Source organism: Liquorilactobacillus ghanensis DSM 18630 (genome assembly GCF_001435235.1).
Lineage (GTDB): Bacteria > Bacillota > Bacilli > Lactobacillales > Lactobacillaceae > Liquorilactobacillus > Liquorilactobacillus ghanensis.
This window is the reverse complement of sequence record NZ_AZGB01000016.1, coordinates 230,686-288,356: the sequence shown is the minus strand read 5'-3', so window position 1 is coordinate 288,356 and position 57,671 is coordinate 230,686. Positions and strand designations below refer to the sequence as shown.

Below are 57,671 nucleotides of genomic sequence, written 5' to 3'. Positions count from 1 at the left end.
ACTTGATAGCAGTAAAGTTAATCGATTGTTTCTATACTAAGCAACTATTTTTAATTCAGCTGGTTGACTAAAAAAAGGGAAACCTTTATACTATCAGAAATGAATCAGGTTATTTGAACGTTGAAGGAAAGAGTAATCAAACTAACTGATATCCAGCAACTGTTGGCAGTGAAAGAACAGAATTAAGGGTTTGATGAAGATGAATCCGGAGTTTTGCTGTGAGGTGCAAGCCAATCGCACGTTTTGACTCGATATCGTCTAAACATAATGATTTTTTATTGTGTTTATGAGGCTGCAAAATTGAATTCTGCAGTAAATCTTGGGTGGTACCACGTTTGAGCGTCCCAGCATTAAATTGCTGGGGCGCTTTTTTATTTTTTCAACAAAAGGGAGAAAATTCATGACTAGAATTAGATATCACAAGATAACAAAATGGTTGGTTCTTTGGCATGGGACTTCCAGGGGGAATAGAGTCATGCAAATTAATACCATTTCTATTGTAAAAAATCATTTAATCAAGTAAAAATTGGAGACGAATGGCCTATGAATTCTAAAAAAATTACTCTAACAACAATTTTCGCAGCTTTGCTGTTACTACTTACAGCATGTGGCAAACAAACCAGCAGCTCGCAAAAACAGGTTCTAAATTTAAGTGCAACTGCTCCATTGGATACTATCGACATTTCTAAGTCAACCGGTTACGGGCAAACTGGAAATGTCTTTGAAAGTTTTTATCGCTTGGGGAAAAGCGGCAAACCGACGGCTGGACTGGCAAAATCCAGCAACGTTTCCCCAGATGGCAAGACTTGGACATTTAAAATCAGAAAAGCTTATTGGAGCAACGGTGATCGGATCACAGCACAAGATTTCGTTTATTCATGGCGCAGAACAATAAACCCTAAAACAAAATCTCCATATTCTTATCTGTTTAGCGGCGTTAAAAATGCTAATGAAATTATTGCCGGCAAGAAATCAGCTGATCAGATTGGAATCAGTGCGCCTAACAAACAAACCGTTGTTATTAAACTTGATAAAGCGATTTCCTATTTCAAAGTTTTAATGGCCTACCCACTGTTTGGACCGCAAGATAAAAAAGTTGTCGTTAAATACGGAAGTAAATATGGCCGTCGTTCACAATATATGGTCTATTCCGGCCCATTTGTCATCAAATCTTGGACTGGAACCGGCAACAAATGGAAATTCGTTAAAAATAAGCATTACTGGGATAAAAAAGCCGTTAAGCTTCAGCAAATAAATTATACGGTAGTTGAAAATCCAACAACTGGTCATGAACTATACCAACAAAATAAATTAGACATGACACCATTATCAAATCAGCAAGTTAAAAACTATCGATCATCATCACAATTTAAATCTTATCCTTATTCTTACGTCTCATATATCGCCTATAACTTTAAAGACAAAGATGAGAATAAGCGTAAAGCTTTGAATAATCGTAATATTCGCTTAGCAATGTCGCTGGCAATCAATCGGCAAGTTCTTACTAAGAAAGTGCTGGGAGATGGTTCTTATATTCCAACTGGATTTGTAGCTTCCGGATTAGCAAAAGATCCTAAAACCGGCGAAGATTTTTCAAAACAGCAAGCAGTCAAAAACACCGTTACTTATAACAAAGAACTAGCCAAAAAATATTGGGAAAAGGGGTTGCAAGAAACCGGGTTAAAGAACTTAAAATTAACCTTACTATCTTCCAATGATGACAGTAGCAGCAATGTAGTTTCACAATACCTGCAATCGCAATACGCTAAAGTTTTACCTGGACTATCGATCACTGTTCGTAGTATCCCAACTAATAATGCTTCACAAAATGCTCAAAACGGCAATTTTGATCTTTATTTAGCTGGTTGGGGAGGAGATTTCAACGATCCGATCACCTTCTTGCAGATTCCATTGACAGGAACTTCTTACAATTATGGTGGATATTCGAACTCACAATATGATACTTTAATAAATAAAGCCCAAAATGAAGATGCCAATTATCCTACTAAACGTTGGAATGATTTAGTTACTGCCGCTAAAATATTTAATGGAGATCAAGGTGTAACCCCTGTTTATCAACAAGTTACATCATATTTGCAAAAAACTGATGTAAAAGGCATTATTCATAATACAGCCGGCACGCAATGGAATTATAAATATACCTATATAAAATAAAAAAAGTTGTTTTTTTAACATTTTGATGATATATTAAAAAAAAGAATTGCATGATTTTATTTACAAATAAATAACCCCACTTATAGCCTGTAAAGGCTATTTCTTATGTTCAACATTATAATTTGGCCAACAATCTCGTAATCAAAGCCTGAATCATTTAAAATTGCCAAAATAGTTTCCCAGATCAATTCATGTTGGGATAGAATAAATTTAATAAGACTTTATCTTGGAGGCGAGATATGTTTAATTTATTTGTATTATTGCTGCAGCGACTGGGGATCATTCTTGTGCTTGCTTTTTTACTGGTGAACGTCCGTTTCTTTCGCCAGCTGATTAAACAAAACACCTTACAGGCTAAATGTGCTTTGATCGCAATTTTTACAATTTTTACAGTGATTTCTAACTTAACCGGTGTTGAGATCACTCGCAACAATACTTTGATTCAAACACCATTTTTGACCGCATTGCCGCAATCAGACTCAATTGCTAATACCCGAACACTAGTAATTACTGTTGCTGGAATTGTTGGCGGGCCGCTGGTTGGCAGTGTAGTTGGCTTATTAGGTGGTATTCATCGTGTAATTCAGGGAAACTTTTCTGATTTCTTCTATATTCCGAGTTCCATCTTGGCTGGTCTTTTTACCGGTACTGCCGGTAATTACTTAAAAAAGAGTAATGCCTATCCAGGATCTTGGATAACAGCTGCACTCGGTGTTTGTGCTGAAGGTATTCAAATGCTGTTCATCGGTATTTTTAGCGGTTTGACCTTAGTTCGCTTAATCATTGTTCCAATGATGCTGCTTAATAGCATTGGTGCTTTTGTTTTTATTTCAATTATCAATGCCTACTTGGTCAACGAACAACAGCTAAAAGCCGTTCAAACACATGATGTTTTAAGTTTAGCGGATAAAACACTGCCTTATTTTCGGCAAGGTCTGAATATTAATTCCGCACAAAAAGCTTGTGAGATCATTAAAAAATATACTAACTTCGATGCAGTCGGAATTACTGACCGAGTTAATGTTCTGGCACACGTCGGGGCTGGTCAGGACCATCATTTAGCCAAAGAAGCAGTTTTAACTGATTTATCCAAACACGTCATCGCTAGTGGAGAGGCTCGTTATGCTTATCATAAAGACGAAATCGGTTGCCCACATGCTGGTTGTCCGTTAGCTTCAGCAATCGTTTTGCCGCTTAAAGTTAATGGAAAAACTTTAGGTGCTTTAAAAATGTATTTTACTAAGGCCGAACGCTTAACTCCAGTTGAAGAAAATTTGGCTGCCGGTTTAGCTTCGATCTTTTCAAGTCAACTAGCCTTGGGAATCGCTGAAGAACAATCGAAATTAGTCAGTGATGCTGAGATCAAGGCACTGCAGGCTCAAATCAATCCACACTTTTTCTTTAATGCTATCAACACTATTAGTGCTTTAATGCGAACTGATGTTGAAAAGGCGCGAACTGCTTTGCTACAACTCAGTACTTTTTTCCGCTCCAGTCTACAAGGCGTCCGCGAAACTCAGATTCCTTTACAGCAAGAACGGGAACACGTCAACTCCTATATGTCATTAGAACAAACTCGGTTTCCAAATAAATATCAAGTTACCTACGATATTCAAACTAACGACCAAGTCAAAGTCCCGCCGTTTTGTTTGCAGGTTTTAGTAGAAAATGCCGTCAAGCATGCCTTTGTCGGTCGAAAAACCAATAATCAAATTAAAATCAGCGTTAAGCAACTGCAACAATCACTATTAATTGCCGTCAGTGACAATGGTATTGGTATCCCAGCTGCCTTGGTCAACAAATTGGGAAATCAAGTTTTGAATTCAGCCACGGGAACCGGAACAGCTTTAGTCAATCTTAATCATCGTTTAATTGGTTTATATGGTCATGACAGCCGACTGCAGATCAACAGCAGTCCTGCCGGAACAACCGTTAAAATGCTGATCCCCTTACCGGAAACGATCGCTGCAGCAACTAAAAATTGAGGTGAATATTTTAATGAATGTCTTACTAGTCGATGATGAACCATTATCTCGCAATGAACTTGAATATCTCTTAAAACAAAATTCGGCAATTGATCAAATTTATCAAGCTGAAGGAATCGGTGACGGTTTGCAGCTACTTTTAAAAAATCAAATCGAACTGCTTTTTCTTGATATCGAACTTAATGAAGAAAATGGCTTTTCGTTAGCTAAGGAATTACAGCAGCTTGCTCAGCCACCGCTGGTAATCTTTGCAACTGCCTACGACAATTACGCTGTTGATGCGTTCAATATTAATGCGATCGATTATGTTCTTAAACCTTTTGAACAAAAACGAATTAATCAAGCTGTGGCCAAAGCTACTGCTCTATTAGCTGATAAATCTACTGACCAAACAGTAACGACTGCTGCTTATCCAACAGTAATTACGGTTACTCAAGAAGAAAAAACAACTGTCTTACCGGTCAAAGAAATTATTTCAGCCGCTGTCAACAATGGTGTTCTCACTATCACTACTGCCAACGGTGATTTCTCCACACACGAAACTTTGAATTGGCTGAAACAACGCTTGGATCCACAAAAATTCATTCAGGTTCATCGCAGTGTCTTAGTTAACCTCAACTGTATTCGTGAGGTTCAGCCTTGGTTCAATCACACTTATCAATTAACCATGACCAACCAGCAAAAGCTGCCGGTTGGCCGTTCATTCGTCAAAGAATTGCGGCAGCAGCTACAGATGTAACAGTTTCATTTAACAATTGAAGAGGGCAGTTTAAGTGCCGATTTTTGCAATTCACCGCAAAAACGACGCTTTTTTTATTTTTTCAAGTATGCTAATAGTGAAAAAAGGAAAGGATGATCAATATGAAAACCAGTAAACAAACCACATCGAAAAAGGCTGCTCCATTATTAGTTCAACTTGGGATCTACACTGTCATCTTATTTGTCGCTAATGCCATCTCCAGTTTGTTTCCGGCTTCATTTCCGGTTCCAGCTCCGGTTATTGGATTGATCCTGCTTTATCTGTTATTGACTTTTCATATTATCAAACTGGAATGGGTCGATTCAGTCGGCAGTTTCTTAATCGGAATCATCGGATTCTTATTTGTTCCATCAGGAATTTCTTTAGCTGCTAATCTAAAAATCATGCAGCAGCAAGGTTGGCAATTGATTCTAGTCATTGCCTTATCAACAATTATTTTGCTGGTAGTAATTGCCTATACCGCTAAATTCTTTATCTGGTGCCGGCAAGAAATCAAACAATTAGCTGCTAAACCACATACCAAGTCACTAAATACACTTCATGGTTTAAAAATGTCAGTTAATCAGCACGCCAAAGGAGGGGAATAAAATGTCAGTAATTTTTACAACACCATTCTTTGGAATTTGTTTATCCGTCGTTGTTTATTTAATTGGTCAGTGGCTTTTTAAAAAATCTCATGGACTTTTCTTCTTTCAACCATTATTTGTTGCAATGGTCCTGGGAATTGTTATCCTAGTCGTTTTAGCAGCGTTACTAGGCAAAAGTACTGCCAGCTTTTATACTACTGCTTACAAACCAGGTGGTGATTTAATTTTCTGGTTCTTAAATCCGGCAACAATTGCTTTTGCAATCCCGCTGTACAAACGTAACGACATTATCAAAAAATACTGGGTTGAAATTCTAGCTGCTCTGATCGTTGGCTCAGTGATTTCCTTAACTGCGATCGTTGGTGTTTCAAAATTAATCGGTTTGAGCAAAACAGCCATTGAATCTCTGCTGCCGCAAGCAGCCACTACCGCAATTGCTTTGCCGATTTCAGCTTCCATCGGCGGTAATTCAGCTGTAACAGCCATGGCTTGTATTTTAAATGCTGTTATTATCTATGCTTTAGGTGATTGGTTAGTCAAAACTTTCCGCTTAAATTCTGATCCAATTGGTGCCGGATTAGGTCTCGGTACTTCAGGTCATACTATCGGTTCAGCCTATGCTTTAAAACTTGGTTCAGTTCAGGGTTCAATGGCTGCCATCGCAGTAGTAGTCATTGGTGTGGTTATTGATTTGATCGTTCCAATCTTCAGTAAGTTAATTTTCTAATTATTACACTAAAAAGGATTAGTTGAATTTACCTCTAATATTAAAAAACAAAAAAGACTTGAATATATTGACTATTCAGATCATTACCGAACTCCCAGTTCAAATGATCGAACAACTCAAAATAGCAAGTCTTTTTTAGTAAATTAGAATCTCCATTACTTGATACTAACATCTTGATTTTGATAAAAGTGCCAAAACAAATATGAAACACTCCAAATTACAATAAATAAGATAAACAAACCATAGCCTAACCAATTAAGATTGATTCCTTCAATAACTTGAATAATTTTCCCCTTAACAGCAGTGGTACTTGCCAATACCTGAACAAGTTCTAAAAATCCAACAGCAAAAGCTGCTGTAGTTGAAATTGAAGTTACTATCAAGTTATAACCCGTTTTTCTTTCTGGAGTTGCAAATGCCCAACTGTAAGCGCCCGCCATCATAACTGAATCCGTTGTATCCATTAAGTTCATGCCTGCAGCAAATAAAATTGGTAAAGCCAGAATTCCAACAGAAAAAGCATTTGCCTGAGCTGCTGTGGCAGAAATTGCTATTAAACCAATTTCACTCGCAGTATCAAAACCTAGACCAAACAAAAAACCAATCAGATACATCTGCCATTCATGATTAATAAACTTAAATAATGGATAAATTAATCGCAGTAAAAAGCCACGCGACAATAATAATTTATTCAATTCATTTTCATCAACTGCATTTTGTCTTACCGATTTCAATGATCGCCATAAGCTTATCAATACAATTAAATTAACAATCGCAATCCCGATTAGAAAAACACCTGAAACTAATGATCCAATCAAACCACCTATGCTTTGAAATAATGGTAATTTAAGTTTAATCCATTTCAGAGAAATGCTAATCAAAACAACCATCAGAAAAACGACAGTCGAGTGACCTAGTGAGAAAAAGAATCCCACTCCACAAGATTTTTTTCGCTGATGAATTAATTTACGTACAGTATTATCAATGGCTGCAATATGATCCGCATCAAAAGCATGTCGCAAACCTAAAGAATAAGCTAATAATCCCAATCCCCAGAAATTGCTGGATTTTCCCGCTGCATAAGCAATCAATAAAATACCTAATAGATGAATTCCTATAACTGCGAAATAAAAGGGAATTGAATTCTTAAAAACACTTCTTTTCACAAGGATTCTCCTTTACATAATTTAAAACTTTCACGGAAAATCTAACTTTTTAACCAACCAATGCTGCTTTTTGATTGTCAGACAAAACTTCATTCATCCGACCAGATTTGAATCCTTGAAGATCAACTGTCACATATTCAAAACCAAAGTTCTTTAACCGTTGATTAATTTCTTGCATTTGATTAATTAAGTTAACTGTTTGTTCAACAGGTACCTCAATACGAGCAACCAAATCTTGAACACGAACTCGAACAGTTAAGAAACCTAATCCACGTAGATATGCTTCTGAATCCATTACACGCTTAATCGCTTTTAATGTAAGTTCAGTATTATAAGGAAAACGTGAAGAAACTGAACAACTAGCAACCTTATTCCAGTTAACAAGTCCTCGAGACGCAGCTATTTTACGAACTTCTTTTTTATAGATATCTGCCTGTTGCAAAATAGAAACAGCCTTTTCTTCATCTCGTGCTCGTAACCCTGGGCGAAAATCGTTATTATCATCCATAATCATGCCATCAAGTACGACATCGGCATTTAATTCTGCTTTCAATTCATTTAACTTCTGATAAAAGATTTTTTTCATCCAATACCAAGAAGCTGGAGTATTATGTTTAATCTCATCATTTGCTAAATAATTCAATTCAACAGTTTTAACATTTGCTCCCAAATCTTTTGCCAATTTAACAGCTTTATCAAATTCTTTATTAGTAAACAATTCCGAATTAGCTACAACTGCAGTAACCTTATTATGACCTAAAACTTTTAAAGCTGAATCCAATACCAACGTTGAATCAATCCCGCCTGAGAACGCAACCAAGACCTGGTCATATTGGCTTAATACTTCATTAACTTTTACTTCTTTTTTTGCTAATTCATTCATAAAATAAGCACCCTTTCATATAAATAATTTATTTTTAATTAAAGACCCATATAATACTTAGCAAATAATGCTGCCGCAACCGCACCAACAAACGGGGCTATTCCCGGTACTAGGATTCCATACTGCCAATCATTATCAGCTTTATTTTTCAGTGGTAATATGGCATGAGCAATTCTTGGACCCATATCACGAGCCAAATTCATTGCAAATCCTGTAGGACCTCCCATCCCCATACCGATTGCCCAAACTAATAATCCAACACCAACTGGAACGATACCAGGTGTTTTATATTGAGAAATAGCTAAAATTGACGTTATAAAAACAAAAGTTGCAAAAAATTCTACAAAAAAGTTTCTTGGCAAATTTCTAACTGCTGGCGCTGTCGAAAAAATATTGCGAATTGTAACATTATCAATCTTGCCATATGAATGCTTAAATGAATCTGCATACATAATATAAACAATAACTGAACCGATAACTCCGCCCAAAACTTGAACAACTGCAGTTGGGAAAAAGACAAGCCAAGTCATGTTTCCAAGCAAAACCTGTGTCAATGCCATTGCTGGATTAATCGTTACATTTCCAAAAACAAACAATGAAACACTAATTCCAAATGCCCAAGTCGTAATTGCAAATAGATGACCTGAACCATGATATTTTGTATCATTCAAAACAGTATCGGCATGAACACCAACACCAAAGACAATCATTAATGCTGTCCCCATAAATTCCGCTAATAACTGATGTATCACTTATTCCACCTCATTGATTTTTTTATAATAGGCTTGTAATGCGAGTTGCATTACCTCAGAAACACTCATTCCTGTTTTAATTGCAATCTGAGCTGCCTGATCATATTCAACTGTAATTTTTTTAATTTCATTCAAATGACCAATTTTAAGTTGGATCTTCCCTAATTTTGTTGTTACTTCCGTAAAGTTCCGTTGCATAACTTTTCGCTGCATACTAGTCCAGCGTATGCCAAAAGTTGAAGTGTCTTTTAACAGCAAATTGCTGACTTTATCGGTCAATTCAGGACTGCTTAATACAGTTAATTGGTACGCTGGGCGATTCTTTTTCGTAAAAATCGGTGTAAAGAAAGCATCATAAACTCCAGCATCAACTAATCTTTCTAAAACGAATCCCAATTGTTCCCCAGTCTGATCATCAATATTTGCATGCATTTCTATAACTTGATCGTTTTCGGCGGAAGTTTCTTTTTGAGTTAATTTTGATTCTAGCAACAATACACGCAAAGCATTTAAATGTCCTGTAACGCGCGTTCCAAAACCATAACCAATTTTTTCGGTCAGTAACTCTGCTGGTAATGTGCCATATTGATTAACAGCTGTTTTGACAATTGCAAAACCAGTCGGTGTAACTAATTCTGTTGCTACATCAGATCGTTGTCGAAATGGAACTTCACTATCAATACGCATTTGCATAACGGCTGGTACGGGCACGGGCATTGTTCCATGTGCAGCTTCAATTGTTCCTGTGCCATCAACCAAAATACCACTAGTAATTTGCGTAATACCTAATAAATCAATTCCAATAAAGAATCCCACAATATCTATAATTGAATCAATTGCACCAACCTCATGAAAATGAATTTCTTCCAATGTTTTCCCATGTACAACTGCTTCTGCTTTTGCAATTTCTTTAAAAACCTTTAGCGATGATTCTTTTATTGACTGTTTTAATTTTGAAGTTTGAATTATTTTTGTTATTTCAGCTAAATTTCGTCCATGATGATGAGCAATTTTTCCAGTATATTGCACTTCTCCTTCATCAACGTGATGTCCTGCATATTTTCCAACCAACGTAACCTCAAATAAGCTGCCAACAATCGCAGATTGAGTTGTTTTTTCTAACGAAAGATGATATCCCTTTAAATTCAATTTTTCTAATTCATGCTTGAATTGCTTGAAATTCAGACCTAAGTCAAATAGTGACCCCAACAACATATTGCCGCTGACTCCAGAAAAAGGATCAAGATAAAGAGTTTTCATTACTTTCCTCCTGAAGATGATTAATCTTACTTGCGGAATAGCCAGCTCCAAAGCCATTATCAATATTTACAACGGTTATTCCAGTGGAACAACTATTTAACATTGTCAAAAGAGCTGTCACACCATTAAAAGCTGTTCCATAACCAACACTTGTTGGAACTGCAATAATCGGGCTGCTAACCAGTCCGCCCACGACTGAAGCTAGGGCTCCTTCCATTCCTGCAACAACAATCACAACTTGAGCCGCTCGTATAATTTCTAACTTAGCAAATAAACGATGAATTCCTGCAACACCAACATCATAAACTCGTATAACTTGGTTACCGTACATTTCTGCCGTTACAGCTGCTTCTTCAGCAATTTTTTGATCTGAGGTTCCAGCTGTTACCACAGCAATTTTCCCCGATACTGGTTGTACTGAATGCATTTTATATAAAAGCATTTTTGCTACAGCAACATATTTGAGTTGTGGAATTGCTTGTCGAACTAGAGTTGCTTTTTCTGCAGTAACTCTAGTGACCATAATATTATTCTTTTGAACCAACATTGCTTGTACAATTCCAATAATTTGTTCAGCTGTTTTCCCTTCACCATATACCACTTCAGGTGCCCCAGTTCGCTGTAAACGGTTAGTATCGACTTTAGCATAATTCAAATCTAGAAAACCTTGATCGTTAATCTGCGCTAATGCTTCTTTAATTGTGACCTGTTGATGTGCAACTCTCTGCAATAATTCTGTTAATTCTTCTTTTTTCATCTGTTATTGTGGACGTTTAACAATAACGCCTAATCCATCTGGAATAACAGTTACCTTAGCAGCTTGCCCTTCACGTTTATAAGCCAGCTGCATTGCCTCATCAAGTGACTTAGCCAATTCCATATGCATATCTGTTACCAAGTTAGGTTGAACTAAATCAGAAACAATAATTACATGATGGTTAACTAAAATTCGTGCCAAAATTTGGGAAGTCCATTGATCGGGAACGGTCTTCAAACGGGGAGTATTAATTGCCTGATCTAAAAACTCTTGTGGATCACTGACATCAGCAATATTGTGGAAAAATCCTTCACCACCATGCCCATCACGACAACCTGCAACCATAATAATTGTGCCGTTTTGCTTATTAGTTGCTTCAGCAGCAGTCATCCCTTTAACAGCTTGATAAATATTTTGATCAAGTGGATAACCACCATTAGTTGAAATCGTAATATCCGATTCAATTGGATCAACCTGTGATAAGGAAGCTACAAATTCGGTTCCTTTTTTATGTGCTTTTTCTAAATCGCCTGCAAATGAACCAATAATTTTCTTATCTTCATCTAAAACTACATTCAAAATAAATTGTAAATGAACAGCTCTAGCGGCAAAAACCATGTCTTTATGAATCAAATTGTGATGTAAATTTCCTGTCCGTGAGTGGACATCATTAATGAATTCACCTGAATGATTAGCCATAATTGTTTTATAAGATGAAATACCCGGTAAAACAGATTTACGACCCCCAGAAAAACCAGCAAAGAAATGTGATTCAATAAAACCTTCTGAAATCAACAAATCTGCTTCAGTTGCAACTTTATTGACAATCAAATCACCACCAGACGGCAATTTACCGATCTTAGTCATCTCTTCATCACGTTGTGAATGATGCATCACAATTTCTTCGTTAGCTACAATTTCTTCACCATATTTATTAACTAATTCTTCATGTGTAGATGGCCGATGAAAACCAGTTGCCACCAGAATTCTAATTCGTGCTTGCGGAGCTACAGAACGCAAACGACGCAATAAAATTGGTGTAATGATTCGTGAAGGAACCGGTCGAGTATGATCTGAAGAAATAATTACAATATTCCTTTTTCCCTTAGCTAAATCTTCCAACTTTGGCGAACCAATCGGATTATCAAGTGACTGTTCCACTGTTTCTTTTTCCGATAACGGATTTTGAAAGTTAGCTGCTTGCGAAACCAATTCCCCAGCAAAATTAGCTTTTGGTATTTTTGCAGTGATAACTTTTTTATCATATGGCAATTTTACTTCAACCATTTTTATTCTTCCTTTCATCTCCTGAATACAGTTACCAAGTATATTCACTTAAATTATCTTGCAAACGCAATTTATGCAGCATGAATCATTAACCCATGTTAGTGTATGAAATATTACAAATAAATCAGTGCCAATTAAGCGAGCTTTATTTTGAGTTTTAAATTATTTATATACGCCTATAATTGTCGCCGTTATCTAACGGTAAACTTTATGCATCACTATTAAGAGAAATGGTAATTGCTTTACAGTGTTTTATAATGATACTAGACAAATTTAAGGAGAATGATGAGAATGGTCATGACTCATACTGAATACATGATGAATTATTTACAGACAAATAATTTCCCAGTAATTACAAAAAAAAGACACACATATTTGACCTATCACGGTCTTGAGGAAAATAGCACTTACGTTCTAAAACATGGTATTGTTAAAACTTCAATTATTTTGCAGGATGGACGCGAATTTAATTTGTCCTATATTACCAAACCGGATGTTTTGAGCTTATTGCGAGATGAGGTTTCTAAATACACTGATCAACCTTTTAACGTGCGTGTTGAATCACAAACCGCTGAGTTTTATCGAATTGATCGTGTCCGATTTTGGGAAATGGTTAACTCTGATGAGGAATTAAATAATTATGTAAAAGAATATTATCGAACTAAATTATCCGAAAATATTGTTAGACTACAGCGAATGATTATGGGAGGAAAACATGATGCCGTTTGCGCTTTCTTATATCAATTAACCGGTCTTTTTGGCATTCGCTTAGCTAACCATCAGGGAGTATTAATTGATTTTGTAGTTACTAATGAAGACATTGCTGGTTTTTGTGGCATTAATTCTCGTTCTTCAGTTACTCGTATTCTAAGTGATTTACGGGATGAGGGAATTATTAACATTAAAAACCGTAAATTTATTATTACTAATATGAATTATTTGCTCGACTACGTACCAATTTAACCCCCTCATGAATACAAAAAATAATACAGTCGTTTAAAGCAACGACTGTATTATTTAAAATTAATTTACTTCAATTCACTGAAAAATCAATCAGTTTTTAGCAAATAAGCCTGTCAAATGTTCCATAAAGCTGGCTAAATATCGGTCAACATCCGCATTAACAGCAACTTTTACATTAGGATTCGGCTTGGATAAACGTGCCGGATCACCGGTCGTTCGGCCATAATACTTTTTATCTGTTGTTACATACATATTTAAGGCAATCGTATCAACAAAACTCGGATCAATCGCAACACCGACTGCAAAAGGATCATGCAATGCACAACCATGCAAATCCGGGCTGGTAACTTCATAGGCTTTAATATAATAATCAACCATGTCAGCAAAAGCTGCACCGGCTTTTGTTTTCAAATCGCGCCATTGCTGAGTTTCTTTACGAGTTAACAGTGTTCGTAAGGTGACATCCAACCCGACTTGAGTCAATGGAGCCTGACGAAATACGTGGTCAGCTGCTGTAGCGTCTTGATTAATATTTGCTTCAGCCACATTAGTAACATTACCAGGTACTGTAACTGCTCCGCCCATTAAAGTGATATTACCGATTTGATCAACCAATTTAGGAGAGCGTTTGATTGCTGCGTCTAGGTTTGTCAACGGACCAGTGGGCACTAAAATTAAATCTTGTTGATATTTTTCAACTGCGTTAATGAAAAAGTCTAGTGCATCTCCTTTTTCCGGCTGACGTTTTGGTGCTGGTAAATCAATCTCACCAATTCCATTTTGCCCGTGAATTTCGGCACTGATAGGCATCCGGTCAAAATGATCTGACTCGGATGAATGAGCTAATCCTTGATAAACCGGAACATCGGTTGCCTGCAGCAATTCTAATATTTTTAATGAATTCTGGACTCCATCCTCAACATAAACATTTCCGTATGAGCCAATGATTCCAATTAAATCAACTTCTGGATCAGCTACCGCGTAAGCGATCGCCAATGCATCATCGATTCCAGTATCCAAGTCTAAAATCATCTTTTTTCGTGCCATCTGTTCTCCTCCTAAATGAAAAGCCTTTATTTTACTGCCATTTGCTTTACTTTTTCCAATAGCCATTGGTTAAAAGCTGCCGCATCAATGTCCAAACCAACAACTGCATTTTTTTTGCCATTACTCCAACGATCTTGGAAATCAGCCACAGTCGCTCCTTGGGCGGGTCCTTCAGTGCAGACATAGATTGGATATTCCTTTGTTTTAATAGCTTCTGGATGCAGTAAATAAAAAATTGTATTAACATCATGCAGCGGTTTACCGCCATCATATTCATCCTTGTAATAAGTAATCAAGCCATGCAACATTTTTCCAGCTTCACCCAATGTCGCCAAACGATCAAGCGTCTTCCATGACACTAAAGCCTTCAGTGTCACATCTAAACCAATCATTACGATTGGCAAGCCGCTTTCATAAACAATTTTAGCTGCTTCCGGATCAGTAAAAACATTAAATTCAGCTACTGATGAAACATTCCCACCTGACAATGAGCCGCCCATCAAAACTAATTGTTTGATCTTCGATTTAATATCAGGATGATCCAACAATAGCTGCGCAATATTAGTATAAGCTCCTGTGGCAACAATTGTCAGTGGTTCCACCGCGGCCGCTAAGGTTTGATAAATGGCCGTTATGGCATCTCGAGGATCAGCCTTAAGTTTTACCGGCGGAAACTCATATCCCGGCATACCACTGGCTCCATGAATATATGAAGCATCGACAAAATCCTTTTTTAGCGGTTGCGCAGCCCCACGAGCGACCGGTACATCCAGCCGATCGAAGAATTCAACTAATTTCAATGCATTCAACGTAGTCTTGTCCACACTGACATTACCTGCAACTGTCGTAACTAGCTTCACCGCAAATTTAGGTTCAGTTAATGCAATTGCCAAAGCGACCGCATCATCAATTCCCGGATCCATATCTAAAATAATGGGCATCTTTTTCATCCTGATTACCTCCAATCTAAAATCAAATAACTAGTTTATTGTGCAACTACCAAATAAACAAACCAGCTAAAGTTGCTGACAATGCTGAAACCAAAATTCCAGATAACAACATCCGCGGTACCTGTCCAGAAATATAATCAACTTTTTCCTTTTGAACCAATCCCTTGAAAGCTCCAATAATCATCCCTAAAGTTCCAAAGTTGGCAAAACTGGTTAAAAAGACTGTCAAAACAGCTCGTGCATGCGCTGATGCAAAAATTCCTTGATGATGCATTACTTGTTTGGAAACCTCACCCATTACTACAAATTCATTAGTAACCAGCTTGGTTCCCATAAATCGAGCCAATTCAAATGCTTTACCAAAATCAAAGCCCATCAACAAAGTAAATGGATACATAAAAATACCCATAATATTTTCCAATGATAACCATTTAAGTGTTGTTAAAGCCAATAAATGATCAATCAAAGATGCTAAAGCTACAAAAGAAATAACTGTGAAGAGAATAATTAAAATTAACCGGCCTGCGCCTAAAATTGAATCACCCAAGAATGAAAAAAACGGCTCTTTTTTGTCTTCTGTCTGCTGAACACCATAAATTTGATCCTCTTCTGGTGTAATTTTGACGGGATTCAAAATGCTGGTAATAATAATTGCTCCTAAAATATTTAATGGCACTGCCGTCAAAACAAACTGCCCCGGCATCATCTGCATATACGAACCTAGAATTGAAGCCGTCACACAACTCATTGACATTAACGCCAAAGTTAAGTTGCGTTCTTTGCTCATATGCTGTAATTGTTGCTTGGAAACAGCCAAAACTTCCGTATTACCTAAGAACATCATTTCGACTGAAAAGAAAGCTTCGAATTTTGGCTGACCAGTAATAAATGATAGAAACTTGCCAATCCATTTGATAATCCATGGTAAAATCCCGATATAAGTTAAAATATCAAATAATGGCACTACTAATAGAATCGGTAATAATGCACTGGTTAAGAAATTCATTGAATCAGCAGTCCCGCCAAATTGTTTTGAAACAAAGTCTGGCAAAGCAAATTTAATTCCATCATAAGCAATTTCAACCAACCAATTGAAACCATCTGCCATTGCCTTGACAATCATTCGTCCGACTGGAAAACCGACTAAAAACCACGCTAAAAAGATTTCTAATAATAAAACAATTCCTACTGAGCGCCAATCAACATGTTTACGGTCAGCTGAAAAAAGATAAGCTACCGCCAAACAGAAAAGTATTCCTAAAATGTTTAACACCACTAACAAAACTTCCGCCTCCTCTTAATCTTCCTCAACTTCTGTCAATGTCGGAATTGCTGCTTGCGCTCCCAAACGCTGAACTGTAATTGAGCTGGCTTTTTGTGCAAATTTAATTGCGGCTGCCATATTGCTGAAATCCGAATCTAATTTAGCAGCTAAAGCCCCAATAAAAGTGTCTCCTGCTGCTGTTGTATCAACTGCTCGAACTTTAAAAGCCGGTACCAATTCAGATTTATCTCCAATTGCATAATAAACACCACGACTGCCCAAAGTAATAATTAAATTAGCAATTCCCATCTCGCGAAACTTCTGTGCTGTTTTTTCCATGGAATACTGATCAGTAATCTTAATACCGGTAATTAAACAGCTCTCAATTTCATTTGGCACAATCAAATCCGTCACCTGCAGTAATTCTGGAGCAATCTTATGTGCCGGTGCCGGATTTAAAATTGTTTTTACTCCTTGTTGATGAGCAATTGTAAAAGCTTTAAGTGTCATTTCTAATGAAGTTTCAAACTGAGCAACCAAAAATTCACTTGCAGCCAATTGATTTGCAGCAGCTTGAATTTGTGCTGCAGTAATTCTGCGGTTCGCACCACCATAAATTACAATACTATTTTGACCACTTTTATCCAATAAAATATTTGCCGTGCCGGTACCAGCCTTACTATCACGCAAGATATTTGCTGTATCAATACCTTCTTCGGCTAAAGCAGCAGTCAGATATTTACCAGAACTATCTTGACCAACACAGCCAATAAAATACGTTTTAGCACCTAACCGCGCAGCCGCAACTGCTTGGTTGGCTCCTTTACCGCCAGCTGTACTGCTTTTACTGATTGCTTCGACTGTCTCACCGGGCAACGGAAAATGCTCGATTTTAAGTGTCGTATCAATATTCAAGCTCCCTAAAATCGTTACTCGTTTCAATTTAATCCCTCACTTATTTTAAAATTTTCTTTCTAAAAAAATCGTAACATTTCTTGAAAACGCTATCAAGAAATGACTTTTAATACATCACCACCCCTGAGGTTAAAACATCTAAATTTTTCATAATTATAGTTAGGATTTAAGACTCTATCCCAAAATTTGTTCCAAAAATACTTGTTATTATCATACCATTTTTTACAAAACAGACCGAAATATGAGCTTTTTTTCATCAAGATTATTAAAATTCGACGTTTTTGTTAGTTTTTACAGCCAATAAATTAACATTCAAAAAAATAGCGTTCTCAATTTAAGCACCTACACTCAATTTAAAAACACCATTTTTTAATTAATTATTCGATAACAGATGAGCTCTTTAAAGCAATTCCACTGCTAATAACAAATAATCCATATTCCCCAGCAAATATATTTAGTTAAGCTTATTAAAAAAATCTAGTATCCATTCTTATATAAGTGTAATAAAATACCCATAAATTAAAATAAGTTCTTGACTTGACCCAAATTAAACGATAATCTTTTATTAAAATCATTTAATTTGCATATAACGATTTATTTATGAATCATTTTTCTATAAACAATATATTATTTTAGATTTTAAAAACAATTACTATGATTTTTTTGATAATTTAAACAGAGGAGATTTTGTATGGAAATCAAAGCAACCCGCCCAAGTTCTTTTTATAAAAGTCGTCCCGTAACCTACACTTGGATTTTATCAGTTTGGTTTATCATAATGTGCATTTTTGAGTACTACACAATAAACTACAGTATTATTCCAACCTATCAAAACAGCCAATATTTCTTAGTGTTTTTACTTATTCTTAATCAAATCTTCGTAGCCACATTTTTTTTTTGGAATTTCAAATTTGGGAATTGCCTTTAGATATCAATTTATTAAAAAGAAAGAACAGCAAAAAGAATTAGCTATTCTAAACAAACCTCTACCGCAGAATTGGCATCCACGAGTAAAGCTGCTTTACACTACATACAATGACTTCATTCCTTATGCTTTTGCAGAGTGCCTAAATCAAACTTATGATAATGTTCAAGGCATTATTTTAGATAATTCAACAGATGAAAAATATATCAAAATGATCCGCCAATTCACCAAAACCCATCCAGATGTTCAATGGGTGCGCAATGTTCCAAATAAACAGGCAAAAGCTGGCAACTTAAACAATTATTTGTGTCATCAGCCAAAAGATAGTTATGACTACTTTGTGATCTTAGATAGCGATGAATTACTTGAAAGAAAATTCGTTGAAAAGTGTTTAAAGTTTTTTTATAACAGTGATAATTTAGGAATTCTACAATGCAATCATATAAGCGGTCAAAACTATAATGCTTTTATGGATCTTTTCTCTAATTCCGGAAATATTTTCTGGCCCGTTCAAAATGTAGTTCGAAGTGTCGAAAGTGGCCTTAGAGAACCTGCCAGTGCTAAAAACAACTATCAGCCCCGAGTTGCGGAACGCGGAGGAACTGTTTGCATCGAACTGGGCCACGGTGTCATGATATCACGTGAGTGTTTCGAAGATATTGGTAAAATTCCTTTTGCCGTAGCAGAAGATCTTTGCACATCAGTCGAAGCCATTCTAAAGGGATGGAATATTAAATTTGCTTCTCAAATTTATGGAAATGAAGAATTTCCTGTAAATATGAACGCTTTGATGATTCGTTCCAGTAAATTTTGCTCAGCTAACTTCGAATTTTTCCGCAAATATTTTAAGGACTTAAAAAATACAAACTTATTAAGCTGCTACCAAAAGCTGGATCTCTTTAGTTTTACTTTATCGGTCCCCATCAATGCTTTTCAGTATCTAAGTTTGTTACTCTGCAGCATCGTTTTCCCCTTGGCGAAAATAAAGCTGGGATATCAATTTTTTATGTTGCTCCCGGTATTACTATGTTACTTTAGCCAAGGCATTATTGATGGTTATTTTGAATTGCAGCGCGGGATGAAGTTTTGGGAAATGCTTGGTTACGAACTACAAATTGCTTTTCTATATGGCTCTTTTTACTATTTAACTATTAAAAGTACATTTTTAGCTTTGTTTAAATGTACTGCCAAATTCAATGTGACGCCTAAGATAAATGATCAGATCACTTTAGCTAATGCCTTTAAAAAACATTGGCAAGAAATACTTTTTTCAATTTTAACAATTATGATTTCTATTGCATGCTCCGGTTGTTCTTGGATTCTATTGTCATTTTTCCCAGGCTGCTTGGGTTTTATCTTTGAGTTAAAATCAAACCGACAAAAAGAATATGATAAACAAAAACTGGAACGCTTCAAACAATTCGATTACTACGCCTTATATAAACCTCAGCATGAGTCATTAAAATGGAACGAATAATTTTGAAAATATGTTTCGCATTCTGAATGCCGTTTTAGAATTAAAAATTAAAGTACTCAATTAATATGCACAAAATATTAGAACAATAAAAAAGTGTAACCCTTATAGATCATTAATTTGATCCTTTGAGTGTTACACTTTTATTTTTTAAGTAATTTAAAGGTTTCTCAAAATATGCTTCTTATCATTTTTGGCTAAGCAAACCGCCACAGCATAAATCGACCATGACCAGACAATATGTCCGAAAAATTCTGAAAAATGCTCAGAGAACGGCTGATGCCATGGAGCTGGAATAGTACCTAAAGCCGGCAAAATAATTAAATGAAAAGCAATCCAGATTACAATTCCGTAAGCTGCACCTTGCCACAAAGTCGTTATTTTCCAATATTGGGCTAAAAATAAAAATAGTGCAGCAAAAACAATCGAAAAGCCAAAATGCATCAACAAAGCTACGTAGAAAACTTTTTGATCAGTAGAATAATAAACAAATGCATGTACTGTTTTAGCAGAAAAACCAATTTGCTCTAACAGATGTTGTGGTGGATTAGTTAAATTTCGCGCAAGTGTTCGCGGTGGTAAAATATTTTCCCAACCGATTTTAACCATGCCGGAAATCATCCCAGCAATGAAGCCATACCAAATACTTTTCCAAATAATTGCACCCAAAGAAGCTTTGGGTTTAGATAATTCAAACATACTTTCAACTCCCTTTCCCATTAATAGGATATAAGTTTGTGATTTTTTTGTCAAATAAAGTAAGAAAAAAATAAACCCTAACTAATGATTATTTAATCATCATTTAGAAAGGATTTTTTGATCTGCAATTATATTTAAAGTAAGAATTTGATTTTTAATGACTGTATCCATCAGTCAGCAAACTGGTTAGGCCTAATTTCAATTAAGTTCTCCAGTTGCCATTCGATCCAATAAATCACGTGAAGGAATAAAGAAAACCTGTCCTGATAAGATAGTAGAAAAACTCAATAAGAAATCGGATTTGTCCAACATCTGCTGCAGCATTTGTTTAATAATCTTCCAATGGCGAGCATAACCGATAAAATAGGTTCCAGTTTTCCCCGCAGCCGGATCAGAGAACGGAACATTCATCCGTACAATTTTTTGTTCTTCACCATTAATTTCCAGTTTAGAACTGATGTTGTGCGCATTATGATACTTATCTTTTTCAGCCAGTTCTAAATCGCTGAATTTTTCGCGGCCGACACCTTTTTCCTGCTGTTCAACTTTTAAATGATTCCAGAAATCCATGTCATGCAGCCATTTCTGGGCAAACGCATAAGAACCATTGATAAATTCCGGGTCTTCATCACCAATTAAAGCATAGTCAGCTGCTTCTTCAACTGCAGGTACTTCAGTTCCATCGATAAAACCAATGATTGCCCGCCCCTCGAAGTAACGAAATCCTTTAGTTTCATCAACAACGAGCGTAACGTCTTGCAAGAAACGACGAAAATCGGTTTGAGCTTCATAAACAATCGCCTCACTGTCGGCCCGAATGTGTAAGAAGAGGTCACCTTCAGTGGCTGGCATCTGATACTTAGGACCTTTAAGTGTGGTAAATGGTTCAAGTTCCTTCGGCTTTGCGGCTTGCGGAAATAAATAGTCCCAAGCACTACTGCTAAATCCCAAGGTTACTTTTAGGTTTGAATCACCACCTGGTTTAGCCGAACGAATTCGCAATGAACGAATAATTGCTTGATACCGATCAGCAAACTCTTGGATTACTTGTTGTGCTTTAGCTTGATCATCGCGTTTCAATTTTAAAACCGTAAATTGAACGTTCTCGCCAACATCTTTCCAAACAGCCTGTGCTTTTCGGGGATCAATTGTCATGTAAAACACTCCCTTTTGTTATTTTTAATTTTTATCAACTAATAACTTATTTCAATTAAATTCTAACACTCGCCATTTAAAATGCAAAAATTCTCAATTTCACTGGCAAGAAAATTATCCCTCCATAATAAAAAAGACTGACCAAAAAGTCTGGTCAATCTCTTAAATTCGCAGTAATTAAAATATCTTTTAGTTAGTCGATCACTAAATTATCTTTTTCGTTCAGCTTGCCAAATACGGAATGATTGGCGAATCGCTTTTAAAATTCCAGCTTCCGAATAAACTAAAACATTAGTTCGATAAACATTGACTGTCAAAAAAGTAAATCCTAATAAAAAAACTATCGCAATTGCCAAACTTACACAAGCAGCTGCCAGAGTTGTATGCTGCAATGCTAATCTAACCGGCATTAATTCAATATTAATAAATGGAATATAACTAAAAACTTTAATCAGCGTTGAATCCCCAGTCTGCGCCATAAAAGACAGCAAATAACCAGCCATCGCTAACAGCGAAATCGGCATAACTGCCGTGTTGACTTGTTCTTGATTTGCCACTACCGAACCTAATAACGCAGCCAAGACGGCAAAAGTCATTGTACCAATAATAAAAAATAAAACGGAAATCACTGAGGTCGCCGACCATAGAACCGAAAAATCAATCGATGGCAAGAAATTTTTAACAAAGGCCTGTTGCTTCAGCCAACCCCAACTAAGAGCACCAGCTATTACATAGATTGCCAACTGCGTTATCAACAATAACAAAATAGCTGTGAGTTTAGCAAAAAATTGTGTTGTCGCACTAACTGAACTCAACAAAATTTCCATAATGCGTGAGCCTTTTTCCGTTGCAATTTCTTGTGCCAGCATTTGACCATAAATAGTAACGATCAGCATAATAAAAATAGTTAAAGCCGTCGCAAAAGTGTAATTAATCACTGATGTGGCATTGCTTTTAGCAACTTGTTTACCTTTTTCAAAAGATATGGTTTTCTTTTGAACTTGAGCTGGAGTAGTTAAAGCCTGCAGTTGTGCTGAAGTTAGCTTTAACTGTGCTGCTGTCTGGTTAACTTTTAAACCAGTTAATGTGGATCGCAGCTTACTCAAGTCAACATTTGTCTCTGCATTAGCCAACTCCACATATTTGGCTGAAATTGTCGGCTGAGTTTTAATTGTCAAAACTCCAGTAATTTTTTCATTCTTTAATTTTTTTTCTGCTTGTCCAGCTGTTAAATACTGATAATGAACATCCGCATCATTGGCTTTTTTTAAAACTTGGGCAATTGCCGGATTATCAGTTACCACCGCTACTTGAGCTGGTTCGTTATGCTGATTAGTATACCAAACAATACCGATTACCAATGCTAATAGAATTAACGGTAACAAAACTAATGACAACCAAGAACCACTTTTTAGATTTTTACGATAAATTTGATTAGTAACAATCCAAAACTTATTCATCAGCCCCACCTGCTTTCAAACGGAAAATTTCATCCAAAGAAGGCGGTACTTGCCGAAACTCTGGAATATATCCCTGCTGTGTAGCTGCGGCAAAAATTTTTTGTCCAACAGCTGGATCACTGAGCGTCAATTCAAGTTCCGCTCCCCGCTGCTTGACAGCAAGCACCTCAGGATAAGCCGCTAATTGTTTTGGTGTTAGTTCTGATTCTAGAAATAATTTAGTCCGCCCAAAACTTTGACGAATTTCACCGACCTCACCACTGAGAACCACCCGACCGTTACGCAGCATCACTAGCCGGTCAGAAATAGCTTCAACATTACCCATATCATGACTCGAATAGATAATTGCTGAACCGGCATCTCGCAACTTCAAAATGCCAGCTTCTAATAAACTGGCATTAACTGGATCAAGCCCAGAAAATGGTTCATCTAAAATAACCAGTTTAGGCATATGAATTAAAGTGGCAATCAGTTGAACCTTTTGCTGATTGCCTTTACTAAGATCTTTAACTTTATCAGTTAATTTCCCCTTAACTTGAAATTGATTCATCCATTTAGGAAGCTGGCGGCGAATTTCGGCAAGCTTCATTCCATGCAGCCTGGCAAAATAAGTTATCTGTTCATCAACTCGCATTTTAGGATACAAGCCTCGTTCTTCCGGCAAATATCCAATCTGATCATAATCAGCTTGTTTTAATGGTTTTCCTTTCCAAGTAATTTGACCACTATCTGGCGTCAAAAAATTCAGAATCATTCGAAAAGTAGTCGTTTTACCAGCACCATTTTGACCAATTAATCCCATAATCTCCCCTGGTTTAATTTGGAAATTTTCATGATCAACCGCCGTCATTTGACCAAAAGTTTTTGTCAAATTCGTTACCTGCAGCATTGCTTCACCCCTTTTTTCATTTGTTATCAGTATAACAAAGCTGTCTAAACAAATCTTGCATTAAATAAAGGATGCGTTGTCTTACTGTTTTTGTTTAGTTACAAGAATCAGCAATACAACGCATTAGTTTAATTTTTAATATTATCTAGTCCATCAATTAACTACATTTATTGGTTCGCCAGCTTGAAAACTAACCAAATTATTAACGGCAATCTTCATCAGGCGTGAGCGCGCAGCAGTCGGTGCCCAAGCAATATGCGGCGTTAAATAAACATTTTTAGCTTTTAGCAATGGATTTTCAGCTTCAATCGGCTCTTCGGAGACAACATCAGCTCCCAAAGCATAGATCTTATCGTTATTCAAAGCTTGTGCTACTGCGGCTTCATCTAGCAAACCGCCACGAGCCGTGTTTAACAAAATCACGCCCGTTTTCATTTGTTCAATTGCTGCCTGATCGATCATTTTTTCGGTTTCGGCAGTTTGGGGAACATGCAGGCTGATTACATCAGCTTGCGCGTATAAATCTGCCAGTGAAACTTGCTGCAGCCATTCTTCAGCAAATTTTCTTGGGCGATGATTATAAAAAATCACTTTCATCCCAAAAGCATGTGCTAAGTGTGCTACCGCTTGACTAATATGACCAAAACCGATTAGTCCCAACGTTTTCCCCGGCAGCGCAATCAATGGTTTCTTCCAAAAAGTAAAATCTTTAGCATGCGTCCATTCACCATTTTCAACCGCAGTTGCATGCAAACCAACCTGATTAGTAACCTCCAATAACAAAGCCATTGTATGTTGTGCAACTTCAGCTGTGCTATAACTGGGGATATTTGTCACCGTTATCCCTTTTTCTTTAGCAGTTGCTACATCAACTACATTATAACCGGTCGCTAAAACACCAATATATTTCAAATTAGGTGCTTGTTCAATTACTGCCCGATCCAAAGGTGTTTTATTGGTTAAAACCGCCTCAGCATCAGCAATTCGTGCTAAGATCTTTTGCTGATCAGCTCCAGTACGATCGTAAGTAATAAATTCTCCTAACTTTTTAAAGCCGTCCCAGCTTAAGTCACCAGGATTTAAGCCGTAGCCGTCTAAGTCAACGATTTTCATGGCAGTACCTCACTTTTTTAATTTTTTCAAGTAGACCATGCAGTTAGCTCCAGCAATTGAAAACACCACAAACTTCAGTTCACCGCACAATTAAATTATAGGCATCCCTATTGACAGTTGCCAGTACCAATTTTTTAAAATTCATTTATTTTAGAATCACAACTTACCTCTAAATTTCGAATTTTTTGACTTCAACAACATACTTAGTTAGCCAATTTTGAAAGGCATGCTATGCAACGCGATTAAAAACGTGCCAAACAACAACATCAATTTGGACTGCAAGTAATTAGCTACAACGAAAAGAACTTTAATCGAATTCAGCATGGGTTCGGACAAATCAAGGGCACATTAGAATCACTTTTCGACTAAAAAATTTAATTTTATGTAAAAAATAAAATCTTTTTTCACACAAACCTTTTGACACTCCCACTCAAGTTCAGGTAGTTAAAACTTTAACATTTTCAAATTATATAACTATTTTCTAGTACAGAATTTCATATAGTCAGACTTAATATACTCGGTTTCATTATTTTTCTTATGAATAGCTACAAAACCGTTATTATCTGGGAAGTCTATTTTAATTATTTTTTTCCCATCCACCTTGTACTCGTAAACACCATCGTCTAAAGCTTTCGCTCCAGTAGAGTATTCAAAACAGAATATTTTATCCAAACTTAGCACACTCCTTAAAAGTAATATTATTAAAATCCTAAACTGAATCATCAAATCATTTTATCTACTTAAAAATGTAATATCTAGTGTCTAAAAAAGCAAGCTGCCCATTGAAGACACACTAGTCTTTGATATGCAGCTTGCCTTTTTAGCACAAATGCAATATATCATGAGTAGCAATAGTTAAGGTTTCTTACTAATAAATTTTTACAATGAAACAAGTTATTTCAATAGTTGTATAAACGAAAAGACAGACATTAAGTCTTTATCAAGAAATTCGAGGCCAGATTATGGATAGGAAAATAAGTGATCAAAAGATACTAAGTAAATTTTATGATTTCGTTCTTGACGTTAATATATCAGCTCGTGAGAGAAAAATCGGACTTATGGCAAAAAATGATTTAGAAAAAGGGCGATATAATGTTGCTGTAATAAATCAAACTGTAGCCAGTTTGCAACAAGAAGCAATGAAAAATGGACTAACCTCCAATGCCACAAAATTTTATCATATCATAGAACCCTTGCTTAACCAGCTTGCACCATTAGGCACTAATCGAGGAGCTGTTCAAATTAACAACAGTTATTTAGATGATTGAATTAATTGATCAAGCATCTAAAGTTTTACTAACGACCTTGCTTGAGAAAATTATTAATAAACAAAAAGTCAGCAAAAAAACAAGAAGCAACCGACCCATTGCTAAACCAAACAAAAACTCTATGCTTGAAGAATGAAAATAATTCAAAAAAGTATCATCTAGCAAACTGATAAAAATATTGGTAATAAATGTTAATACAAAAATCACTGAAAGTTTTAGCAAATAAAAATTGTTTTTAAAAGCAGACCAGTTTTGAATACTAGAAAAAAAGGCAAAACCATTTATTATTGAAAATAAGGGTATGAGTAATAAATGAAAACCATAGGGTCTAAAAAGCTCAACATAAAGAAGTGGTACTAAAAAGAAATTAAGGAAATAAGTTATTCGATGCATTTTTGAAAAAATTTTATTTTGGTTCGAATAAGTTTTGTTAGAATGTGCCAATTCATTTTCACGCACAAGGTCATCAAGCGATGTATGGTATATATCACTCATCTTTGCAATATTAATAATATCCGGCATACTGTGATCGTTTTCCCATCCAGAAACAGTTTTGCGAGACACATTTAATTTTGCAGCTACTTGTGATTGAGTCATATGACTCTTTTTTCTACACTGCTTTAATTTTTCGGATAAATTCAAAAAAGCACCTTCTAAGTTGATGAAATTAATTTACTTATAATATTAGCAAATGCTTTATCCATTGGCAATAGTTTACTATTCAAAAATTTTCCAGATCGAAACACAAATAAATTTTCCATCTTTAACTTTTGAAAAGAAAAACACCAGCATATTAGAAAAATAACTAGATTTTATTACCAAAAAAATCCGTTTTGAATTATTTATTGTTGAATTACTTGTGCAAAGCTATTATTCCAAATATTTTCATGATATTTAACCGCTGCCGCTGCTGAAAGCACCGGCAAATCAAAAGTAGTATGCATGCCCGACAGAATTTTAATTTTGAATCCCAAATGATGGCCAACCCGAATCGCGGTATCAACACAGTATTCTGTCTGCAAACCACAGATTTCAAGGTTGGTTATCTGCTGATCAACTAAATATCTCTGCAATCCTGTTTCAAAAAAAGAATCTGAGTGATATTTCAAAAAAATTCGATCTTCTTGCTGAACAGCTAATCCTTCAGCCAACATCCAAGCATGCGTACCATATGCTAGTTCTGCATCAGTATGCTGCATAAAAATAATTGGCCGTTTCTGTTCGTGATACACTTTAATTCGCCGATTAATTTTTGAAACCAACTGTTCAAAATTAGCTGCCTGATCTAAACCATTTTGCACATCTATTACTAATAGAGCCAAGTTGTTATTCATTTTCTTCCTCCATTTATATTAAAAATCGGAAAATTCAGCTGTCATTGTTTGCGCATTGATTATGGTATGCGCACCCAATGGAGTTGTCATCATCGGAACTGTGTGACAGCAATCATAATCATAAATAATTGGTAACTGCGGATTATTTACCACTTCTAACAAAATTTCGATCGGAGTTTTGTGTGAACCCTGATCATCAAATAGAGCATGCTTACCCAAAATAATACCTTTAATTTGATTAAACACACCAGCATTTTTTAACATTGCAAAATTCTTTTCAACTGTTGCAGCATCTTTTTCAGCATCTTCAATCAATAAAAGATCCTCTGATGATAACTGCGGAAAATACTTGGAACCGATAATTCCATACATCGTATTCAAGTTACCACCAATCAGCCGACCTTCCAATACTGGCTGTTTAGTATAATGCCAAGCATTAACTCGTTGTTCTTTTGGTTGTTCAAAGTTTTCCCAATTCAATCGTTCATCAGACCAAAATTTTGGACCTTGTAATTGAACAATTTGATGGCTACCAGTAGTTATGACTTGGTTAAAATAATGCCAAGTCATCCCGACAAACGGTTGCCATTCTCCAAATGAAGCAACTAAGGCTGGTCCATATAATACGCGGCACTGCGGAGCTTGAGTTTTGACTGCCAACAGCAATGCTGTCGCATCAGAATAACCAACAAATGTTTTAGGATGACATCTTAAATAGGCAAAATCAATATCTGGCAGAACTGAATTGGTATTAGTTCCACCGATTGTTGCCATAATAATCTCTACTTGATCATTGTGGATCAATTCGTTGATTTCCCGTGCGCGTTCATCAATTGAACCTGAACGATAATTATCCTGCTTTCTAGTCAGACTTCCAGCAGTTAATCTAACCCCTTGCTGCTGTAAAAAATCAATCGCCCGCCTAAATCTTTTGGGGGACAGCGCCGTAATCGGCGTCGAAGCAGAATAAAAACCAATTTTCAATTTAAACATCTCCAAAATTTTCTTTTGTTTTATTATAGCTTTTTTAGGCTCATTATCAATCACCAAAATATTTCACTATTGATATCGACTTAAAATTGAAATCTAATCTTAAGCATGTTTATAATAATGTAAGCAGCTTCATGTCTTAAATCATTTTATTAAAACTTCTCGGGGGTAAATTTTATGCACAAAATTATAACAGCCGGTATTTGCGGATTAACTATCTTGTCACTGGCGGCTTGCGGAAACGAGAGTACTCATAATAAAACAAGTTCTTCCGTTTCAACCAGCAGTGTTGCCAAATCAAGCAGTCAAAAACACCATTCGCATAAAAAGGATTCTGCTTCAACCAGCCAAACAAGCAGTTCAGCAACAAGTGATTCAACCAGTTCAGCCGGATCCAGCAACAGCAGCAACTCAACTACGGCAGCTAGCTCATCAGTAGCTGGCACAACCAGCAGTGCAAATTATATTGATACTAAGAATCTGACAAATGCGCAAGCAATTAACTGGATTAAAGCACATATGAATGTTGTTTTGGACAGTCAGTATAATACTGCTGAAAATCAAGCGACAAATCATAATGTCACTTTTACAGCAAATGACTTTGACTACGTCTATAATGGACACAGCGGCGGCTGGGATGGTGCAAGTGATGATGCTGTTTACTATGCTGTGCAAGAAAATCATAATTCGACTAATATGCAAGCTGCTGGTGCCGACCCAGCTACCACACACCTTGCCGCTTGGTTTAGGATCAACCGTGACGGTCAGCTGCAAGTTCAAAAATCGGTTGCTAATCCCACTTGGCAAACTATCAGCACTACCTATGATGCTAATTAACAATTTTCAAAACTAAAATCAATCCACAAAAAGAGCTGTCCGCAACCTCGCAAAAGGTTAAGAACAGCTCTTTTACTATCTATGCACTAAAAATCAGCTGAGTCTAAGTTAAAGTTTAACTTACTACCGAAAAACTAATCATTTAAATTATACCGTAATTTCATCTTTTCGGAACCAGCAATGACCATGTCACCCAGTAACTTGGTCTGACGTTTCATAGCTTCATCAGCTAATTTCTGATTAGCTGCTGCTAAATATGTTTGTATATCTGATTGATGCTGATCCAAAGCCGCATCAGTATCGTTTTCAATCTTCCGGTAAGCACTCATAGCTGCCAACTCATAGCTGTTACGCATATCAACATAGAAGTCGTAGTCGGTATCTCCCAAAAGAGCGGTCGTGCAGCTCAACCAGTACATATGATTCAAGTTAAAGGTGCCATTTGCATCTTTATAGCTGGCTGGTGTATCAGTAACATTTGCATAAAAAGGAACAACCGTGTTGAAAGTATTTGCCCCAAAAGCCAACCAATGAATTCCAGCAACAGCTGCAGGAACATTGTTGCGAATTTGCAGAATGTGAACATCATGATTACGATTAATACCGATCGGCCTAAACAATGTCTTATCAGCTTCTGAACCAGAACCATAGACATCATATTTGGTATTTTCAAAATGAGAACTCAATACAAACTTGACATCTTCAATCGAAATCTTGCGATTAGCATGACAGATAAATGGTAAATCTTGATCCATTGGGTCTTGCTCAACTTCTGGAGTAAAGTATTTTTGACCATACCAAGCCCGCGGATTATTATAAACCGTATCCTTAATTGACGAACTACCAAAAATATGCCGCAAATTAACACGATCAAAATCTGGATTCAAATGATATTTAGCAATCATTTCTTCCAAATCAGCTGAAGCCAGTGTATCAGCCGCACTAAAATCAAAATCGTCAATATTCATGCGATTTGGTGCTACTACATAAGCATCGTCCGGAATTCGTTTAGCAGCCCAGTGATGACCACCAATCGTTTCCAACCACCAAATCTCATCCTTATCTGAAAATGCGATTCCGTTGGGTTCATAGGTACCATATTTTTCTAACAATGAACCTAAACGAATAACGCCTTCTTTAGCACTATGAATATAAGGTAATACCAAAGTTACCAAGTCTTCTTCGCCTATGCCACCCAAAACAAACGGATCAATTCCCAACACACGGGAATTAGTTGTAATCGTTTCAGTCGCTGACATCGCAATGTTTTCACTGTTAATACCGGCAGCCGGCCAAATTCCATCTTTTAAAATTGAATTTGGAATTGACGTATACCGTAATGGGTTATCTGGTAATTCAACCTGAACTTTACTGATAACTGACTGATAATGCCGCGGTTGATCAGCTGGGTTAACTACTACCAATCGTTCTGGATCTAATGCTTCATGCCCATCATCATTCCGTGAGATGATTGTTGAACCATCAATAGAAGCTTTCTTACCAACCAAAATTGTCGTACATGAACCTTTAACTCGCTTTTCCATCGTGCCTGACACTCCTTTTTAAACAATTACTTTCATTATACGCCTTCCCGGCTATTTGCTAAAAGATGATTGCTTACTATGAAAATATTCTTTCACCATGTATTTTCAACTTAGTGCAATAACTATCTACATTAGTTATTAACTTTGACTTTTTGGTTTTAATGTCATATTGAGAAAATCAAGTTTTCCTGTCCCAATATAAGTAAAGAAGAGTGCGTTTATCCCTGTCTCAGTTTTTATATCCGCAGTTACTTCTTTCCAATTTGACTCAAGACTAACATTTAATTTACCTATTTTTTTAGTTGCTAGTTCATCTGTTGAAATTATAAAATACCCTTGAGCTGCTCCTCTTAAATTAAGAGTTAATTGATAATCATTAACTTGAAATTCAAAATATTTATACCCTATTTTAGTATTATTCGAAATATTTTTTATATAGTGTTCATTTTCTTGGCTATATACACAAGGATAGTTTTCTTTTTCCGCTTCCTTCGGCGTACCATGTGGCATTTGCTGTCCATTAGTTATCATGCAGGCAATTGCTGCCGGATATTTTCCATTATCAGACAGTGGTCCCTTATTTAAACCACAACTAGTTATTTCAACTTGAGGGATTGTCCCATCTTTAAGAATAGTAATTGGTTCCGCACAAGCTTGCCGACTAAAATCAGATAAATGTGTCAGTCGATGATAAAACACGTACCATTGACCGTTAACACAGGTTATGCTTCCATGGTTAGTTCCAGTTGTATTTGTTTTATTTTCATCAGTTCTCCCTTTGTAACCGATATCACCATTAGAAACAATTGTACCCCCATAGATAAATTCTCTATCCGGGTATTTACTTGTTGCATAACACAGCTCGTGATTTTTTCGCGAAGAATAAATAAAGTAATAAGTATCATCGATCTTTCTAATTGAACTACCTTCAAAAAAATAATGATCTGCAAAACTTGAATCTTTAGTACTATTCGATATTATTCTTTTAGGCTCTGTTTTAGCCGTTATCATATCATCATCCAAGACTACTGAAATCGCTCCCATAATTCCGCCATTTTTAGCCGCTTTTTTAATTTCTCCAACTGATCTGCCAAGCATTTTCGCTTCAACTATATTAAGGATCCAATTATTAAACCGAGTACGATACTCATCAAATGCGAATGAAGCCCCATAATAAAGTCTAATTGTCCCATCATCATTGATAACAGCAGGATCAAAACAAATATACTTCATTAACGGTTGTCCTTCTTTTGAGCGAACATTCCCTAAATATTTATATTTTCCATCCGGTGTTGAACAAACTGCAACGCTTATCGGGTTTGAATACCCACCTTTTCCATTGCTCCCGGCCATACAGTAATATAGGTAGAATCGTCCATCGTTTCCTTGAACAACGTCAGGAGCAAACATATAAGGCATTTTTTGAGAATCGTATAACGGATCTTGCGTAGCCTGATAAACAACGCCACTGTTTGTCCAACAAGTTAGATCATCAATTGGTGCAGACCAAACAACATAATCCAGCATACAAAACGTTTCTCCATTTTCTTTGTCATGAGAACCAAATAAATATAACCGGTCCCCGAAAACATGTGGCTCCCCATCTGCAATGTATTCATTTAACGGTAAAAAGGGATTATATACTTGTTTTTTCATAATTTTAGAGTCCGTCCTTTCAAAACATAACGTTTAACTTCTCAGTGGTATTATTTCTAATATTTTTATTGATCTCACTCTATTTAATGAAATTGCTTACACCTATTACACTATGTATTTACAAAATAAAAAGATATCAATTATAAGTCATTTTATGTAGAAACAAGATAATCTTTGTAAATAAAAAGCTGTTATCAGCATTGAAAATATCGCTAATAACCGCTTTTACTAATTTCACAAAATAATAACTTGTCACTATTTCAAGAAATCTGGCTCCTGATACCTTGGGTGCGGGTATTTATAAAAACCTTCACCAGTAGAAACTCCCAGCTTACCTTGATCAATAAAATCTTCTTTCAAAAGCTTAGCAACACGTTTGTAACGCTCCTCACCCGTAGTAACTGCGTAGTTTTGGACAATATTATATGCCGTTCGAATACCGACAACATCTAAAGTTCCAAATGGGCCTTGCGGTGAACCGGTTGCTAACATCCATGTTTTATCAATCGTTTCCGGATCACCTACTTGATCGGCATAAAGCTGCTGGGCAGCATCTAACAAGGGCACTAAAATCGAGTTTAAAATATAACCAGCCTGCTCCTTTTTGACTTTAATTGGAATCATGCCAATTTCTTTAGCAAAATCAACCACTTGGTCATAAATATCCTGACTAGTACCAGCGTGACCCATAATTTCAGCAGTATTGTTATGCCAAATTTCATTAGCAAAATGCAGCGCTAGAAATTTTTCTGGTCGACCAGTGACTTCAGCAAATTTACTTGGCAATAAAGTTGATGAATTAGTCGCAAAAATAGTTTTTTCTGGAGCGACTTGACCAAGCTGCGTGTAAAAATCAGTTTTAATCTTGACATTTTCAGGAATTGCTTCAATTACCAAATCTGCATCAACAACCGCTTCAGCCAAATCTTTGCTGTATTTTATCCGTTTTCCTGCTGAAAAAACTCTTCCAATTTGTTCATTAGTACTGCTGTTAAACACCTGCTTAATATTCGGCAATAAATTAGCGTTATAGCTTACGTCTTTGATTGCTGCTTGGTAATGTTCTTCAGAATTTTTGATTTCTTGAATATACCGTTCACTCAAATCAGCAATTTCTTGTTTAGCATTCTCCAAGACCTTATCGCCAATATCGTAAATTACTACATCAAAACCCTTAAATGCTGTTTGAAAAGCAATCTGACTCCCAAGTGTTCCACTACCGGCAATCGTAACATTATTAAACATTTTACTACCCCTTCTCATATTTATAAAAGCGCTTTCATGCAATACCAAAAAAATAGCAATCAATTAATCCCCATTTATTATAGCATGGTACTAGAAAATAAACATTTAATTTGCTTCAATTCTCATTCTTGATTTCATAAATAATCACTAAAAATATTCTTAGTAATAATTCCACTAAAAAATAATCAAGATTGCCCAAGCTACTCTTTTTGTTATAAAATAGGGTTAGAGTAGTGAAAGGGGAGTTTTATATGAAAAAATTATGGGGTGTCACTATTGCCAGTATTTTATTTTTAGGTCTAGCAGGTTGCGGAAATTCAACTGCCCAGCAAGATTCGCAAACCAGTTCTAAAAGTTCGCATACTGAAAAAGTTCAGGCAGCAAAATCAAAAAAAGCCAGCCAAACATCTGCAACTTCTACTAGCACTACCCAAACAACAACTAGTTCAAGTGACCAAAGCTCTGCTGGCAGCTCAACTGCTTCAGATACTGCTGCAGCAGCAACTGCAACAACTTCCAGCACTACCACTACTGCTGCTGCGCAAACTGATAGCAACTCTTCGCAAGCAGTCAGTTCACAGGCAAGCAGTTCACAAACTAACAATTCAAATGCTAGCGTAACAAATGGATCAGCTGCCATTGGTGTTTTAAGTCAGCAACTACAAGCTAAGTATCCACATGCGCAATATTTAGATAATGGTACAACTACCTATAATGGACAAACTGTTTTTTATATTGAAGTTTATCCAAATAATTCAGCTGCGCCGGCTGCCGGATACTACGTTTTACCTAATGGCACCGTTGTTCAACATTGGTAATTGATCAAAGCAAAGAAGCTCAAGGATTTAATTATCATTGAACTTCTTTATTATATAAAATTAATTTGCTACTCCATTTATTTAGACTAAAAGCAGCACATCCAAATTTAGATGTGCTGCTTTTTTAGTCTTTAATTACATAATTTAATTCCCGGCATAATTACTATCTGATTTGTCTTTTTCATAAGTGACAATTCCTTTTTTAACAAGAGTCGTCATTGTTAACCAGAGCAGGAAGAGACAAACGACAATAAAGATCGATAGGACACCAACTGAAATTAAAACTTGATGTTGACCTAAACCAGAATTCAAAGATTGACGGAAACCAAGAACTGAATAAGTCATTGGCAAGTAAGGATTAATGGCTTGGAAGAAACCATTCATCCCGTTAGTAACTTGAATTGGAAATGATCCGCCGCAAGCTCCTAATTGGATAACCAAAAAGATCATTGCCACAAAGCGACCCGGGTTATTGCCAAGTATCGACATAAACATGATCAAGAACATCGCTGAATATGAGAAGAACAAGGCATTAACAATCATTGAAGCGGGATGCATTGGCACCAAACCACAAATCTTCATAAAGATAACTTCAATTAAAGCATTCCCGGTTGCAACCAAAGCACCAACCGTTACTTTACTCAAGAACCATGCTGTTCCGCTACCCTCTGTTGACATCCGCCGAATTGGATAAACTAAATTAAAAATCAACGAACCAACATACAAAGCAACTGATAGCATATATGGTGCTAAAGCATAACCATAGTTAGGAACTTTACTGTAATTGCTATGTTGCAGATTTGATGGAGCAGCAAACATATTTGCCGTTTTATTTGAAGTCTTAACTGCATTGACTTGCTTAGCACCCTTATTCAAAGACTTAGCCAGCGTTTTATTGCCAGTTGCCAATTGGTTTGATCCTGAAGTCAATTTTCCAGAATTAGCATCTAATTGCTGTGTACCAGAAGCTAATTGGTTAACACCTGATGATAAAGTTGGTACTTTATTGTTCAAAGTACTCAATCCACCAGCTAATTGCGAAGCACCACTATTTAACGTTGAGCTGTTGTTAGCCAACTTTTGAGTTCCGGAAGCTAATTGACTGACCCCAGAAACTAATGTTGGTACATTTCCATTAAGCGTTCCTAATCCAGTTGGTACATTTCCATTAAGCGTTCCTAATCCACTGGACAGTTGGTTAGCCCCCGAATTAAGTGTTCCGTTATTTGCAACCAACTGATTTGCTCCCATAGCTGCCTTATTCGTTCCTGCTGTGTAAGCAGAAACTCCAGAAGCTAACTGTGAAACTTTCGAATTCAATGATGAATTTTTAGATATATTCGCAACTTCACTTTGAATAGCTGTCTGTGTCGTCAAATTATTTGCTGAAATTGCTGGGCTGTTGGAGTTAACAGTTGAATTGAATGTCTTAGCATTACTTGCAGCTGTATTTGCAAGTGTTGTTAATTCATTCATTTTATCTGTCAAAGTCAAAATAGCAGCGACTTTTTGCTGGGCGTCATTACCTGTTAAACTATTACTTTCAGTCATTAAACTCTCTAGTTGATCAACTGCACCACTAAGTGAATTCAATTGTTTAGCTACAGCTGCTAAAGAATCAAGTTGCTTTTGAAAGTCACTCATATCAGTTGCTTTATTCAAAGTTGCAGCAGCACTTTGGATATTAGCAACTTCAGCAATATTATTTGTTGGGCTTGTATTTAAACTACTGTCTTGTGCGCTTCCTGAAAAGGAAATAATTTGATCCAAGGCTTTCTTAAGAGTTGGGTCTTTTGCATAATCTGGATTTTTTTCAAGCTGTTGCGCTATTGCTGAAACACTAGAAGAATTAGTGGCTATCTGCGTTAAACTCCCTGTTAAACTTTTACTAAAAGTTGCTTTAGCTGTAGAAACATTATTTAAAGTTGCATTTGCACCATCAATCATTGCTTGGATATTACCAGTTTGTTTCGACAACTCTTTAAGCTGCGCTAGTTGTGTTGTAAATTCTTTGCTGTTTAATTCCTTGTTAATTTTGCCCATGGAATCAGACATACCAGAAATCTCAGTTTTATTACTTTGTAGGGCTGCATTCATTTGTGCAATATCTTGTGCTAAAACATTATTCATAACATAAAATCCAGCTGCAGCAGTAGGTAACTGAGATGTAGAAGAAACCAATTGCTGGACACCATTATTTAGTTCATTTGATTTTCCAGATAATTGATTTAATCCATTTGAAAGGGTCCCTACTCCATTAGTATAGGTTCCAACTCCATTAGCCAAGGTATTTGAACCATTAGCTAATTTATTAACGCCAGTTGCTAGTGTTCCAGTGCTGCTGTTTAATTTCTGAGTACCATTATTAGCCGCAGCTACACCGGCAGTATATTGTTGGACACCGTTGTTCAAAGCCACAGCTCCGGTTGTTAATTTCAAAACACCAGTGCTTAACGGTACCACACCTGTCTGCAATTCCATCACGCCATTGCCGACTTTTTTAACACCAGCAGTATAAGTATTAATTCCATCCGACAAAGTATTTGAACCGGTTGTTAGTTTGCCGGCTCCCTTAGCTGCAGTATTAAAGCCTGTTCCGACCTTCTTGATCATGGCAAACATTGTTTCTGCATAAGCTTTTGAAACGTTTTGACGTACTTGCGTATTCAATTGCTTAACGCCAACTTCACTGATAACTTTTCCAATATAGTTCAGTGAATCATTGGTCTCGTACTTTAAACGCATTTTTTTAGGATTCTTATCTAAAATGGTTGTTGCGTTTTTTGAAAAATTCTTCGGAATAGTCACAACTGTATAGTATTTCTTGTGACTGATACCATATTGAGCTTTTGAAGCTGAAACAAAATGCCAATCTAATTGATCATTTTTCTTCAACTTTTTAACCAAGTCTTTCCCGACTTGCATTTTCTTCCCCTTATACGATACCGGTTGGTCCTTATTAACAACTGCAACGGGCAGCGAACCCGAATTGCCGTAAGGATCCCAAACGGATTTTAAGAAGAACACCGAATACAAAAATGGGATGATCATCATTGCACAAATTGTCGCGATCAGCAATTTATGTTCGCCCATATGTTTGAATTCTTCTTTGACCATCTTCACACTGTTCACCTCAACCTCTCACTATTTTCTTTATCGTCTACTTTGACAATCCATAATATACACTAACTATCCACGAAAAACAATAGAACAGGCTTCTTTCTAAAATACGCCGATACCCCATCTATCACCGAAGAATTATCTAATTTTCAAACTGACATCTGCTGCTTCCATTACCAGTGCTTACGTAAAAACATACAAACCAAGCTATATTTGAACTTATTTTATGCTTAAAAAAATGATTCTAGTCATCGTTAAAAAGCTGAATTAATTTTTTGTCAGAAAATATTTTTCTAGTTCAAATTGTAACAAGTTACTCGAAAAAAAACACCACAAAAAAGTCATAATTTCCTTTTATTGACAAAACCTTGCGAACAAAAAGTATCATTTAATTGATGATAAAATTACTTCGCAAGTCATTCTACAACAAGTTGAACAATAATTGAAAGAATAAGCATAGCAATTATAAATGTATTTCTTCCAAAGCATATGGCAATCAAAGCCAAGAAAAATACCAATAAGTTTTAAATAGGTAGTTTTTCCCCTGAATACAAAAAAGCTGCCTGTTCTTGAATAGAACAGACAGCTTAATCAAGTAAGTCACTTTAAATTATTCGTATTTTTTTAAGATTGGTCGTGCTCATGCAACTTATCTAGCAATGGATAAGTCAATTTAATGGCACTTGGAATAATGATTGGAATGATGATTACCAAGATTATTAATCCGATAATGACACCTAACGCTACTTGAATCAACGTCAATATTCCAGATGGAATCAGAGCTGCAAATGTTCCACATAAAATAACTGCTGCGGAAAGAACAACTGCTCCAATCAAAGCTGCTGCTTCAACAATTCTTGTTGAAGGTATCTGATCTTTAAACTCTGGACTGCGATATTTCATCATCAAGAAGATACTATAATCAACTCCCAATGCGATCAGCATTATAAAGGTAAAGAATGGTGTGTTCCATGTCAGCATTGGTTGATTCAAAATATATTTGCCTAACAGTCGCGTTAAACTTAAGGATGCAGCATATGCTAAAACCAAGGTCCCAATAATGTAGAATGGTTGCAAAATTGATCGCGTAATCAACATTAATGCAATTAAAATGCCGACAACCATTATTATTGCGGTTCTCACGAAGTCACTTGAGGCCGTCTTTTGGACATCATTTGTAAATGATGTTTGACCACCTAAAGCAACAGTTGAGTTTTTCAATGCTGTTCCCTTCAGATTATTGTTAACTTCATTTTTAATCTGGTCCACTTTATTCATTGCAGCCCTAGAAGCAGGATCCTCATTTAAAATAACAATAATTTGAGCCGACTTCCGATCATCTGATAGGTAAGTACCCAGTGATTGATTAAATTGTTTCCCATGAATTGATTTCTTAGGTATATAGAAAGTCTTAGCCGCACTTGATGCTTTCAATTTGGTTAGATAACTCTTCATATCTCCCGTACCAGAATTCAGTTTATCTAAACCAGTTGCAGCCGTTCCCAGTCCGTTCGAAAGGGTGCCGACCTGTGAACCTAACGAAGCAAGTGACCCAGCCATTTGCTGATTGCCGCTAGCAACTTGTTGTGATCCATTAACCAAAGTTCCTGTACTTGAATTCAACAGTGCCATCGCCGAAGAAAGTTGATTTGCTCCATTATTCAGCTGGCTGTTATTGCTGGTTAATTGACGACTGCCACTAGCTAGCTGGCTGACACCTGACACTAATGAAGGTACTTTCCCATTCAATGTGCTTAACCCATTAGCCATTTGTGCCGCTCCAGAATTTAGCGCTTGACTATTTCCACTTAATTTATTCGCCCCGGCAGCAGCTTGATCAGCCCCGGCGGTATAGCTATTTATTCCATTGACTAATTTTGAAACTTGTGAACTCAAAGTTGAATTTCCGGCAATATTATTTATTTCATTTTGAATATTAGCCGAAGAAGTCATTCTCGAACTGTCAATTGCTGGACTGCTTGAGTTGACAACGTTGTTAAAGGTTGCCGCTTTGCTGGCTGTTTCCGAAGCCAAGCTATAAATTGCCGGCATCTTCTTAACCAACAATTCATATTGTGCCAACTCACTAGTAATATCATTAGATTTCAAATCATTTAATGAACCCGATAAACTGCTTAATTGACCTAATAACTGCGACATATTTTTCATTTGTCCTGTCAGTTTAGTAGTATCAATGCCATCTAGAGTACTGATAAGTGGTGATAATGAGCTTTTAAGATTATTCAACAGAGCTAAGTTACCACCAGAAGTTCCCGCCAAATTTTGAATCTTTTCAAGTTTGGCTTTTTCATCAGAATTCAAATTTGAATCACTGTCAGATATGCTTTTGGCTAATTGTTGAATTTCAACAGAATTTTCTCCTAATTTCGATAAATCAGTATTTAAACTTGAAAGACTGGATTTAGCAGTATTAATTTGCGTTAACAGCGACTCCATTTGGTTAAGCTCATTATTTATACTATTCGCTTGATTGCCTAATGCTGTTAGACTTTGAATTGAACTTTGATTGTTCGATATAAAGCTCGACATTTTCTGAATACTGCCACTACTTTGTTGCAAGTTAGAATTTATTGTTCCTATATCAGCTGCTAAAGTACTATTCAGGACATAAAAACCGGCAGCAGCTGTTGGTAATTGTGATGTAGATTGTGCTAATTTATTTATTCCCAAGTTTAAACTGGAAGAATTGCTGGAAAGCTGATTCAACCCAGTTGATAGTGTTCCTACGCCGTTTGTATAAGTATTCAACCCATTTGTTAAAGAATTAGATCCATTAGCTAAAGTACTTACACCGTTAGCCAGTGTTCCTGTACTACCATTTAATGTCTGCAATCCATTGTTAATTTTAGTGACACCACTCGTATATGAATAAAGTCCGTTTTTTAAAGTGGTTGTTCCACCGGTTGCCTTATTAATTCCTTCATTATATTCAGCCAATCCACTAGCTAATTTTTCAGAACCAGTAGCTAATTTTTGGGCATCTTGTACTCCACCATTAATGTTGGTCGCATCAATCTTTTCCTTGCCCTTTTTTAAACCAGACTCAACTTTGTTTAACCCGTCTTGTGCTTCCGCTAAACCACTGGTAACTGAACTCATCTGATTATTAACGTAGAGTTTTTTAACCTTGGTTCCGCTTGGTTGCGTAACCGATAAAACTTTTCCGACTCCCTTGACCTGTTTTAGTTGATTGGTTACTTGGTCAATTTCCTTCATTGACTTTTCATTATCCAATCGGTGATTACTTTTAATGTAAATAGTTGTTGGTTCAGCTGTTCCTTTTGAAAAATGCTTTTGTACTGTCCGAAACCCAATCATTGATGGTAAAGAACTGTCCAATTCAGCAGTTGTATCATAGTTCAGCTGATTTTGCGAAGTTGCCGCAAAAGGAATCAACACTATTAAAGTAACCAGCAAAGAAAGTAACGGATGCAAAATTGAATTGTGAGCTAGTGACTGCCATGTTTTACTGCGCGCTCCACCAGAAAAATCACTTGATGGCCAAAATGCCTTTTTCCCTAGAATTGCCATAAAAAAAGGATTCAAGGTCAAAATTACAACCAGTAAGACGGCCACACCAACTGCGACTCCAACGGCTGAACGATAAACCGAAAAGTTAGCTAATCCTAAAGTTGCGAAACCGATCAATACTGATGAACCACTGAATAAAATCGTCCTGCCAGCAATTTTCAAGGCATTTCTGGTAGCTGCTAGCGGACTTAATCCATGTGAAAGTTCTTCTTTAAATTGATCAAAGAGCAAAATATTATAGTCAGTTCCAATCCCAAACATTACGATAACCATAAATACTTGCGTAAAATTTGAAACTGGAAAATTAGCATTTTTGACTAAATTCATAACCAAACTCAACGAAATTAAAAATGAAACCCCAACTGATAAAAGTGATACAAATGGAACAACCGGTGATCTAAAAATCAAAATTAAAACAATTAAAATAAAGACAATCGCAATGCCTTCTGTCTTTTTTATTCCTTCTTCAGTTTGAGTTGTAAAGTCATTATTTAAAATATCTCCACCAGTTAAGTAAGAACTTACCCGTGGTGTCTTAATAGCATTTTGAAGTTTACTTTCGACTTGAGAAACTGTTTCTTTTTTTGAAACAGATAGTTGAATCAATTGCGTTGTTTTATCTTTAGACAGCAATTGCTTTTTTGCAGCACTGTTATCTTCTGCCGTCAGCATCGATTTAATTGAATAATACTTTTGGTGTTCTTTCAATTTGCTGATTGTCTGCTTGATCTGCCGATTTTGTGCTGCTGTTAATTTATGGTTGTGGTTACTGAACACCACGTCAATCTGGCGTGTATTACTTTGTTTCTTTCCCCAACCGTTTTGAATTCGATCAGCCACTTGACTTGTTACAGTACTCGGTAAACGAGTACCACCATTTTCTCGAACCAAATTGCTAATATCAGGCATCATAATCAGTGATGCGATCAATAGCACGAGCCATATAAGCGCTTGGGAAAGATACTGCTTTTTGCTTCCCAATACTTTATCAATCATTTCAATTCCTCCAATTTGCCATGTAATATCGATAGTTGTTATCCACGATACTAAATTAAATCTATATTAACACTTATTAAAGAAAAGTAAACTGAAAAAAATCATTTTTTCCAAAAAAAAAGCAATAAAAGCACTTATATTTATGCTTTTATCACTTATATTTACTTAAATTTACTGATTATTGTTATCTACTCAACTAATTTTTTTAAAAACGGAAGCTTTTCACGCAAGAACGGAATTACCCAGCGATCTAAACCGATCTTACCAGCATTAAAACCAGCCACCAGAATGAAGATCTCCCAGAAAATATACATAGGGTTAACCGAAACGGTTCCCGCCATTAAATAAAAGAAGTTCATCATCATCCCAAAGAAAGCGGCAGCTGTAGTTAGGGTTCCAAAGATCAGTCCTAAACCAACTAATAATTCTCCCCAAGCAACCAATGTACTAAATAATGAAATATGTGGCATAACAAGATCCCTCAAAAAATCTGTATACCAACCAAACGCTTGTGTCTTTTCTGGGGTCATAACCGGATTCTTAATTGCCATTCCGACAAAGCCTTTGGCACTAAAGCCACCAGAAATTTTTCCAAAGCCATCCATTGCCCACAGGTAACCTAACCAAATTCGAATAATTGTCAGAATTACCATTGCGCTTTTAGATTTGCGTAACCATTTTACCATGATCAACACTTCCCATTGAATAATATTATGAATTATTTCACAATTTAATTCTAACGCATAGATGACAGGTGTCAACCATTTTCACTTACTTTTTAGCTGCAAATCCCTTGCCAAACAAAAAAACAGCAATCATTGTTCTGATTGCTGTTTTAAAGATAATCTTTAATTTAAAAAATATTTGTGAAGAAATTCTTAATTGCTCGACCCATAATTACAAAAATATTAGCCTTTTGAATAGCCTGTGGGTTAGTTGCTGGCAACTTCAAGCTGGTAGCACCATTTAAATATTGCAGCTTTTGGCCTTTAATCGTCAAATCCAATGTACCAATTTGTTTGTTCTTAGCAATTGGGGCTGCTAAACCACCTTTTTTATAGAGCTTATGATTGCCGCTTAATTTAACTTGTAAGTTGCTGACTGTCAAACCACGTTTAATCCAAACATCACTATTTTTGCCAGTCACTGCTTGAGCAGTTAACTGTTTGCCATGATAAACCGGCAATGAATCAGCACCCTTGGAACTCTTGCCAGCATTAATTTTAGTATAAGTAAAATTATTATAGACATAAGACATTAACTTCTGTGTCTGTATAAAGCGTGAAGGGTCTTGATCGTTTTTATGCTGGGCTCCTAAAACTACTGTAATAATTCGGTGACCATCTTTATGAACAGTACCAGTAAAATCAGCACCGGCAGAATCAGATGTTCCTGTCTTCAAACCATCAACTGGTAATTCAGTATACGATTTTGCCAACCCTTTTAACATCCAATTCCAATTTTCCATTTGCGTTTCAGTTGTTCCATTATTAAATTTCATTCGTGTGATGCTGGTAGTCTGTAACACTTCTGGATAAGCTTTCAACAACTTGCTGGCAACAGTTGCCATATCAACCGCTGAAAGTTTATTTTCGGCATCATTAGCTGCACCAGGATACTTGGCACTGCCCACATCGCTGTTAGGTAACCCAGCAGTTGTATAAATTTCACCATCATTGATGCCCCATTTTTTCAACTGAGCTCGCATTTGATCAACAAAAGCTTTTTGAGAACCTGCAACGGCATTACCTAAGGTCATAACTGCACCGTTAGCAGAATAAATCAAACTAGCCTGATAAAGTTGCTTAACAGTATATTTATGCCCCTTTAACAAAGGAACATTTGACAACGACGTATTTTGACTAACCTTATATGATGCTTCATCAACTGGAACTTTTTCATTCCAAGATAATTTTCCTTGTTTAATAGCCTGCAAAACTAAGTAAATTGAAATCAATTTCGACATAGATGCAATTGCCAATGGCTGATTTGCATTCTTACTATAAATAATTTGTCCCGTCTTAGCATCGACCGCAATTGCTGCCTTAACATCTAATTTCAAACCAGCAGCCGGAGTATCATTAACTGTTGCTGCCTTCGCCTGTGTAGCAGCTGTTCCTGCCGTTGCAATCGTTGCAAAAGCTGTAGTTGCCGTTACTAAACCTATCAAAAACTTTTTTGCCTTACCAAATACCATTTTTTTCGATCCCTTCACTTCATTTAAAACAATCTATTCTAGCATAGCGAAAAAAGACTAGTCTGACAACGGCTAATCCGCCTATTTTATTACTCTTTTTACTGAATTTTCAGTCTTTTGACTAACTGGTAATTCAATAATGAATTTAGTCCAATTTTTATCTGATTCTGCATGAATTTTTCCATGATGCAGCTCAACAATACTCTGCGCAATCGCCAGCCCCAAACCGCTACCACCCGTTTCTTTCGAACGAGAACTTTCAACTCGATAAAAACGATCAAATAATTTATTTAACGATTCTTTTGGAATGGGTTTGCCATCATTAGCAACCACCACTTCGATCATTGTTTTTGAGGTATGCCGAGCACTTAAAACTAATTTGCTGCCATCAACACCATATTTAAATGCATTAGTAATCAAATTATTAAAGACGCGCACTAATTTTTGTGAATCTGCTTCCATTTTCAACTGATTAGTTTCAAAATCAGTTGAAATAATCATCTGTTTTTTGTGTGATTCAAGCTCAAATGAAACCGCCAATTGTTCCAACAACTGTTTCAGATCAATCGTTGACAAATTCAATGGCGTCGTTGACTGACGAACCTTAGTATATTCAAATAAATCATCTGCTAAAGTTTTCATTTGTCTCGCCTTTAAAAAAGCTGTATGTGTATACTTCAAAAGTTCTGCTTGTGAATGATATTGTTTGTCTTCAATCAGACCTAAATAACCGATAATCGAAGTTAACGGTGTCCGTATATCATGACTAACATTAGTAATCAATTCATCTTTTGAGTGCTCAATCTGCCGTTCTTCATCCATTGCAGTAAGCGCGCTATCAACCAACGCGTTGATACTGATAACCACCCGCTGCATTTCTCCCGGAAGTTGAAATGAAATCCGATGATTAAGATGTCCATTAGCAATATAATGCAACTCCGCAATTACATGCTGCAACTGCATTTGCCGATAGCGGCGCATTAACCGCCAGTAAACCACAAAGACATCGATCAAGATCATAACACAAATAAGCAACCAGCCCCAGCTCCAAAAACGAATGTGATTGGGGCCAAATGACAGTGACATCTTAATTTGAAAAATACCATTAGCCAACTGTGGATTAGATTCGATCATCTGATCCAACAAAACATAAACTGATAGATTGAGGAGCATCAATAAAATAACCGTGACGACGCCTTCGCCAAATAACTCGCTTTTTTCTCGCGCAGTTAATTTCACTTAGCTATCATCTCCATAATTAACGAACTTCTACTTTATAACCGACACCCCAAACCGTTTGAATGACTTTTTCACCATTCGTAGCTGCTTCAATCTTATCGCGCAAGTGACTGACATGAACCATTACCGTCTTAGCTGAAACCACCGACTCTTGTTGCCAAACCCGCTCAAAAATTTCATCGGCTGAGAAAACTCGATTCGGGTGACTAGACAAAAGGTACAAAATACCAAATTCAAGTGCTGTTAATTGAATCGAATTACCATCAGTTGTCTTAACTTCATGCGAATCTTTATTGATGATCAATGGTCCGACTTCTAAAGTATCAGGCACATCATTGGTAACGTTATGCTGCGACCGGCGCAATAATGATTTTACACGCGCCATTACCTCTAATGGATTAAATGGTTTAGTAACGTAGTCATCGGCACCTTGAATTAATCCCTGAATCTTATCCAAATCCCCAGTCTTAGCTGATAATAGCAAAACCGGAATTTGAGAGTCCTTACGAACTTCCTTCAAAACTTCAATTCCGTCCATTTGCGGCATCATAATATCTAAAATCATCAGTGAAGTATCTGGATGAGTATTCAACTTGGTTAAAGCTTCCTTGCCGTTATACGCTTTTTCAACTTCATAACCTTCATTTTTAATGTAAATACTAAGTAATTCTACAATATCTTTATCATCATCGACTACTAAAATTTTCATATAAGTTTGCTCCTTAATTAATTATGACTCTCTCCATGCTTCGTTCAACAAATTCCACCAAGCACCGTGCGGCTAATTTAGATAATTGCCTGCTGCACTTTATAACATTATTGTAACAAACTCCATCGTTATCGTATCTAAAGAATTGGTTAAAATCAAGCATTTCACTATGATTAGTTTAATATTTTTTAAATTAATAAGTTATTTGCCGCAATCTAGTTGATTAATTACACTAAAATTGACTTTTAGTCTAATTTTTATTAATATAGTTCGTATGCGAACTATATTTAGCAATTAATCAGCAAACAGTGCATTTACCTGTGCCACTCTGCTGTAACGCCTACTGCCTAACCTTCATAAGTCCCGCTTTGTCTACCGAATGAATTGTAAAAGGAGTGTTTATCGCTATGGATATCCAGCAAACAATTGGATTTCAAATCAAACAATTGGCAAACCATTTAAATCGAGCTGCCCATCGTCAAATTGCTAAAACTGAATTAATTGATATTCCTGAGACCCAGCAATGGATTCTCAGTTATCTGTACGATCATCAACAAGAAGAAATCTTCCCATCTGATCTTCAACAGGCATTTGGTTTTGGAAAATCAACAATCAGTGAATTATTGGCTCGAATGCAAAAAGGCAAACTAGTTTTGCTTAAACAATCAACAAATGATCATCGACGCAAACAAGTATTACTGACGACTGCCAGCCTTCAAAAAGCTGAAGCTGTCGATAATTCAATCAGTGAACTTGAAAATTGTCTAACAGCCGGCATGACTGCTAAACAACTAGAAAACTTTTCAACTTTAACTCGGCGTTTAAGCCGAAATCTAAAATCACATGAATAGGAGAAATTAATTTGCAAAAAAATTACAAACTTCCAGCAGCTATTTTTGCAACTGGTATTTTATCTTTTGGTGGAGTGGTAATTGAGACCGCCATGAACGTTACTTTTCCACAGTTAATGAAATTATTCAACGTTTCTTTATCACAGATTCAATGGGTAACAACGGCTTATTTATTAGTTTTAACCGCTATGATTCCTTTATCGGCTTTCCTAAAAAAGCGTTTTTCCTCAAAAAAGCTTTTTATCAGTGCCGTTTGTTTCTTTTTGCTGGGAATAATTATTGATGCAGCAGCCACCAACTTAATTTTATTGATTCTTGGAAGAGCTTTTCAAGGTATCGGGACCGGCATCAGCTTACCCTTAATGTTTAATATTATCTTAGAAAAAGCCCCAGCTAACAAATTGGGCTTATTGATGGGACTAGGCAATTTTGTAACTGCAACTGCTCCGGCATTTGGTCCAATTTACGGTGGCCTTTTAACTGATTCTTGGGGCTGGCGCATGATTTTTATTTTAATGATTCCACTAATCTTGGTGGCCTTATTAGTTGGCTGTTGGTCACTTGACAATCAGCAACCGAAAAAGGCAATTAAATTCGACTTTTGGGGTTGGCTAACAACGGCAGCCACGTTTGCCTTCTTGATTACCGCCTTCAACTTTCTAAGTACTAGTTTAATTGATTTCATTATTTACTTACTACTGGCAGTCGTTTTCTTTGTAATAATGTTATTTCATTATCGCAAAACCACTACACCGATTCTTAACTGGAGTAGTTTAAAAAATCTTAATTTCAACTTGCATTTAAGCAGCTATTTCATTGGACAATTTGTTGTCTTAGGACTTTCATTTTTAATTCCAAACTTGATTCAGTTGGCCTTCCATCGTTCTTCCTTACAAGCAGGAATTGCTATGGCCCCAGGAGCTTTGCTTGGAGCTTTATTAACACCCTTTGGCGGGAGTCTGTTAGACCATTTAGGAGCTAAGCGACCAGTTATCAGTGGTATCTCATTGCAGCTTATCGCCGTTTTGTTATTTGCAATCTTCTTCAATCACCTAACGATTCCTTCAATTGCAGCTATATTTGCCTTGTTTGCCGCTGGACAATCACTAAGCATGCCAGGAATCATGACACATGGCTTACAACAACTCTCCTTGCAACTTCAAGCGGACGGAAACGCCTTGCTCAATACTTTTCAGCAATTTGCTGGTGCTGCTGGTACAGCAATCATTTCTACTATCGTTGCCGCATCTGCCAGCAGTCAAAATGCCGGATTTCATAATGGACTGATCTTTACCTTGATTCTACTTTTCGCAGACCTTGGTCTCATTTGGACAGCATTCAAAAAGAGTAATTAATAAATTGCTGAATCATAAATATTACCAATTTATGGATTTGTTTTTAACTCAGTTTTATTAGTCACATATACAGCTCAAAAAACTGCCTATTCTCATCAAGAATAGGCAGCTTTTATATTATTAAAGTTTAAAAATCGAAATTATTTAGTACTTTACAGAAGTTCTGATCTCCAATCAGATTTTAAATCAGTCAACCATTTTTTCCTACAACTCATTTATAAATTGCAAATTTTTTTCTAGCGTGTATTATATATGATGTAAAGTTCATATGAAATATATATCATATGAACACATTTGCATGCTAGGAGGAACTTAATAATGAACTTTTGGATCTTAGGACTAACTTTTATCAGCGTTAACTTGGATTTTTTCTTTATGCTGATTTTCTTATTGAAAAAATACCAATTACGACAAGTAATGTTCGGTTATCTGCTGGGTAATCTAGTTTTACTAAGCGCCAGTTATTTTATTGGTCAGGCGCTTGCTACCTTTTTGCCAGAATGGCTACTAGGAATTTTGGGAATTCTGCCGATTTATCTCGCCTTTCACGATGATGATGACGATGACGGAGATAAGCAGGTTCATTCCCCTGTATTGAATGTCTTTGTTACCTATCTTTCTGTGTGCGCCGGTTGTAATCTTGCAATTTTCCTTCCAGTACTTGTTGGACAAACTTTTAACAGTTTCTTAATCACACTGGTATTTATTGGAGCTTTATCATTATTAGCTGTTTGGCTGATTCATTTGTTAGCTGATTTACCAGCAGTCTCCACTTTCATCGAGGCTCATGGGGACAAGCTCATGAAAATCTGCTATATTGTAATTGGATTTTATGTTTTTTGGGACAGTGGTCTGATCCATCACATACTGCAGCTTTTTTAAACTGATCAGGAGGCATTGATTATCACAACGAACAAGCTTAATTTGATTGAACAACAACATTTACAAGAAGCTCAACGTATTTTCAAACTTTTAAGTAATCCAATTCGACTGCAAATGTTGCAATTACTTGAACAGCAACCGCTGAATGTCAGTGAATTAGGACAAATTCTGGAATTAGAGCAATCAGCAGTTTCTCATCAATTAGCTATTTTACGTCAGCATCAGTTAGTTTCAGCACAACGTCAAGGAAAATCTAATTACTACCGACTTGATGATCCGCATATTTTAGACATTGTTAATGAAACCTTGGCACACGCTGATCATGTTATCCGTGGAAAACGCCATGGTGAATAAGAAGTTAAAAGGGGTTGGATTTCGTTGCAAAAAACGCAATTAAAGCGCTGCAGCTGGGCAGAATCGGCTGATCATTTGCTTCAAAGCTACCACGATCATGAATGGGGCCGACCTTGTCACAACGATCAGCACTTATTCGAACTGCTTTCTTTAGAAATTATGCAGGCTGGTTTAAGTTGGCAGACAATTCTAAAAAAGCGATCAGCCTTTCGCCAAGCTTTGGCAGATTTTGATTTTTATCAAGTTCAATCAATGGAGCCACAGTTGCCGCAATTGTTGAACAATTCAGCCATTGTTCGCAACCAAGCCAAGCTATCAGCAATTATCAATAATGCTCGGATCGTCGCCGATTTGAATCGTTCAGGCCAAACTTTTAATAATTACTTATGGCAAATGATTGATTATCAACCAATCATTCATCATTATCAAACAGCCGCTGCGGTTCCAGCAACTGACACTAGTGCTATTCAAATCAGTCAAACTTTAAAAAAAGCCGGCTTTAAATTTACCGGTCCGGTAGTTGTTTACTCTTTTATGCAAGCTGCCGGACTAGTCAACGATCACCAGGCTGATTGCTTTTTAGCAGTCAAATAAGCTTAAAGACTTACATTGCACACCACAAATTCCAACAATGTGGTATGCTTCTTAATAGAACTAAAAGTTGATTTTGGAGGTAATAAGCGTGAAAAACACAAACGTACTCTATCAGCATGGGACTTTGGCTTTACTGGTTCCAGGACTACTGACCGGAACGCTGACATTAAAAGAACTGATGGCTCATGGAGATACCGGAATCGGTACTGGTGAGGGTTTAAACGGAGAAGTTGTAATTGTTGATGGCAAACCATATCAATTTGACAGTTTTGGCAAAGCTAACTTATTAAAAGATGATTTCACTTTACCATTTGCCAACTCGCATTTTGCTGACTATCAAAAAATCGGAACTTTGTCTGATGCTGATTCAGCTGCTTTTGAAAATGCCAGCCTTGAAGGCAAACCAAATTGCAATACCTTCTTTTCAATTCTTGTTAAAGGAACTTTCAGCTACATGAAGACCCGAGCTGTTGTCAAATCAACTAAGCCGTTTGATACTTTGGCTGCAACTGCTAAAAAGCAAAGTATTTTTGAGGCTCATGATGTTAAAGGTACTTTACTGAGCTACTATTCACCGAAATTATTTCATGGAGCAGCCGTTGCTGGTTTTCATAACCATTTTATTGCTGATGATTTATCAATTGGTGGACATATTCTTGATTTTCAAATCAAACAAGGGACTTTAGAAAAACAAGTTTTTGATACCTTAGAGCAACATTTCCCTGTAAATAATGCAGAATTCATGGAACACGATTTTGACAAAGATGAAGATATCGCTTCAGCTATTTCAAAAGCTGAATAACTATTGCTGAAAAAGATGACAAGCTACGATGCTCTAAATAAGAGTTCATAGCTTATCATCTTTTTTTATTTTATATAGGCATTTTAAAATTAAAGCATCGAAATTATTATACATATATTTAAAATAAGCACTATCCTTTACTAGTTCAACATTCAAAAAATTACATCCACACTAACACTATTCAGATTTTAAATCCAATTGTCGTGGACGTATAATACGTTCTCTGTATTCACTAGGACTTACTCCAAGATTGCTTTTAAAAAGTCTAAATAGCGATGAGTGGTTATCATATCCGATGTATTCACTAATTTCACGCATAGAAAAATTAGTTTGCTGTATTAAATTACAAGCAATATTCAACCGACGCATTTGCAATAATTGCTTAAAACTGTGTCCTGTCTCTTTATTGATTTTATCGCCAAGATAGTTGGCGCTATACCCAAAATGACGCGCCAATGATTTTAAGCTGATATCTTGATAATGAGTATTGAGATAATTGGCCACTTGAATCATCAAGTCTTGATGAGCATCTACATAGTTTGTTTTCTGAAAAATAATATTCTCACTTGCTACTATTAACCAAGTCTGCATCAGCAAATTAAGTAATCGGTTGCTCTTGTTAGTCCCATTGTTTTTCCAACCTTGGATAATCAAATTTTCAGTTGTTCGTAGTGTTATAGGCGAATTGTTAAAATCAAAAATAAGATAATTATCATGATTGAAATTAGGCTGGCTAGCATTAAAAAGAAAACGTGTCAAAGAATTTGTTACTAAGTTTTCATTATGGAGCAATTGCCTAATTTTATCATCATCGCGAATCAAAATATTAATTAGAATATCGTCTTCTCCAGCATAATCAATTCGTTGTTGCACACTCCGATCCATAATTACCGCCTGACCAGTCTTTAAAGTAACTTTTTTATCATCAATATACTGAATACTCTTACCACTATATACATAGTTAATTTCAATAAAACTATGGGTGTGAGCGGGAATATAAGAAAAACGATTTGATCGCGTGACCGCAATACTCCCATAATCAAAGAAATCCCACAAAGGCATGGCTTTGATGATTTTATTGATTGAGTCAGTAATAGGAACATCTTGAATATGGCGTTTACCAGCCAATTGTTCTTGCTCCACTGATGTAATCTTGAATAATTCGTCTTCTATACTTTTAGGTAGCGTTTTATTTTCCCCTCCTTTTTTAATTATTTATTAGTTATAAGTATACTTACAATCTGTGTTTTCGCAACCCATTATGAGTTGAGGTGATACTGAAAGCGATAACAACGGCTGTTATAATTTAGAAGAACTCAAGGAGGAAAAGATGATGATTAATACACAAACTGAAAGTAACTTAGTTAAAAAATATCAGCCATTAGCTATCGCAGCAGGACTGGGGTCAGTGTTAGGATCGGGTATCATTGTTGGTATGTCCGCAACAATCACTGTATGGCAAGTCGGGCTTCACTTATCAAATGGACAAGTTGGGGTAATTTCTGGTGCCTTGACTTTTGCAATCGCTATTGGCTCAATGTTAGCAGGTTGGACAACAAAAACATTTGGCTTAGTTCGCTCATTTAATTGGATGAACCTCTTCTATGCAATTGGCGCATTCATCTGTGTTTTTGCTCCTAACTATATTACGTTATTGATTGGTGCTATTTGGACCGGCTTTACTTCAGGACTAGATTTGCCAATTAGTTTGACGATGATATCGCATGATGCACCCGATGATAAAACTTCATCAAAGCTGATTGCATCAACTCAAATTTTTTGGCAAGTGGGGGTTTTTGCCTCTTATGGTGCTGCCTTTATTGTTTCTAAACTATCAGGAGCTACCGGTGCCCGTATTGTGTTTACATGTTTAGCAATTTTCGCACTTATCATTTGGGCATGGCGAACATTCTCACACAAGTTCCGCACCTTTCATACTGCAGGTGAACAGCGACGCATTGAACGCGAAAATCAAACTGGAAATCAAGAAAAGGTTTCTGTCAAAAACACCCTGTTAGGTCATAATAAAAAGATGTATCTACAAATGTTAGCAAGTATCATGATATTTTATATTTGCTGGAACCTGCTAGCAAATACATTTGGTCAGTTTCAAACATTCATGTTGGTTCAAGCTAAAGCTAGTCAAACCTTTGCTACAGGTGCAGGCCTAATCCTCAACTTCGTTTCACTATTTGCTACAATGGCTTTTGCTAAAGCCGCTGGTGGTCAATACAGAAATACATTCTTCTTTTTCGGAATGTTAATCCAATTTATCTCAATGTTCTCACTTGCTATTTTAAGTCACGCACTGTGGCCAATTGTCATTGCTATTGGTGTAATGAGCATTGGTTCAAATGTTGCCGGTGAAGCTATTTATAAAGTTTGGACTCAAGAAGCATTTCCTATTGAAATTCGTTCTTCATTACAAGGATTTATTGGCGGTTTTTCAAGATTCTTATGCGGACTATTTGCTATTATCACTCCAGCTTTAGTTGTACAATCAGTTATTAAAGTTACAATGTTTGGATTCTCAGGAATGATTATCATTGCCTTTATCGCTGGAATGGCTATGGTCCATTTAGAAAACAAATATGACATTAGAAAATAGGAAGTGATGGCAAATGTCCTTTAAATTTCAAATTAATAATGATGTAACTTTTAATCATAACGAAAAACTGCTTCAAAAAGCTGACCAGTATAAACCCCAAATATATCGAACAGAAGTTGATGCGAAAAAACTCGTTTCAATTATAGAAGATACTACTAAGTTGGAAAAAGTCGGTGTAAAGGTGGTTGAAAATGCTGACAAACTATCTCAACAACAAATGGCTCGCAATGATAGTGTTATCCTAGACTTTGGACAGCATTGCGTTGGTAAATTTAGTATCCACATTGAGCATGTTGGCTCACCAATGGATGCACCACTTTCTTTTAAAATTAAATTTGCAGAAATGCCTAATGAATTAGTGCATAATTCAAACGAATATAACGGTTGGTTAAGTAAGTCCTGGATTCAAGAAGAAACCACCCATCTTGATCGATTGCCAGTTAACTTTAACCTACCTAGAAGATACAGTTTTCGCTATGTTCAAATTACCATAATTGATACTTCGCCAAAGTGGCATGTAAAATTTTCAAATGCCAAAGCAATTGTTCAGAGTTCAGCTGATTCAACAATAGTATCTCCATTGAATACAAACGATTCCAAGCTAAAAGCAATTTATAACGTTGGTATTACAACCCTTCACGACTGTATGCAAGATGTTTTTGAAGATGGGCCTAAGCGAGATCGACGCTTATGGTTAGGCGATCTGCGTTTACAAGCACTTACCAACTATGCCACCTTTAATAACACCAGCCTTGTAAAGCGATGTCTTTACTTGTTTGGAGCAATGACATCTACAGATAATCGTATTTCTGCTAATGTATTTACAGATCAAGAATATGTGCCTGATGATACATTTATGTATGATTACTCCTTATTCTTTATTTCCGTACTAGATGATTTGGAACGCCACGAATTCGACCAAACTGTTTTGGATGATCTATATCCAATTGCCAAACACCAATGGCAGTATATGTTACCATTTATCAATACTGAAGGGCGAGTGATCCCTGATGAAAATTATACTGTATTTGTTGATTGGTCCAATGAATTTGACAAAACAACCTCAGCTCAAGCTATTACGATTTATGCATTGAAGCAGCTAATTCATTTAGCTAAACTGGTTAACGACCCATCATTAACAGAATACAAAACTACTTTAACACTTTTAGAAAACTATGCTAAAACCAAATTATATGATGCTAAGCAAAAGTTATTTGTTTCCGGTGGTAATAAAGAACTTAATATTAGCAGCCAAGTTTGGATGGTTCTAGCCCATGTTATGAATGACGACACTAACCAACAAATAATGATTAATGCAATAAAAAAACTATTCCCGGTAAAAGGTATTGCAACACCTTATATGTATCATCACATTATTCAGGCACTTTTTGAAGCGAATCTAAAGGATGAAGCTATTAAACTAATGAAAAATTACTGGGGTAAAATGATTGATTTAGGTGCAGACACATACTGGGAAGCATTTGACCCTGATAACCCTAACTATTCTCCATATGGTAGCCCAATTGTTAACAGTTATTGTCACGCTTGGAGTTGCACACCGGTTTATTTATTACAAAAATATCTTAATTAAATCTGTAGCAAGATATTTAACCTTAATATTAACTTTCTTTTGTGTTCTTTAAATTTACAAATATGAAGCCCCTTTCAAAGAGGCTTTTTTATTTACTCTGATGGCGTAAAGCAACAGTTTGTTGCAACTCTTCAAAAACATCAGCTGCTTGTGAGCCAAAATGCTGAACGGTCAGCAAATAAAGGCAATCTGTAATAGCCAATTGCGATGTCATTGAAAAGAAAGCTCGCGATTTAAAATGCAATCCTTCAGCAATTGAAAAGAAACAAACATCCCCAGCTCGAGTTAACGGCGAATGCGGCGTGCTCGTAATTACAATTAATGGCACTTGCTGCTTTTTTAAAACATCAGCCAACAACAATGTATCCCGATTGTTTCCGGTATGTGAGATCAAAACAGCACAATCGTTTTTAGTCAATCGTGATGCCTGCATCAAAGCTAAATGGTATTCACTGTCATAAAGTACGGTTAATGGGACTCGTAAGAATTTATGATAAGCATCTTGTGCAACGATATTAGAGCCGCCCATGCCAAAGAAACCAATTTTTTGAGCATGCACAATTAATTTTACTGCACGAGTTAAATCTGTTGGTTGTAACAATTCAAAAGTTTGCGCCAATGTATCAGTATTGGCTTGCAGTACTTTTTGAGCAACCTGCTGTGGTGAATCTGCCGGTTTAACTTCACTGCTGCCATTAACTGTTTGTTTAGCCTGATGTATTAACGCCCATTTAAGTTGTGAAAAATTTTTAAAGCCTAATGTCCGAGCAAAACGAGAGATAGTCGCTGGTGATACCTGACAAGCTGCTGCCAATTTATTTACCGAAACCGCGGCAGCAATCGGCTGCTTTAAAAGATAATCTGCTAGACGCTGGCTACTGCTGCCTAATTGTGGGTACAGTTGATTAATTCGTGCTTGAATCTTGATTTCCATTACCCTCACCTGCTTATTTATAGTAATTTAGCGCTTGCATTACCAATTGATTCAATTATAATAGAAATGAAAATAATTGTCATTATAATAGTTATTTTTATGATTGAATTTTTCATTAAATTATACAATACAAGGAGCTGGGCAAATGAAAGTCATGCTCGGAATTGATATTGGAACTACCAGTACCAAAGGATTGTTGTGTCAAATTAACGGTCACGCGATTAAAAAATTCAATCAGCCATACCCCTTAAAACAATCTACTGCCGGTATGGCTGAGGAAGATCCCGAGTTAATTTTGACAGCTGTCAGTACCTGTTTGCGAGCTGCTTTGCAAATAGTTCAACAACAGCACTTGAAATTAGCAGGATTAAGCTTTTCCAGTGCCAATCAAAGTTTAATTGCTTTGGATAAAAAGCGGCAGCCACTAACCAATTTAATCACTTGGGCTGACACGCGAGCCGCTCCAGCTGCTGCTGCTTTGCGGAAAAGTTCTTTTGCTGATCAACTCTATCAGCGAACTGGTACCCCATTGCACCCGATGTCATTATTGGCAAAGTTAATCTGGTTGAAGAAAAATCAGCCAACAATTTTTAAACGATCAGCTTACTTTTGCGGTATCAAGGAATATGTATTGTGGCGTTTGTTTGGTCAGTGGCAAATGGACGTTTCTGTTGCCAGCGGGACCGGTTTGTTCAATTTGCAGCAACAACAGTGGGATCCAAAAATTTTAGAAATTGCTGCAATTACTGAAAATCAGCTGCCGCCACTGGTTGATAGTTACCATACCTTTAGTGGAATGAATCCCAATTGGGCGATAAAAATAAATTGGCCTCAAGCTACACCCGTTGTTCAAGGTGCTTTTGATGGTGCCTTGGCCAACCTAGGTGTCAATGCTCTTAATGCTGATACAGCAGCTTTGTCAATTGGAACTTCAGCCGCCATTCGGATTTTAAGCGACCATCCAGCCCTTGATCCGCAAGCAAGATTATTTTGTTACGCCGT

Annotated in this window: 49 protein-coding genes (1 of these 49 running past the window's edge); 19 read left to right on the top strand and 30 right to left on the bottom strand. The window is 36.4% G+C overall.

The genetic code is table 11. The features are described from left to right. The first annotated feature begins 543 nt into the window (after nt 1-543). From FC89_RS06820 to lrgB, 5 genes are all read left to right on the top strand, one after another. Nucleotides 544-2,175, top strand: a complete 1,632-nt coding sequence (locus FC89_RS06820) for a peptide ABC transporter substrate-binding protein (RefSeq protein ID WP_057871798.1) — start codon at nt 544-546, stop codon at nt 2,173-2,175. A gap of 239 nt (nt 2,176-2,414) precedes the next feature. Beyond that, nucleotides 2,415-4,160: a sensor histidine kinase gene (locus tag FC89_RS06815; protein WP_057871797.1), complete on the top strand. Its 1,746-nt coding sequence runs from the start codon at nt 2,415-2,417 to the stop codon at nt 4,158-4,160. 13 nt (nt 4,161-4,173) lie between these two features. Beyond that, nucleotides 4,174-4,899: a LytTR family transcriptional regulator DNA-binding domain-containing protein gene (locus FC89_RS06810; protein WP_057871796.1), complete on the top strand. Its 726-nt coding sequence runs from the start codon at nt 4,174-4,176 to the stop codon at nt 4,897-4,899. Nucleotides 4,900-5,021: 122 nt separating this feature from the next. Next, nucleotides 5,022-5,507: a CidA/LrgA family protein gene (locus FC89_RS06805; RefSeq protein WP_057871795.1), complete on the top strand. Its 486-nt coding sequence runs from the start codon at nt 5,022-5,024 to the stop codon at nt 5,505-5,507. A 1-nt stretch (nt 5,508) separates the two neighbouring features. Then, nucleotides 5,509-6,234, top strand: a complete 726-nt coding sequence (gene lrgB / locus FC89_RS06800) for an antiholin-like protein LrgB (RefSeq protein WP_057871794.1) — start codon at nt 5,509-5,511, stop codon at nt 6,232-6,234. A gap of 155 nt (nt 6,235-6,389) precedes the next feature. On the opposite strand, the gene FC89_RS06795 is transcribed toward lrgB, so the two are convergent. The 6 genes from FC89_RS06795 to larA are packed head-to-tail and all read right to left on the bottom strand — an operon-like array spanning nt 6,390 to nt 12,339. After that, nucleotides 6,390-7,400: a HoxN/HupN/NixA family nickel/cobalt transporter gene (locus tag FC89_RS06795; RefSeq protein WP_057871793.1), complete on the bottom strand. Its 1,011-nt coding sequence runs from the start codon at nt 7,398-7,400 to the stop codon at nt 6,390-6,392. A 49-nt stretch (nt 7,401-7,449) separates the two neighbouring features. Continuing rightward, on the bottom strand, nt 7,450-8,283 hold the full coding sequence (larE, locus tag FC89_RS06790; protein WP_057871792.1) for an ATP-dependent sacrificial sulfur transferase LarE: 834 nt from the start codon (nt 8,281-8,283) through the stop codon (nt 7,450-7,452). 38 nt (nt 8,284-8,321) lie between these two features. After that, a complete protein-coding gene (gene larD, locus FC89_RS06785; protein ID WP_057871791.1) occupies nt 8,322-9,035 on the bottom strand; it encodes a D/L-lactic acid transporter LarD in 714 nt (237 codons plus the stop codon). Beyond that, nucleotides 9,036-10,295, bottom strand: coding sequence for a nickel pincer cofactor biosynthesis protein LarC (gene larC, locus FC89_RS06780; protein WP_057871790.1), 1,260 nt, complete (start codon nt 10,293-10,295; stop codon nt 9,036-9,038). Continuing rightward, the gene (gene larB, locus FC89_RS06775) at nt 10,276-11,052 is read right to left on the bottom strand and encodes a nickel pincer cofactor biosynthesis protein LarB (protein ID WP_057871789.1); all 777 of its coding nucleotides are present in this window, start codon (nt 11,050-11,052) and stop codon (nt 10,276-10,278) included. The genes larC and larB overlap by 20 nt, the downstream gene beginning before the upstream one ends. Before the next feature lie 3 nt (nt 11,053-11,055). Beyond that, nucleotides 11,056-12,339, bottom strand: a complete 1,284-nt coding sequence (larA, locus tag FC89_RS06770) for a nickel-dependent lactate racemase (protein WP_057871788.1) — start codon at nt 12,337-12,339, stop codon at nt 11,056-11,058. A gap of 291 nt (nt 12,340-12,630) precedes the next feature. Here larA and FC89_RS06765 point away from each other — a divergent pair, with 291 nt between their 5' ends. Continuing rightward, entirely contained in the window at nt 12,631-13,302 is a 672-nt protein-coding gene (locus FC89_RS06765) for a Crp/Fnr family transcriptional regulator (RefSeq protein WP_057871787.1), read from the top strand. A 90-nt stretch (nt 13,303-13,392) separates the two neighbouring features. Here FC89_RS06765 and FC89_RS06760 read toward each other — a convergent pair whose 3' ends face one another. From FC89_RS06760 to rbsK, 4 genes are read right to left on the bottom strand one after another with little or no spacing between them, the layout of a single operon-like run. Beyond that, the gene (locus FC89_RS06760) at nt 13,393-14,349 is read right to left on the bottom strand and encodes a nucleoside hydrolase (RefSeq protein ID WP_057871786.1); all 957 of its coding nucleotides are present in this window, start codon (nt 14,347-14,349) and stop codon (nt 13,393-13,395) included. A 26-nt stretch (nt 14,350-14,375) separates the two neighbouring features. Then, entirely contained in the window at nt 14,376-15,299 is a 924-nt protein-coding gene (gene rihC / locus FC89_RS06755; RefSeq protein WP_083485435.1) for a ribonucleoside hydrolase RihC, read from the bottom strand. Nucleotides 15,300-15,345: 46 nt separating this feature from the next. Further along, nucleotides 15,346-16,581: a NupC/NupG family nucleoside CNT transporter gene (locus FC89_RS06750; RefSeq protein WP_057871785.1), complete on the bottom strand. Its 1,236-nt coding sequence runs from the start codon at nt 16,579-16,581 to the stop codon at nt 15,346-15,348. A 15-nt stretch (nt 16,582-16,596) separates the two neighbouring features. Further along, nucleotides 16,597-17,505: a ribokinase gene (rbsK, locus tag FC89_RS06745; RefSeq protein WP_057871784.1), complete on the bottom strand. Its 909-nt coding sequence runs from the start codon at nt 17,503-17,505 to the stop codon at nt 16,597-16,599. Between the two features lie 884 nt (nt 17,506-18,389). On the opposite strand from rbsK, the gene FC89_RS06740 reads away from it, so the two are divergent. Next, the gene (locus FC89_RS06740; protein WP_235804393.1) at nt 18,390-19,880 is read left to right on the top strand and encodes a glycosyltransferase family 2 protein; all 1,491 of its coding nucleotides are present in this window, start codon (nt 18,390-18,392) and stop codon (nt 19,878-19,880) included. A gap of 156 nt (nt 19,881-20,036) precedes the next feature. Here the strand turns inward: FC89_RS06740 and FC89_RS06735 are convergent, their stop codons facing one another. From FC89_RS06735 to FC89_RS06710, 6 genes are all read right to left on the bottom strand, one after another. Then, nucleotides 20,037-20,576, bottom strand: coding sequence for a YagU family protein (locus FC89_RS06735; RefSeq protein WP_057871783.1), 540 nt, complete (start codon nt 20,574-20,576; stop codon nt 20,037-20,039). 198 nt (nt 20,577-20,774) lie between these two features. After that, complete coding sequence (locus tag FC89_RS06730) at nt 20,775-21,731, bottom strand: Dyp-type peroxidase (RefSeq protein ID WP_057871782.1); 957 nt, start codon at nt 21,729-21,731, stop codon at nt 20,775-20,777. Between the two features lie 209 nt (nt 21,732-21,940). Beyond that, complete coding sequence (locus FC89_RS06725; RefSeq protein ID WP_057871781.1) at nt 21,941-23,191, bottom strand: ABC transporter permease; 1,251 nt, start codon at nt 23,189-23,191, stop codon at nt 21,941-21,943. Continuing rightward, nucleotides 23,184-24,080 (bottom strand): ABC transporter ATP-binding protein, encoded by an 897-nt coding sequence (locus FC89_RS06720; RefSeq protein ID WP_057871780.1) that lies wholly within the window; start codon nt 24,078-24,080, stop codon nt 23,184-23,186. The genes FC89_RS06725 and FC89_RS06720 overlap by 8 nt, the downstream gene beginning before the upstream one ends. Nucleotides 24,081-24,233: 153 nt before the next feature. Then, nucleotides 24,234-25,193, bottom strand: coding sequence for a D-2-hydroxyacid dehydrogenase (locus FC89_RS06715; protein ID WP_057871779.1), 960 nt, complete (start codon nt 25,191-25,193; stop codon nt 24,234-24,236). A 474-nt stretch (nt 25,194-25,667) separates the two neighbouring features. Further along, complete coding sequence (locus FC89_RS06710) at nt 25,668-25,865, bottom strand: hypothetical protein (protein ID WP_057871778.1); 198 nt, start codon at nt 25,863-25,865, stop codon at nt 25,668-25,670. A gap of 290 nt (nt 25,866-26,155) precedes the next feature. On the opposite strand from FC89_RS06710, the gene FC89_RS06705 reads away from it, so the two are divergent. Beyond that, nucleotides 26,156-26,461 (top strand): bacteriocin immunity family protein, encoded by a 306-nt coding sequence (locus FC89_RS06705; RefSeq protein WP_057871777.1) that lies wholly within the window; start codon nt 26,156-26,158, stop codon nt 26,459-26,461. Nucleotides 26,462-26,470: 9 nt separating this feature from the next. On the opposite strand, the gene FC89_RS06700 is transcribed toward FC89_RS06705, so the two are convergent. The 3 genes from FC89_RS06700 to FC89_RS06690 all read right to left on the bottom strand — a co-directional run bounded on the left by FC89_RS06700 (nt 26,471) and on the right by FC89_RS06690 (nt 28,788). Then, nucleotides 26,471-27,103: a helix-turn-helix domain-containing protein gene (locus FC89_RS06700; protein WP_057871776.1), complete on the bottom strand. Its 633-nt coding sequence runs from the start codon at nt 27,101-27,103 to the stop codon at nt 26,471-26,473. Between the two features lie 200 nt (nt 27,104-27,303). Continuing rightward, complete coding sequence (locus tag FC89_RS06695) at nt 27,304-27,795, bottom strand: cysteine hydrolase family protein (protein WP_057871775.1); 492 nt, start codon at nt 27,793-27,795, stop codon at nt 27,304-27,306. A gap of 18 nt (nt 27,796-27,813) precedes the next feature. Further along, entirely contained in the window at nt 27,814-28,788 is a 975-nt protein-coding gene (locus FC89_RS06690) for a S66 family peptidase (RefSeq protein ID WP_157060678.1), read from the bottom strand. Nucleotides 28,789-28,962: 174 nt separating this feature from the next. Here FC89_RS06690 and FC89_RS06685 point away from each other — a divergent pair, with 174 nt between their 5' ends. Next, nucleotides 28,963-29,622: a hypothetical protein gene (locus tag FC89_RS06685; RefSeq protein WP_057871773.1), complete on the top strand. Its 660-nt coding sequence runs from the start codon at nt 28,963-28,965 to the stop codon at nt 29,620-29,622. Between the two features lie 134 nt (nt 29,623-29,756). Here FC89_RS06685 and FC89_RS06680 read toward each other — a convergent pair whose 3' ends face one another. The 3 genes from FC89_RS06680 to FC89_RS06670 all read right to left on the bottom strand — a co-directional run bounded on the left by FC89_RS06680 (nt 29,757) and on the right by FC89_RS06670 (nt 34,067). Beyond that, nucleotides 29,757-31,166: a C69 family dipeptidase gene (locus FC89_RS06680; RefSeq protein ID WP_057871772.1), complete on the bottom strand. Its 1,410-nt coding sequence runs from the start codon at nt 31,164-31,166 to the stop codon at nt 29,757-29,759. Nucleotides 31,167-31,304: 138 nt separating this feature from the next. Continuing rightward, nucleotides 31,305-32,822 carry a family 43 glycosylhydrolase gene (locus FC89_RS06675; RefSeq protein ID WP_057871771.1) on the bottom strand — a complete coding sequence of 506 codons (1,518 nt, stop codon included), beginning with the start codon at nt 32,820-32,822 and terminating at the stop codon, nt 31,305-31,307. A gap of 255 nt (nt 32,823-33,077) precedes the next feature. After that, on the bottom strand, nt 33,078-34,067 hold the full coding sequence (locus FC89_RS06670) for a 3-hydroxyacyl-CoA dehydrogenase (protein WP_057871770.1): 990 nt from the start codon (nt 34,065-34,067) through the stop codon (nt 33,078-33,080). 251 nt (nt 34,068-34,318) lie between these two features. Here FC89_RS06670 and FC89_RS06665 point away from each other — a divergent pair, with 251 nt between their 5' ends. Next, the gene (locus tag FC89_RS06665) at nt 34,319-34,885 is read left to right on the top strand and encodes a hypothetical protein (protein ID WP_057871769.1); all 567 of its coding nucleotides are present in this window, start codon (nt 34,319-34,321) and stop codon (nt 34,883-34,885) included. 144 nt (nt 34,886-35,029) lie between these two features. Here FC89_RS06665 and FC89_RS06660 read toward each other — a convergent pair whose 3' ends face one another. The 6 genes from FC89_RS06660 to croR all read right to left on the bottom strand — a co-directional run bounded on the left by FC89_RS06660 (nt 35,030) and on the right by croR (nt 46,698). Beyond that, nucleotides 35,030-38,008, bottom strand: coding sequence for a YhgE/Pip domain-containing protein (locus FC89_RS06660; RefSeq protein ID WP_169790213.1), 2,979 nt, complete (start codon nt 38,006-38,008; stop codon nt 35,030-35,032). A 621-nt stretch (nt 38,009-38,629) separates the two neighbouring features. Continuing rightward, a complete protein-coding gene (locus FC89_RS06655) occupies nt 38,630-42,553 on the bottom strand; it encodes an MMPL family transporter (protein ID WP_057871767.1) in 3,924 nt (1,307 codons plus the stop codon). Between the two features lie 188 nt (nt 42,554-42,741). Beyond that, nucleotides 42,742-43,239: a DoxX family protein gene (locus FC89_RS06650; RefSeq protein WP_057871766.1), complete on the bottom strand. Its 498-nt coding sequence runs from the start codon at nt 43,237-43,239 to the stop codon at nt 42,742-42,744. Nucleotides 43,240-43,406: 167 nt separating this feature from the next. Then, nucleotides 43,407-44,750 carry a serine hydrolase gene (locus FC89_RS06645; protein WP_057871765.1) on the bottom strand — a complete coding sequence of 448 codons (1,344 nt, stop codon included), beginning with the start codon at nt 44,748-44,750 and terminating at the stop codon, nt 43,407-43,409. Between the two features lie 81 nt (nt 44,751-44,831). Next, nucleotides 44,832-45,989 carry a sensor histidine kinase gene (locus FC89_RS06640; protein ID WP_057871764.1) on the bottom strand — a complete coding sequence of 386 codons (1,158 nt, stop codon included), beginning with the start codon at nt 45,987-45,989 and terminating at the stop codon, nt 44,832-44,834. Between the two features lie 19 nt (nt 45,990-46,008). Further along, nucleotides 46,009-46,698 carry a response regulator transcription factor CroR gene (croR, locus tag FC89_RS06635; protein WP_057871763.1) on the bottom strand — a complete coding sequence of 230 codons (690 nt, stop codon included), beginning with the start codon at nt 46,696-46,698 and terminating at the stop codon, nt 46,009-46,011. 407 nt (nt 46,699-47,105) lie between these two features. On the opposite strand from croR, the gene FC89_RS06630 reads away from it, so the two are divergent. From FC89_RS06630 to budA, 6 genes are all read left to right on the top strand, one after another. After that, nucleotides 47,106-47,549: a MarR family winged helix-turn-helix transcriptional regulator gene (locus tag FC89_RS06630; RefSeq protein ID WP_057871762.1), complete on the top strand. Its 444-nt coding sequence runs from the start codon at nt 47,106-47,108 to the stop codon at nt 47,547-47,549. An 11-nt stretch (nt 47,550-47,560) separates the two neighbouring features. Then, nucleotides 47,561-48,904 carry an MFS transporter gene (locus tag FC89_RS06625; RefSeq protein WP_057871761.1) on the top strand — a complete coding sequence of 448 codons (1,344 nt, stop codon included), beginning with the start codon at nt 47,561-47,563 and terminating at the stop codon, nt 48,902-48,904. 318 nt (nt 48,905-49,222) lie between these two features. Beyond that, complete coding sequence (locus FC89_RS06620) at nt 49,223-49,786, top strand: cadmium resistance transporter (protein WP_057871760.1); 564 nt, start codon at nt 49,223-49,225, stop codon at nt 49,784-49,786. A 21-nt stretch (nt 49,787-49,807) separates the two neighbouring features. Beyond that, nucleotides 49,808-50,140 carry an ArsR/SmtB family transcription factor gene (locus FC89_RS06615; RefSeq protein WP_057871942.1) on the top strand — a complete coding sequence of 111 codons (333 nt, stop codon included), beginning with the start codon at nt 49,808-49,810 and terminating at the stop codon, nt 50,138-50,140. 24 nt (nt 50,141-50,164) lie between these two features. Beyond that, the gene (locus FC89_RS06610; RefSeq protein WP_057871759.1) at nt 50,165-50,734 is read left to right on the top strand and encodes a DNA-3-methyladenine glycosylase I; all 570 of its coding nucleotides are present in this window, start codon (nt 50,165-50,167) and stop codon (nt 50,732-50,734) included. Between the two features lie 88 nt (nt 50,735-50,822). Next, nucleotides 50,823-51,536, top strand: a complete 714-nt coding sequence (budA, locus tag FC89_RS06605) for an acetolactate decarboxylase (RefSeq protein ID WP_057871758.1) — start codon at nt 50,823-50,825, stop codon at nt 51,534-51,536. Nucleotides 51,537-51,713: 177 nt separating this feature from the next. On the opposite strand, the gene FC89_RS06600 is transcribed toward budA, so the two are convergent. Next, complete coding sequence (locus FC89_RS06600) at nt 51,714-52,664, bottom strand: AraC family transcriptional regulator (RefSeq protein ID WP_235804392.1); 951 nt, start codon at nt 52,662-52,664, stop codon at nt 51,714-51,716. A gap of 205 nt (nt 52,665-52,869) precedes the next feature. On the opposite strand from FC89_RS06600, the gene FC89_RS06595 reads away from it, so the two are divergent. Continuing rightward, a complete protein-coding gene (locus FC89_RS06595; protein ID WP_057871757.1) occupies nt 52,870-54,144 on the top strand; it encodes an MFS transporter in 1,275 nt (424 codons plus the stop codon). A 13-nt stretch (nt 54,145-54,157) separates the two neighbouring features. Continuing rightward, entirely contained in the window at nt 54,158-55,735 is a 1,578-nt protein-coding gene (locus tag FC89_RS06590) for an alpha-L-rhamnosidase-related protein (protein WP_057871756.1), read from the top strand. Nucleotides 55,736-55,823: 88 nt separating this feature from the next. Here FC89_RS06590 and FC89_RS06585 read toward each other — a convergent pair whose 3' ends face one another. Continuing rightward, complete coding sequence (locus FC89_RS06585) at nt 55,824-56,669, bottom strand: MurR/RpiR family transcriptional regulator (protein WP_057871755.1); 846 nt, start codon at nt 56,667-56,669, stop codon at nt 55,824-55,826. 145 nt (nt 56,670-56,814) lie between these two features. Here FC89_RS06585 and FC89_RS06580 point away from each other — a divergent pair, with 145 nt between their 5' ends. Continuing rightward, nucleotides 56,815-57,671, top strand: partial view of a gluconokinase gene (locus FC89_RS06580; RefSeq protein ID WP_057871754.1) — the 5' portion only. Its footprint extends 682 nt past the window's final position; 857 of the gene's 1,539 nt are visible here — the first part of the coding sequence; it begins with the start codon at nt 56,815-56,817; its stop codon lies off the right edge, out of view.

Coding starts and splice junctions, on each gene's coding strand:
- FC89_RS06820 (WP_057871798.1), top strand. CDS start 544: ATGAATTCTAAAAAAATTACTCTAACAACAATTTTCGCAGCTTTGCTG.
- FC89_RS06815 (WP_057871797.1), top strand. CDS start 2,415: ATGTTTAATTTATTTGTATTATTGCTGCAGCGACTGGGGATCATTCTT.
- FC89_RS06810 (WP_057871796.1), top strand. CDS start 4,174: ATGAATGTCTTACTAGTCGATGATGAACCATTATCTCGCAATGAACTT.
- FC89_RS06805 (WP_057871795.1), top strand. CDS start 5,022: ATGAAAACCAGTAAACAAACCACATCGAAAAAGGCTGCTCCATTATTA.
- lrgB (WP_057871794.1), top strand. CDS start 5,509: ATGTCAGTAATTTTTACAACACCATTCTTTGGAATTTGTTTATCCGTC.
- larE (WP_057871792.1), bottom strand. CDS start 8,283: ATGAATGAATTAGCAAAAAAAGAAGTAAAAGTTAATGAAGTATTAAGC.
- larC (WP_057871790.1), bottom strand. CDS start 10,295: ATGAAAACTCTTTATCTTGATCCTTTTTCTGGAGTCAGCGGCAATATG.
- larB (WP_057871789.1), bottom strand. CDS start 11,052: ATGAAAAAAGAAGAATTAACAGAATTATTGCAGAGAGTTGCACATCAA.
- larA (WP_057871788.1), bottom strand. CDS start 12,339: ATGGTTGAAGTAAAATTGCCATATGATAAAAAAGTTATCACTGCAAAA.
- FC89_RS06765 (WP_057871787.1), top strand. CDS start 12,631: ATGGTCATGACTCATACTGAATACATGATGAATTATTTACAGACAAAT.
- FC89_RS06760 (WP_057871786.1), bottom strand. CDS start 14,349: ATGGCACGAAAAAAGATGATTTTAGACTTGGATACTGGAATCGATGAT.
- rihC (WP_083485435.1), bottom strand. CDS start 15,299: ATGAAAAAGATGCCCATTATTTTAGATATGGATCCGGGAATTGATGAT.
- FC89_RS06735 (WP_057871783.1), bottom strand. CDS start 20,576: ATGTTTGAATTATCTAAACCCAAAGCTTCTTTGGGTGCAATTATTTGG.
- FC89_RS06730 (WP_057871782.1), bottom strand. CDS start 21,731: ATGACAATTGATCCCCGAAAAGCACAGGCTGTTTGGAAAGATGTTGGC.
- FC89_RS06725 (WP_057871781.1), bottom strand. CDS start 23,191: ATGAATAAGTTTTGGATTGTTACTAATCAAATTTATCGTAAAAATCTA.
- FC89_RS06720 (WP_057871780.1), bottom strand. CDS start 24,080: ATGCTGCAGGTAACGAATTTGACAAAAACTTTTGGTCAAATGACGGCG.
- FC89_RS06715 (WP_057871779.1), bottom strand. CDS start 25,193: ATGAAAATCGTTGACTTAGACGGCTACGGCTTAAATCCTGGTGACTTA.
- FC89_RS06705 (WP_057871777.1), top strand. CDS start 26,156: ATGGATAGGAAAATAAGTGATCAAAAGATACTAAGTAAATTTTATGAT.
- FC89_RS06695 (WP_057871775.1), bottom strand. CDS start 27,795: ATGAATAACAACTTGGCTCTATTAGTAATAGATGTGCAAAATGGTTTA.
- FC89_RS06690 (WP_157060678.1), bottom strand. CDS start 28,788: ATGTTTAAATTGAAAATTGGTTTTTATTCTGCTTCGACGCCGATTACG.
- FC89_RS06685 (WP_057871773.1), top strand. CDS start 28,963: ATGCACAAAATTATAACAGCCGGTATTTGCGGATTAACTATCTTGTCA.
- FC89_RS06680 (WP_057871772.1), bottom strand. CDS start 31,166: ATGGAAAAGCGAGTTAAAGGTTCATGTACGACAATTTTGGTTGGTAAG.
- FC89_RS06675 (WP_057871771.1), bottom strand. CDS start 32,822: ATGAAAAAACAAGTATATAATCCCTTTTTACCGTTAAATGAATACATT.
- FC89_RS06670 (WP_057871770.1), bottom strand. CDS start 34,067: ATGTTTAATAATGTTACGATTGCCGGTAGTGGAACACTTGGGAGTCAG.
- FC89_RS06665 (WP_057871769.1), top strand. CDS start 34,319: ATGAAAAAATTATGGGGTGTCACTATTGCCAGTATTTTATTTTTAGGT.
- FC89_RS06655 (WP_057871767.1), bottom strand. CDS start 42,553: ATGATTGATAAAGTATTGGGAAGCAAAAAGCAGTATCTTTCCCAAGCG.
- FC89_RS06650 (WP_057871766.1), bottom strand. CDS start 43,239: ATGGTAAAATGGTTACGCAAATCTAAAAGCGCAATGGTAATTCTGACA.
- FC89_RS06645 (WP_057871765.1), bottom strand. CDS start 44,750: ATGGTATTTGGTAAGGCAAAAAAGTTTTTGATAGGTTTAGTAACGGCA.
- croR (WP_057871763.1), bottom strand. CDS start 46,698: ATGAAAATTTTAGTAGTCGATGATGATAAAGATATTGTAGAATTACTT.
- FC89_RS06630 (WP_057871762.1), top strand. CDS start 47,106: ATGGATATCCAGCAAACAATTGGATTTCAAATCAAACAATTGGCAAAC.
- FC89_RS06620 (WP_057871760.1), top strand. CDS start 49,223: ATGAACTTTTGGATCTTAGGACTAACTTTTATCAGCGTTAACTTGGAT.
- FC89_RS06595 (WP_057871757.1), top strand. CDS start 52,870: ATGATTAATACACAAACTGAAAGTAACTTAGTTAAAAAATATCAGCCA.
- FC89_RS06590 (WP_057871756.1), top strand. CDS start 54,158: ATGTCCTTTAAATTTCAAATTAATAATGATGTAACTTTTAATCATAAC.
- FC89_RS06585 (WP_057871755.1), bottom strand. CDS start 56,669: ATGGAAATCAAGATTCAAGCACGAATTAATCAACTGTACCCACAATTA.